The sequence below is a fragment of the Bradyrhizobium sp. AUGA SZCCT0182 genome, from assembly GCF_018130185.1.
Taxonomy (GTDB): domain Bacteria; phylum Pseudomonadota; class Alphaproteobacteria; order Rhizobiales; family Xanthobacteraceae; genus Bradyrhizobium.
On the sequence record NZ_JAFCLY010000065.1, the window covers coordinates 1 to 44,025 of the forward strand.

41 protein-coding genes and 1 pseudogene are annotated in these 44,025 nt (G+C 61.7%); 30 read left to right on the forward strand and 12 right to left on the reverse strand.

The annotated features are described in order from the left end of the window. The first annotated feature begins 509 nt into the window (after positions 1-509). The 4 genes from JQ611_RS38640 (at position 510) to JQ611_RS38655 (ending at position 4,151) form a co-directional block, all read left to right on the forward strand. Entirely contained in the window at positions 510-1,928 is a 1,419-nt protein-coding gene (locus tag JQ611_RS38640) for an APC family permease (protein ID WP_249133807.1), read from the forward strand. Between the two features lie 154 nt (positions 1,929-2,082). Next, on the forward strand, positions 2,083-2,670 hold the full coding sequence (locus tag JQ611_RS38645; RefSeq protein WP_212263816.1) for an N-acetyltransferase: 588 nt from the start codon (positions 2,083-2,085) through the stop codon (positions 2,668-2,670). 139 nt (positions 2,671-2,809) lie between these two features. Beyond that, positions 2,810-2,953 (forward strand): bacteriocin, encoded by a 144-nt coding sequence (locus tag JQ611_RS38650; RefSeq protein WP_192734361.1) that lies wholly within the window; start codon positions 2,810-2,812, stop codon positions 2,951-2,953. Between the two features lie 235 nt (positions 2,954-3,188). Next, on the forward strand, positions 3,189-4,151 hold the full coding sequence (locus tag JQ611_RS38655; protein WP_212468470.1) for an aldolase/citrate lyase family protein: 963 nt from the start codon (positions 3,189-3,191) through the stop codon (positions 4,149-4,151). A 16-nt stretch (positions 4,152-4,167) separates the two neighbouring features. On the opposite strand, the gene JQ611_RS38660 is transcribed toward JQ611_RS38655, so the two are convergent. The 6 genes from JQ611_RS38660 to JQ611_RS38685 all read right to left on the reverse strand — a co-directional run bounded on the left by JQ611_RS38660 (position 4,168) and on the right by JQ611_RS38685 (position 10,810). Further along, complete coding sequence (locus tag JQ611_RS38660; RefSeq protein ID WP_212468471.1) at positions 4,168-4,488, reverse strand: DUF6665 family protein; 321 nt, start codon at positions 4,486-4,488, stop codon at positions 4,168-4,170. 76 nt (positions 4,489-4,564) lie between these two features. After that, positions 4,565-6,064, reverse strand: coding sequence for a tripartite tricarboxylate transporter permease (locus JQ611_RS38665; RefSeq protein WP_212035298.1), 1,500 nt, complete (start codon positions 6,062-6,064; stop codon positions 4,565-4,567). Continuing rightward, entirely contained in the window at positions 6,064-6,549 is a 486-nt protein-coding gene (locus JQ611_RS38670) for a tripartite tricarboxylate transporter TctB family protein (protein WP_212002229.1), read from the reverse strand. Before JQ611_RS38670 ends, JQ611_RS38665 begins: the two co-directional genes overlap by 1 nt. After that, on the reverse strand, positions 6,546-7,514 hold the full coding sequence (locus JQ611_RS38675) for a tripartite tricarboxylate transporter substrate binding protein (protein WP_212468472.1): 969 nt from the start codon (positions 7,512-7,514) through the stop codon (positions 6,546-6,548). The genes JQ611_RS38670 and JQ611_RS38675 overlap by 4 nt, the downstream gene beginning before the upstream one ends. Before the next feature lie 197 nt (positions 7,515-7,711). After that, on the reverse strand, positions 7,712-8,560 hold the full coding sequence (locus JQ611_RS38680; RefSeq protein WP_212468473.1) for an IclR family transcriptional regulator: 849 nt from the start codon (positions 8,558-8,560) through the stop codon (positions 7,712-7,714). 120 nt (positions 8,561-8,680) lie between these two features. Next, positions 8,681-10,810, reverse strand: a complete 2,130-nt coding sequence (locus JQ611_RS38685; RefSeq protein ID WP_212468475.1) for an acetate--CoA ligase family protein — start codon at positions 10,808-10,810, stop codon at positions 8,681-8,683. Between the two features lie 214 nt (positions 10,811-11,024). On the opposite strand from JQ611_RS38685, the gene JQ611_RS38690 reads away from it, so the two are divergent. The 8 genes from JQ611_RS38690 (at position 11,025) to oxlT (ending at position 20,507) form a co-directional block, all read left to right on the forward strand. Next, on the forward strand, positions 11,025-11,720 hold the full coding sequence (locus JQ611_RS38690) for a GntR family transcriptional regulator (protein ID WP_192734726.1): 696 nt from the start codon (positions 11,025-11,027) through the stop codon (positions 11,718-11,720). 95 nt (positions 11,721-11,815) lie between these two features. After that, on the forward strand, positions 11,816-13,549 hold the full coding sequence (oxc, locus tag JQ611_RS38695; RefSeq protein WP_212205590.1) for an oxalyl-CoA decarboxylase: 1,734 nt from the start codon (positions 11,816-11,818) through the stop codon (positions 13,547-13,549). A gap of 61 nt (positions 13,550-13,610) precedes the next feature. Beyond that, complete coding sequence (gene frc, locus JQ611_RS38700; RefSeq protein WP_212386776.1) at positions 13,611-14,888, forward strand: formyl-CoA transferase; 1,278 nt, start codon at positions 13,611-13,613, stop codon at positions 14,886-14,888. A 205-nt stretch (positions 14,889-15,093) separates the two neighbouring features. Then, positions 15,094-15,231 carry a hypothetical protein gene (locus tag JQ611_RS38705; protein WP_212468477.1) on the forward strand — a complete coding sequence of 46 codons (138 nt, stop codon included), beginning with the start codon at positions 15,094-15,096 and terminating at the stop codon, positions 15,229-15,231. Between the two features lie 530 nt (positions 15,232-15,761). Further along, positions 15,762-16,772, forward strand: coding sequence for a tripartite tricarboxylate transporter substrate binding protein (locus JQ611_RS38710; protein WP_212468479.1), 1,011 nt, complete (start codon positions 15,762-15,764; stop codon positions 16,770-16,772). Between the two features lie 84 nt (positions 16,773-16,856). Then, positions 16,857-17,351 carry a tripartite tricarboxylate transporter TctB family protein gene (locus JQ611_RS38715; protein ID WP_212263807.1) on the forward strand — a complete coding sequence of 165 codons (495 nt, stop codon included), beginning with the start codon at positions 16,857-16,859 and terminating at the stop codon, positions 17,349-17,351. A gap of 117 nt (positions 17,352-17,468) precedes the next feature. Beyond that, entirely contained in the window at positions 17,469-18,971 is a 1,503-nt protein-coding gene (locus tag JQ611_RS38720; RefSeq protein WP_212035307.1) for a tripartite tricarboxylate transporter permease, read from the forward strand. Positions 18,972-19,214: 243 nt separating this feature from the next. Next, a complete protein-coding gene (gene oxlT, locus JQ611_RS38725) occupies positions 19,215-20,507 on the forward strand; it encodes an oxalate/formate MFS antiporter (RefSeq protein ID WP_192734343.1) in 1,293 nt (430 codons plus the stop codon). Positions 20,508-20,630: 123 nt separating this feature from the next. Here the strand turns inward: oxlT and JQ611_RS38730 are convergent, their stop codons facing one another. Then, positions 20,631-21,068, reverse strand: a complete 438-nt coding sequence (locus JQ611_RS38730; protein ID WP_212263994.1) for an Lrp/AsnC family transcriptional regulator — start codon at positions 21,066-21,068, stop codon at positions 20,631-20,633. A gap of 141 nt (positions 21,069-21,209) precedes the next feature. On the opposite strand from JQ611_RS38730, the gene JQ611_RS38735 reads away from it, so the two are divergent. The 6 genes and pseudogenes from JQ611_RS38735 (at position 21,210) to JQ611_RS38760 (ending at position 26,481) form a co-directional block, all read left to right on the forward strand. Then, positions 21,210-22,265 (forward strand): ornithine cyclodeaminase, encoded by a 1,056-nt coding sequence (locus JQ611_RS38735; protein WP_212468480.1) that lies wholly within the window; start codon positions 21,210-21,212, stop codon positions 22,263-22,265. Position 22,266: 1 nt separating this feature from the next. Continuing rightward, positions 22,267-23,196, forward strand: a complete 930-nt coding sequence (ctlX, locus tag JQ611_RS38740) for a citrulline utilization hydrolase CtlX (RefSeq protein ID WP_212468483.1) — start codon at positions 22,267-22,269, stop codon at positions 23,194-23,196. Between the two features lie 205 nt (positions 23,197-23,401). Next, positions 23,402-23,830 carry a CBS domain-containing protein gene (locus JQ611_RS38745; protein ID WP_192734339.1) on the forward strand — a complete coding sequence of 143 codons (429 nt, stop codon included), beginning with the start codon at positions 23,402-23,404 and terminating at the stop codon, positions 23,828-23,830. Positions 23,831-23,936: 106 nt separating this feature from the next. After that, a complete protein-coding gene (locus JQ611_RS38750) occupies positions 23,937-25,016 on the forward strand; it encodes a ketopantoate reductase family protein (protein WP_212263804.1) in 1,080 nt (359 codons plus the stop codon). A 29-nt stretch (positions 25,017-25,045) separates the two neighbouring features. Continuing rightward, positions 25,046-25,201 (forward strand): annotated as a pseudogene (locus JQ611_RS38755) (fumarylacetoacetate hydrolase family protein); the annotation flags it as partial. A 215-nt stretch (positions 25,202-25,416) separates the two neighbouring features. Continuing rightward, positions 25,417-26,481: a ketopantoate reductase family protein gene (locus tag JQ611_RS38760; protein WP_212468484.1), complete on the forward strand. Its 1,065-nt coding sequence runs from the start codon at positions 25,417-25,419 to the stop codon at positions 26,479-26,481. Between the two features lie 104 nt (positions 26,482-26,585). Here the strand turns inward: JQ611_RS38760 and JQ611_RS38765 are convergent, their stop codons facing one another. Both JQ611_RS38765 and JQ611_RS38770 read right to left on the reverse strand, forming a co-directional pair. After that, entirely contained in the window at positions 26,586-26,804 is a 219-nt protein-coding gene (locus tag JQ611_RS38765; protein WP_212035313.1) for a hypothetical protein, read from the reverse strand. A gap of 324 nt (positions 26,805-27,128) precedes the next feature. Then, the gene (locus JQ611_RS38770; RefSeq protein ID WP_212468486.1) at positions 27,129-27,713 is read right to left on the reverse strand and encodes a DUF6647 family protein; all 585 of its coding nucleotides are present in this window, start codon (positions 27,711-27,713) and stop codon (positions 27,129-27,131) included. Between the two features lie 333 nt (positions 27,714-28,046). On the opposite strand from JQ611_RS38770, the gene JQ611_RS38775 reads away from it, so the two are divergent. The 4 genes from JQ611_RS38775 (at position 28,047) to JQ611_RS38790 (ending at position 31,655) form a co-directional block, all read left to right on the forward strand. Next, entirely contained in the window at positions 28,047-28,328 is a 282-nt protein-coding gene (locus JQ611_RS38775) for a hypothetical protein (RefSeq protein WP_212386796.1), read from the forward strand. 201 nt (positions 28,329-28,529) lie between these two features. After that, complete coding sequence (locus JQ611_RS38780; RefSeq protein ID WP_212468488.1) at positions 28,530-29,525, forward strand: nitronate monooxygenase family protein; 996 nt, start codon at positions 28,530-28,532, stop codon at positions 29,523-29,525. A gap of 163 nt (positions 29,526-29,688) precedes the next feature. Continuing rightward, the gene (locus JQ611_RS38785; RefSeq protein ID WP_212468490.1) at positions 29,689-30,657 is read left to right on the forward strand and encodes a zinc-binding dehydrogenase; all 969 of its coding nucleotides are present in this window, start codon (positions 29,689-29,691) and stop codon (positions 30,655-30,657) included. 149 nt (positions 30,658-30,806) lie between these two features. Next, on the forward strand, positions 30,807-31,655 hold the full coding sequence (locus JQ611_RS38790; protein WP_212468492.1) for an SMP-30/gluconolactonase/LRE family protein: 849 nt from the start codon (positions 30,807-30,809) through the stop codon (positions 31,653-31,655). A gap of 48 nt (positions 31,656-31,703) precedes the next feature. Here the strand turns inward: JQ611_RS38790 and JQ611_RS38795 are convergent, their stop codons facing one another. Next, on the reverse strand, positions 31,704-32,021 hold the full coding sequence (locus JQ611_RS38795) for a hypothetical protein (protein WP_249133808.1): 318 nt from the start codon (positions 32,019-32,021) through the stop codon (positions 31,704-31,706). Positions 32,022-32,544: 523 nt separating this feature from the next. Here JQ611_RS38795 and JQ611_RS38800 point away from each other — a divergent pair. The 7 genes from JQ611_RS38800 (at position 32,545) to JQ611_RS38830 (ending at position 39,906) form a co-directional block, all read left to right on the forward strand. After that, entirely contained in the window at positions 32,545-32,709 is a 165-nt protein-coding gene (locus JQ611_RS38800) for a hypothetical protein (RefSeq protein WP_192734771.1), read from the forward strand. Then, positions 32,706-32,942: a hypothetical protein gene (locus tag JQ611_RS38805; RefSeq protein WP_192734329.1), complete on the forward strand. Its 237-nt coding sequence runs from the start codon at positions 32,706-32,708 to the stop codon at positions 32,940-32,942. Before JQ611_RS38800 ends, JQ611_RS38805 begins: the two co-directional genes overlap by 4 nt. A gap of 100 nt (positions 32,943-33,042) precedes the next feature. Further along, positions 33,043-33,291 carry a hypothetical protein gene (locus JQ611_RS38810; protein WP_212263795.1) on the forward strand — a complete coding sequence of 83 codons (249 nt, stop codon included), beginning with the start codon at positions 33,043-33,045 and terminating at the stop codon, positions 33,289-33,291. An 11-nt stretch (positions 33,292-33,302) separates the two neighbouring features. After that, entirely contained in the window at positions 33,303-33,803 is a 501-nt protein-coding gene (locus JQ611_RS38815) for a hypothetical protein (RefSeq protein WP_212386810.1), read from the forward strand. Positions 33,804-33,957: 154 nt separating this feature from the next. After that, on the forward strand, positions 33,958-34,608 hold the full coding sequence (locus tag JQ611_RS38820; RefSeq protein WP_212386813.1) for a histidine phosphatase family protein: 651 nt from the start codon (positions 33,958-33,960) through the stop codon (positions 34,606-34,608). A gap of 1,403 nt (positions 34,609-36,011) precedes the next feature. Continuing rightward, a complete protein-coding gene (locus tag JQ611_RS38825; RefSeq protein ID WP_212468494.1) occupies positions 36,012-37,400 on the forward strand; it encodes a cation diffusion facilitator family transporter in 1,389 nt (462 codons plus the stop codon). 205 nt (positions 37,401-37,605) lie between these two features. Beyond that, positions 37,606-39,906, forward strand: a complete 2,301-nt coding sequence (locus JQ611_RS38830) for a PAS domain-containing sensor histidine kinase (RefSeq protein WP_212386820.1) — start codon at positions 37,606-37,608, stop codon at positions 39,904-39,906. A gap of 7 nt (positions 39,907-39,913) precedes the next feature. Here the strand turns inward: JQ611_RS38830 and JQ611_RS38835 are convergent, their stop codons facing one another. Then, on the reverse strand, positions 39,914-40,810 hold the full coding sequence (locus JQ611_RS38835) for a LysR family transcriptional regulator (protein WP_212205530.1): 897 nt from the start codon (positions 40,808-40,810) through the stop codon (positions 39,914-39,916). A gap of 534 nt (positions 40,811-41,344) precedes the next feature. Between JQ611_RS38835 and JQ611_RS38840 the strand changes: the two genes are divergently transcribed. Further along, positions 41,345-42,511 (forward strand): acyl-CoA desaturase, encoded by a 1,167-nt coding sequence (locus JQ611_RS38840; RefSeq protein WP_249133809.1) that lies wholly within the window; start codon positions 41,345-41,347, stop codon positions 42,509-42,511. Positions 42,512-42,565: 54 nt separating this feature from the next. Here the strand turns inward: JQ611_RS38840 and JQ611_RS38845 are convergent, their stop codons facing one another. Next, positions 42,566-42,763, reverse strand: a complete 198-nt coding sequence (locus JQ611_RS38845; protein ID WP_212468496.1) for a hypothetical protein — start codon at positions 42,761-42,763, stop codon at positions 42,566-42,568. Positions 42,764-44,025 lie beyond the last annotated feature (1,262 nt).

The window sequence follows — 44,025 nt, forward strand, 5'->3', positions numbered from 1 at the left end:
TAAACCAGCGTCCACCGCAACCCGTCCAACGTCCGTGACGACGGCCGACGCCCTCTGAGTGGGACGGGATGGGCAAAACAAATATCCCTGATTTGCCTTCTGGTAAACAGAAATATTTTTTATTTCGGGGCTTGACACGATTTCCGCAAATCGGAAATGATTTGCCCGACGGGCAACAGCCCCCACGGCAAGCGAACACGACGCAGTAAGATCCTAGATCATCCGGTAGCCCCTGTAAGCTACTCCACCGTCGCCCAAATAACCCGTCCCAACGGGGGCAATCCATGCTTCCCTTGCGCGGCGCGATGGATTGTTTCGCGGAGCCTGTCATCGGGCGCGCATTCGCGCGACCCGGTGGCTCGCAATCCGGTGGCTCGCAATGACGAGGAAATGGCTTCGCATCCCGCAGCGCGATGCACCGAGCTGTGAATGGTTTGACCCGCACCTTCCACAAGCCGCGAACTGCCGATACACTGCACCGGCGCTACCGAGAGTGGAAAGGACGTACGATGGCCGATGTCACCGTCAACGCCGGCACCCCGTCAAGCAGCGTCGAACCTAGCCTTCACAGGGTCATGGGCCCCTGGCTGCTCCTCCTGTTTATCGTCGGCGACATTCTCGGAACCGGGATCTATGCGCTGACGGGCCAGGTCGCCAAGCAGGTAGGCGGGGTGGTCTGGCTGCCCTTCGTGGTGGCATTCGTGGTCGCGCTGGTGACCGCGTTCAGCTATCTCGAACTGGTCACGAAATATCCGAAAGCGGCGGGAGCCGCCCTCTATACCCACAAGGCTTTCGGCATCCATTTCATCACGTTCATCGTCGCGTTTGCGGTGATGTGCTCGGGGATCACCTCGGCATCGACGGCTTCCCGGGCGTTCGCTGCGAACATGTCGCATGCGATGGGGCTCGGTCTGACGGGGTTTGGCATCACCGTCACGGGTCTTGCTTTCATGGCGGTCGTTGCAGCGGTCAATTTCCGTGGCGTCGGCGAAAGCGTGAAAGCCAATGTGGTGCTCACCTGCGTCGAGCTGACCGGACTGCTGATCATTATCGTCATCGGCCTTTGGGCCATCGGCCTCGGCCAGGGCGATGTGTCGCGCGTGATGCAGTTTCGCTCAACCCCGGACGGCGGCATGTTCTGGCCGGTGGTCGCAGCGACCACGCTCGCGTTCTTTGCCATGGTGGGCTTTGAGGATTCGGTCAACATGGCCGAGGAATGCAAGGATCCAACCCGCCACTTCCCAAAAGTGCTGCTTGCGGGCCTTGCGATTACCGGTGTCATCTATGTTCTGGTCTCGATTTCCGCGATCACGCTGGTGGCTCCGGAGCAATTGGGCGAAGGCGAGACCCCTCTTCTGCAAGTGGTTCAAAAAGGCGCGCCCGGTTTCCCGCTCTGGATCTTCGGCTTCATCACCATGTTCGCGGTGGCGAACAGCGCGCTCATCAACATGCTGATGGCGAGCCGCCTTGTGTATGGCATGAGCCGCGAGCATGTGCTTCCGCCCACCCTCGGCAAGGTGCACCAGACGCGGCGCACGCCCTATGTCGCGATTGGCTTCACGACGCTCCTGGCATTCGGACTGATCACCTTTGTCGGCGAGGTGCCGGCGCTCGGAGGCACCACGGCGCTGCTTTTGTTGTGCGTGTTCACGGTGGTCAATGTTGCGGTGCTGGTGCTTCGGCGCGACCCTGTCGATCATCAGCATTTCCGCACGCCGACCATTCTGCCGATCCTGGGGGCGGTGTTCTGCGCCTTCCTGACCGGTCCCTGGACCGGCCGTGACCCTGTGCAGTACCGCATCGCCGGCGTTCTGCTCGCGGTCGGCGTCGTTCTCTGGTTCGTCACGGTCATGGTCAACCGCGCGACCGGGGTGAAGCGCGCGGACCCGGATGCGGAAAATCTGGGTCGCGGCGGGCCCGTCAACTAAGCGGCGATCGCCGTTGCGATTTGCGGATCCGGCCGCTGCCGCAGGCCGGAACTGGCCTTGCCGACCACGCCGGGCATTCAGGTTCCAACGCCTGGAAAGAAGGCATTCGCACGCCTACATTGGCGGTGACCAGATCGAAATGAAGGATGACCCGATGTCGGCGGTGCCGGAAGTAAAATCCGCGGACGCAAGCATCCAGGCAACCGTCATCAGCACCATCGTGCTCGGCTTTGCAGCCGACCCGATGACGCGCTGGGTTTGGCCCGACCCGTCCGAATACCTCAAGGTGATGCCGCGATTCGTCAAAGCCTTTGGCGGCCGGGCATTCGAGCATGGCACAGCCGACATCACCGAACACGCTCGCGCCGCCGCCCTGTGGCTACCGCCAGGCGTCGAGCCCGACGACACGGCGATGGGCGCAGTCATGGAGGGCTCCCTGCGCCCGGAGATCGCCGACGATGTTGGCGTGCTGATGAAGGGCATGGCCGAACATCATCCGCATGAGCCGCATTGGTACCTGCCGCTTTTTGCCGCCGATCCGAAATGGATCGGGCAAGGGCTCGGCGCGCTACTGATGAAACACGCGCTTCGACGCTGCGACGAGCAGGGCACCGCCACCTACCTCGAAAGCTCGAACCCGCGCAACATTTCCCTGTACGAACGCCACGGCTTCAAGATCATCGGCAGGATACAAAGCGGCTCGTCTCCCGCATTGACGCCAATGCTGCGGGCGCGGCGCTGAGCCACAGTGCGGATTGGTTCAACGGATCCGCACACACCCTGCAGAGTTCGTGACGTGGATCACACCCTCGGCTGAGCGCCCGTTCTAGCCTCCCCGGCACGGTGGATGAGGCGTCCATCGCTTGAGAGGAGATCAACGGATGCAGAACGATCACGAGTTGAACATCGACGAGCTGTCCGCGGTGTACGGAGGCATGGCTACGTCCAGGGACGGCACGATGCCCTATCCCAAGCCTTCGCCGATGGATCAGCTCATCAAGTGGATTCTCGGCATGTTCAAATGACAACGGTCCGCGGAGCGGACTGAATCAACAGTCCGCCCTGCGGCCCTTGGCCGGCTTCACGGCGTCATTCCGTCGATCGCTGGTTGGGCTGCCGGTTGCGGCGGCCCATTTCCTGTTTCCCCAACAACGCTTTTGCACATTCAGCGCGATAGTGATCACCGCCCCTGTCCACGGTGGCGCGGCAGCGTGCTAGCCTTGCTCCGGTATCGCCGGAAACTGTCGGAGGAAACCCTTGATGGGCAAGCGGATCAGTCGCTGCATCGAACTGTTGGAGCAGGATCAGGCGATCTATTATGACGGCCCGCACAGCGGCCATGTGTTGACCCATGCGCAAGGCCGCATCGATGCCGGGACCTGGGCCGACTACATGAATGTCGGCATGGAGCACGGCGCATTCGATATGACCGGCCTTGCCGAGTACATGCGCGGCATGATCGATGCCGGGCCGACACGTTCGGGGCACCGCACGCCGACTGTCATTGTCGAGGCGCCGGTGAATGGCATCGACGCCGCACATGTGCGTTACAACGCCTGGCAGTTCCGCCAGATCCTCGGCCGCGGCGTGCATGGCATCCTGCTGTGCCAGGCGGAAACCGCCGACGCGGTGCGGGCCTTCGTTGAATCCTGCCGCTATCCGCACAACACTGATGGCGTCGATCCCGAAATCCCCTCGCCGCTGGCACGGATGGCGGGAGCGATACGCGCAAAAGACGGCGGCACCGACGCCGCCGGTCGCAAGCTGCTCGGCATCGGCACACGGGGGCGCGGATCGGAGACAACGGCCGCCCCGGTCTGGGGCCTGACCACCGGAGAATATATGGCGCGCTGCGATCCTTGGCCGCTCAATCCGAAAGGTGAACTGCTGCTGGGCGTGAAGCTGGAAAGCCCCGAGGGCGTCGCCAATTGCGAGGAGATCCTTAGCGTGCCCGGACTGGGATTTGCCGAGATCGGCCCGGGCGACCTCAGTCTTTCGCTCGGCTATCGCGAAATTCCTCGCGAACCCTTTCCGCGGGAAATGCAGGCGGCGCGCGACCGCATTCTGGCGGCCTGCCGCAACAACGGCGTCGCATTCCTGCAAGGCTGCACCGCGGACAACATCACGACACGAATTGACGAAGGCGTGCGCGTGATCGCGGGGCATAGCGAGGCCGCCGCCATCAAGGGCCGGGCACACCAGGGGCGGAGGCTGCCGGTGTAGCCGGAGCGGATTGGGATCACGCCGGAGGGCGGGCTTTCGGCAATGGCCCCATGCGGGCAAGCACCTCGTTCGGCACCCCGTAGAGCTTGATCACGTGGTCGATCTTGTTGAGACCGCAGGCCTCGCGCTGCACGACGAAGAGCCAGAGCGCATACCCCGCCTGTTCGACGAGACCATCGCGGACTTTTCGATCGGGATTCGCCGTCCGCGGACATGCGGCAAGTTCCGTCAGCGCGGCCTCGAGCCGCCGTCCAAGTCGTCCGAGCGCTGACGCCCTTTCCTCGGCGATCTCGTACTGGAGAGTTGCGAATCCGGATTGAAGTAAATTCAACGCCATATCGGCTCGCTCCGAAACATGGCCTGCCAACTATATTTTATTGGCCAGTACCGGCATGTTCAAGACAAGCCCGCCCCTAATCCTCGTTCGCCTTGAACCGGCCCAGCCCCTGCATCACGAACGGCGCTACCAGCGCGATCAGCGCGATGCCGAGCAGCGTCGCCGACATCGGGCTTTGCAGCAGCGCCATGGGATCGCCGAGGCTGATCGACATCGCGCGCCGCAACTGGCTTTCGGCGATCGGCCCTAAGATGAGACCGACCACGACAGGCGCGATCGGAAAATCGAACCGGCGCATCAGGAAGCCCATCACGCCGAAACCCGCCAGCATCGACAGTTCGACCACCGACGGTTTTGCTGCAATGGTGCCGGTGGTCGCAAACACCAGAATGCCGGCGTAAAGCCATGGCTGCGGGATCGCGAGCAGTTTCACCCACAGGCCGACCAGCGGCAGGTTGAGCACCAGCAGCATGACGTTGGCGATGAACAGGCTGGCGATCAGGCCCCACACCAGATCGGGCCGCTCGGCGAACAGCAGCGGTCCCGGGTTCAGGCCGTATTGCTGAAAGCCCGCCAGCATCATCGCGGCGGTAGCCGAGGTCGGAAGCCCCAGCGTCAAGAGCGGCACGAGGGTGCCGGCGGCGGAAGCGTTGTTGGCGGCTTCCGGCCCGGCGACGCCTTCGATCGCGCCCTTGCCGAATTCCTCGGGGTGTTTCGACAGCCTCTTTTCAGTTGAATAAGACAGAAAAGTTGGAATCTCCGCGCCGCCGGCCGGCAGCGCGCCGATCGGAAAACCGAACATGGTGCCGCGCAGCCACGGTTTCCACGACCGTTGCCAGTCCTCTTTGGTCATCCATAGCGAGCCGCGCACCGGCTCGAGCTTTTCTTCGGAGTGATGACGGCGCGAGACGACGTAGAGCGCCTCCCCCACCGCGAACAGGCCGACCGCCAGCGTCGTCACTTCGACACCGTCGAGCAGTTCGGGGATGCCGAAGGCGAGCCGGGGCTGGCCGGTGAGCTTGTCGATGCCGACGAGCCCGAGCGTCAGCCCGATGAACAGGCTGGTCAGTCCGCGGATCGGCGAACTTCCGAAGGTGGCCGACACTGTGACGAAAGCCACGCACATCAACGCAAAATAATCTTCCGGCCCGAAGTGCACCGCAAAGTCGACCAGCCAAGGCGCCAGAAAGGCGAGACCAATGGTGGCGATGGTGCCGGCGACGAACGAGCCGATCGCGGCGGTCGCCAGTGCAGGCCCGCCGCGGCCGGCCTTGGCCATCTTGTTGCCCTCCAGCGCGGTCGCCATCGATGCGCTCTCGCCGGGCGTGTTGATGAGGATGGCGGTGGTGGATCCGCCATACATGCCGCCATAATAGATGCCGGCGAACATGATCAGCGAACCGCCGGGATCGAGCTTGTAGGTCACCGGCAGCAGCAAGGCGACGGTGAGCGCAGGCCCTATGCCGGGCAATACGCCAACCGCGGTGCCGAGCAGCACGCCGATCAACGCATAGAGCATGTTCATGGGCTGGATAGCGACAGCCATGCCGTTAGCGAGTGCGACGAAGGCATCCATCAAAACAGCCTTTCCAGTGGGCCGGCGGGAAGGCTCAACGTCAGCAGGCGACTGAAGGCGACATAGATCAGGGTGGTCATTACGAAGCCGATGGCGAGATCGGTGAGAATGGCGCGCCGCCCGAAGGCCGTCGCCGTGGCGACGAACAATGCCGTGGTCGCCGGGATAAAGCCGCCGCCAAGACCGATGATGGCGATCAGCAGCGCCAACCCGCCGAGAATCAGCCACACCGCTTTGGCATCGGCACTCTCGCGTGCCGGCAGATTGCCGCGCAACGCCTCGACCAGATTGCCTATCGCGAGAATGCCGAGCCCCACGGCGATGACAACAGGCATCACGTGAGGCCCCATGCCGTAGGGATTGTTGGATTGCAGCTGGCTCGCGTCCCACACCAGCACCGCGGCCAGGCCTGCGAGCGCGAGCGCAATGACGACGCCCGCGGAATCGATGCGCCGCTCCGCCGCCCCCTGCGGAAGGTCGCTCATGATTTGACCAGGCCGACCGACTTCAGCACGTCGGTAACGCGCACCGTTTCCTTCTTCAGGAAATCCGCGAACGCGTCGCCGGAAAGATAAGCGTCATCCCAGCCCTTCTGCTTGAGAACCTCTTTCCAGGCGTCGGACTTGACCATCTTCTCCACCGCATCGCTCAGCGTCTTCTTCTGTTCCGCCGTGATGCCGGGAGGCGCCATCACCGCGCGCCAGTTGGCCAGCACCAGATCAATGCCTTGTTCCTTGAAGGTCGGAATATCGCTGCCGGGAATCCGCTTTTCCGAGGTCACGCCGATCGCGCGCAGTTTGCCGGACTTGATCTGACCGTCGTATTCGCTCATTCCCGAAATGCCCGCGGTGACCTTCCCGCCAAGGATGGCCGCCAGCGACTCGCCGCCTCCGGAAAACGGGATGTAGTTGACCTTCTTGGCGTCGGCGCCGACGGCGCCCGCGAACAGTGCCGCCATCACATGGTCGACGCCGCCGGCCGAGCCGCCGGCAAAGGTGACCTTGGCGATATCGGCCTTGAGCGCGGCGGCCAGATCCTGTGCCGTCTTGATCGGCGAATTCGCCGGCACGACGATGACCTGGATTTCCTCGGTGAGGCGCGCAATCGGCGTCACCTGTTCGAGCGTGACCGGCGATTTGTTCATGGCGAGCGCGCCGACCATGACGAAGCCGTTCACCATCATCTGGTTACCGTCGCCCTTGGCGCCGTTGACGAACTGCGCGATGCCGACGCTGCCGCCCGCGCCGGCAACGTTGGTGACCTGGACGCTGCGCGCGATACCGGCCGCGACAAACGCCTGCTGCATCGCCCGGGCGGTCTGATCCCATCCGCCGCCAGGCGCTGCGGGCGCCATCAGCTTGAGTTCGAGCTGCTGCGACAGCGCCGGGCTGCCTGCCGCGAGCGTCAGCGCGACCGCCGCGCCGAACAGGCGCGTATGAAACGGGATCATGGGAGTTCCTCCAGGCTGATGCAGATGACTACGCATTTGCCGCATCGTGTCATTTCGTCGCATATCAGCCGGAAAAGCCGCCGCTGTCCAGACGGACTGTTCGCCGTGGTGATGTTCCGCTGCAAAAACGTGGGGGCGGTATTGCCTGCCGACCCGCCCTGGACGTCCGGCCGCGTTTTCGCCGAAACTTCCGCCGCTCAGTCCGGTTTCCCCGCCGGCATCACGCCGCCGAGCGCCACCGTTAGTTCAGCCGCCACCTCGCGCACGATCTGGCCCAGCGACGGCAGGCGATCGTCGGTGAGACGGCTGGTCATGCCGGACACCGAGATCGCGGCCAGCGGCTCGCTGCAGTCGTTGTAGACCACGGCAGCGATGCAGCGCAGGCCCATGCAGGCTTCCTCGTCGTCGATGGCAAAACCCTGGCGGCGGACTTTTTCGAGCTCCTTGAACAGATCGCTCGGCCGCACGATCGACTTTTCGGTCAGGCGCGGCATGCCGTGATGGCGGATGATCGCGTTGACGTCCTCGTCGGACCAGGTCGCGAGCACGGCCTTGCCGACGCCGGACGCCACCATCGCGACGCGGCCGCCGACTTGTGTCAATGACCGCATGATTTCGCGGCTTTCCATCCGCGTCAGCACGACGATGAACTCGTCATCGACGACGGCCAGATTGGCGGTCTCGCGCGTCAGGTCGCGCAATTTGCGCAAGTAAGGCACGGCCTGCGCGGAGAAATTGCGGCGGCGGGCAAAGGTGGCGCCGACCGTAAAACTGCGCGCGCCGACATGCCATTTCGATTCGGTGCGGTCGAACTGCACGAAGCGCCGGCTTTCCAGCGTCGACAGCAGGCGGTGCACGGTGGAAGTCGACAACCCGGTGCGGATCGCCAGATCGCTCAGGCGATAGCCCTCGTCGTCCTCGGCGAGCATTTCGATGATCGAGAGCGCACGATCGACGGACTGCACGCCGCCGTCTCTCGACTCGGCCTCACTGTCGGGGGCGGATTTCGGCTCGAGTGTTTTGCGCCGGATCACGTTTCGCTTCATCGCGACCTGCATCCATCCGTAACGTCAGACTGCTAGCGCGTCGGTCGGCAACTTCCGTATGCTTCGTTCGTCAAATAGAAATGCCGCTTCGGCGAACCGAAGCGGCATGGATCGTTGACCTCAGAGCAGGCCCGCGCCGCGCGCCCACTTGTACTTGGCGCCCAGTACTTCGACCGGCAGTTCGGTCGAGTAGGCATAGGCCGGGATGCCGTTCTGGTAGAGATATTCGGCGGCCTCCTCGACCTCGACATCGCCGGCGAGCGAGGCGACGATCGGCTTCACAAAGCCCTTGGCCTCCATCTCCTTCTTCACCTCGACCATGTTGCGGGCGAACACCATCGGCGGCGTGACGATGGTGTGCCAGTAGCCGAGGATCAGCGAGTGGATGCGATCGTCCGACAGGCCGAGCTTGACGGTGTTGACGTAGGTGATCGGCGGCTCGCCACCGGTGATATCCACAGGATTTCCGGCCGCGCCAAACGGCGGAATGAATTTCCGGAACGCCGTATCGAGATCCGGCGGCATCGCCATCAGCGACAGGCCATTATCGACACAGGAGTCCGACAGCAGCACGCCGGAGCCACCGGCGCCGGTGATGATCAGGATGTTTTCGCCCTTCGGCGTCGGCAAGACAGGCACGCCGCGCGCGAATTCGAGCAACTGGCGCAGCGAGCGGGCACGGATCACGCCTGATTGCGCGAACACGTCCTCGTAGATCTTGTCGTTGCCGGCGAGCGCGCCGGTGTGCGACGAGGCCGCCTTGGCGCCGGCCGAGGTACGGCCGGCCTTGAGCACCACCACAGGCTTCTTCTTGGAGACGCGCTTGGCGGCTTCCGCGAAGGCGCGGCCGTCTTTCAAATCCTCGCAATGCTGCGCGATGATCGCGGTGTTCGGATCCTGCTCGAAGAAGGCGAGCAGATCGTCCTCGTCGATGTCGGACTTGTTGCCGAGGCCGACGATCGCGGAGACGCCCATCTTGGCCGAGCGCGAAAAGCCGATGATCGCCATGCCGATGCCGCCGGATTGCGACGACAGTGCCGCCGAACCCTTGACGTCATAGGCGGTACAGAACGTGGCGCAGAGATTGGCCGGCGTATAATAGAAGCCGTAGATGTTCGGCCCCATCAGGCGGACGTTGTACTTCTTGCCGATCTCGACGATTTCTTCCTGGAGCTCGGGCGCGCCGGCTTCGGCAAAGCCCGACGGAATCAGCACCGCGCCGGGAATTTTCTTCTCGCCGCATTCGATCAATGCGCCGGCGACGAACTTTGCCGGGATCGCGAACACAGCGGTGTCGATCACGCCGGGAACGTCCTTGACGCTCTTGTAGGCCTTGTAGCCCAGGATCTCGGCGGCCTTGGGATGGATCGGATAGATGTCGCCTTTATAGCCGCCGTTGATCAGGTTCTTCATCACGGAGTTGCCGATCTTGCCGTCCTCGGCGGAGGCGCCGATCACGGCGACCGCCTTTGGCTGCATGATGCGGTTCATCGCGGTGACGATTTCTTCGGTCGGGCGCGGCGCCGGACGCGGCTTGTAGTCGAAGTCGACGACGATACGCACGTCTGCGGCGATCGCGTCGTTCTTGGTGGCGAATACCGGATTGAGATCGAGTTCGACGATTTCGGGGAAGTCGCTGACGAGCTGCGACACTTTTACAATGACGGAGGCCAACGCCTCGCGGTTGACCGGATCGCCGCCGCGCACGCCCTTCAGCATGTCATGGGCCTGGATGCCGTCGAGCATCGACAGCGCGTCGTCCTTGGTGGCTGGCGCCAGGCGGAAAGTGATGTCTTTCAAAACTTCGACCAGCACGCCGCCGAGGCCGAAGGCGACGAGCTTGCCGAACGAGCCGTCGGTGATCGAGCCGACGATGACCTCGGTGCCGCCGGCCAGCATCTGTTGGACCTGGATGCCCTCGATCTTGGCGTCCGCCTTGTACTTCTTTGCGTTGGCGAGAATGGTCTCGTAGTTCTTTTCCGCATCCGCCGCGGTCTTGACGCCGACCATGACGCCGCCGGCCTCGGTCTTGTGGAGAATGTCCGGCGAGACGATCTTCATCACGACCGGGAAGCCCATGTCGGCCGCGAGCTTGGCGGCCTCGGCCGCAGACTTGGCCACGCCCTCCTTCGGAACCGGAATTCCGTAGGCATCGCAGACCAGTTTGCCCTCCGGGGCCGTCAGGCTGGTGCGCTTATCGGCCTTCACCGCATCGAGAACTTTGCGGACCGCATCTTTGGGATTCGACATGGACTTCCTCCTGGGGCATATTTTATGGCATTTGGTATGCCAGCGCGGAGAAAGTCAAGTCACCTGATACCCCGGAAACGCTGAAAATACTGTCAACTTGACATGGTGGTATTTGGTATGCCAAAAATATTAGACGTTATTCCTGTTACAACTGGTCTCCCACCGGAGGAGACGAATCGTGCCCGCACGCAAACAACCCAAGGCCACGCCTGCCATGGCTGATGCAGATATCGCAATCGTTCGGATTGCACCTGAGACGAGCTTCAAGAACAAGGCCTATGAAGCCTTGAAGGAAGCTATTCTCAAGATGGATATCTATGCGACGCCCGAACAGGTGATGCTCGACGAACGCGCGTTGTCCGAACGCCTCGGCGTCAGCCGCACCCCCATTCGCGAAGCCATCGCGATGCTGGAACAGGACGGTTTCGTCAAAACCGTGCCACGCCGCGGCATCGTCGTGGTCCGCCGCACCAAGACCGAGATCGTCGACATGATCCGCGCCTGGGCCGCGCTCGAAAGCATGGCCGCGCGCTTGATCACGACCACCGCGCGCAAGAAGGACATCACGGCGTTGCGCGATTTCTTCAAGGATTTCGGCAAGGACCGCCTGCCGCAGGACCACGTCGAGGAATATTCCAAGGCCAATATCGCCTTCCACCAGGCGCTGATCTCGCTCTCGGAATCGCCGGTGCTGGTCGATATGACCAACGACATCCTGCTGCATGTGCGCGGCTACCGGCAATTGACGATCGGCCGCACCGATCGCACCGCGACCTCGCTGCCCGAGCATCTGGCCATCATCGAAGCGCTGGAAGCGCGCGACACTGAGCTTGCCGAGAAGCGCGCGCGCGATCACACGCTGGGCCTTGCTTCGTATGTCGAAGCGCATGGCCAAGAACTCTTTAGCTAGAGGACTGTTTAGTTAGAGAATTACCTAGTTAGAACGACTTCACAGCAGAAGACGATCAACTCGTCCGAACCACACACGATCAGGGAGAAAGTGGAATGTCCGTAACCGCAGCCAAGAGCATCGATACCAATCAAGCCGAGCGCGAGCTCACCGACGGCTTTAATCTCATGATCGATGCGCTGAAGCTCAACGGCCTTACCACGATCTACGGCGTGCCCGGCATTCCGATCACGGATTTCGGCCGCATGGCGCAGGCCGCGGGCATTCGCGTGATCTCGTTCCGCCACGAACAGAATGCCGGCAACGCGGCCTCGATCGCCGGCTACCTGACCAAGAAGCCCGGCGTCTGCCTCACGGTTTCGGCGCCCGGTTTTCTCAACGGCCTCACGGCCCTCGCCCACGCCACCACCAACTGCTTCCCGATGATCCTGATATCCGGTTCGTCCGAGCGCGAGATCGTCGACCTGCAGCAGGGCGACTATGAAGAGATGGATCAGCTCGCGATCGCAAAGCCGCTGTGCAAGGCCGCCTTCCGCGTGTTGCATGCGCAGGACATCGGCATTGGCCTAGCACGTGCGATCCGCGCCGCGGTCTCGGGCCGTCCCGGCGGTGTCTATCTCGATCTGCCCGCGAAACTGTTCGGCCAGGTGATGGATGCCGAGGCCGGACAGAAGTCTCTGGTGAAGGTGATCGACGCCGCTCCGGCGCAGATCCCCGCCCCGTCAGCGGTGAAACGCGCGCTCGACGTGCTCAAGGGCGCAAAGCGTCCGCTGATCATCCTCGGCAAGGGTGCGGCCTACGCGCAAGCCGATGATGAGATCAAGAGCTTCGTCGAGAAGAGCGGCATTCCGTTCCTGCCCATGAGCATGGCCAAGGGACTGCTGCCCGACACCCATCCGCAGTGCGCGGGCGCTGCGCGCTCGACCGTTCTGAAAGACGCCGACGTCGTGATGCTGATCGGTGCGCGCCTCAACTGGCTGTTGTCGCACGGCAAGGGCAAGTCCTGGGGCGAAGCGCCGAAGAAGTTCATCCAGATCGACATCGAGCCGAAGGAAATGGATTCCAACGTCGAGATCGTCGCTCCCGTGGTCGGCGACATCGGCTCCTGCGTCTCGGCGCTGCTCGAAGGCATGGGCGCGAACTGGGCGGCGGCGCCTTCCGACTGGACCGGCGCGGTGACCAAGAAGCGCGAAGAGAACGTCGCCAAGATGGCGCCGCGGCTGATGAACAACAATTCGCCGATGGATTATCACGGCGCGCTCGGCGTGCTCAGAACCATCATCAAGGAACGGCCCGACGCCATCCTCGTCAACGAAGGCGCCAACACGCTCGATCTCGCCCGCGGCGTCATCGACATGTACCAGCCGCGCAAGCGCATCGACGTCGGCACCTGGGGCGTGATGGGCATCGGGATGGGCTATTGCATCGCCGCCGCGATCGAGACCGGCAAGCCGGTGCTCGCGGTCGAAGGCGACTCGGCGTTCGGTTTCTCCGGCATGGAGGTCGAGACCATCTGCCGCTACAATTTGCCGGTCTGCATCGTGATCTTCAACAATGACGGCATCTATCGCGGCACCGACGTGAACTCGGTTGGTTCGGATCCGGCGCCCACGGTGTTCGTCAAGGGCTCGCGCTACGACAAGATGATGGAAGCGTTCGGCGGCGTCGGCGTCCACGCCACATCCCCGGATGAACTGAAGCGCGCGGTCAACGCCGCGATGGATTCCGGCAAGCCGACGCTGATCAACGCGGTGATCGATCCCGCGGCCGGCTCCGAAAGCGGCCGCATCGGCAACCTCAATCCGCAAAGCGTGCTGAAGAAGAAGTAATCCAATCACTTTCCAATCCATCCTGCGCGTTGCAGGGCAGACAGAGTACGGAGCATAGACGATGACAAAGGCGCTGAAGGGCGTTCGCATTCTCGATTTCACCCACGTCCAGTCGGGACCGACCTGCACGCAGTTGCTGGCCTGGTTCGGCGCCGACGTGATCAAGGTCGAGCGTCCCGGCGTCGGCGACATCACGCGCGGCCAGCTGCAGGACATTCCCAATGTGGACAGCCTGTATTTCACCATGCTGAACCACAACAAGCGTTCGATCACGCTCGACACCAAGAACCCGAAGGGCAAGGAAGTCCTCACGGCGTTGATCAAGAGCTGCGACGTGCTGGTGGAGAATTTCGGCCCCGGCGTGCTCGATCGCATGGGCTTCCCCTGGGAGAAGATCCACGCCATCAACCCGAAGATGATCGTGGCCTCGATCAAGGGCTTTGGCCCCGGACCTTACGAAGATTGCAAGGTGTATGAGAACGTAGCCCAGTGCACGGGCGGCGCGGCGTCGACCACCGGCTTCCGCGACGGCCTGCCGCTGGTCACCGGCGCGCAGATCGGCGACAGCGGTACCGGGTTGCATCTCGCGCTCGGCATCGTCACCGCGCTCTATCAGCGCACCGTCACCGGCCAGGGCCAGAAGGTCACCGCGGCGATGCAGGATGGTGTGTTGAATCTGGCGCGCGTCAAACTGCGCGACCAGCAGCGCCTCGCCCATGGCCCGCTGAAGGAATACAGCCAGTTCGGCGAAGGCATTCCGTTCGGTGACGCGGTGCCGCGCGCCGGCAATGATTCCGGCGGCGGCCAGCCCGGCCGCATCCTCAAGTGCAAGGGCTGGGAGACCGATCCGAACGCCTACATCTATTTCATCACCCAGGCGCCGGTGTGGGAGAAGATCTGCGACGTGATCGGCGAGCCGACCTGGAAGACCCACGCCGATTACGCCAAGCCGCCTGCCCGGCTATCGCGGTTGAATGAGATCTTCGCGCGCATCGAACAGTGGACGATGACGAAGACAAAATTCGAGGCGATGGAGATCCTGAACAAGGACGACATCCCCTGCGGCCCGATCCTGTCGATGAAGGAGATCATCGAGGACCAGTCGCTGCGCGCCACCGGCACCGTGGTCGAAGTCGATCACCCGACCCGCGGCAAGTATTTTTCGGTCGGCAATCCGATCAAGATGTCGGACTCCCCGAGCGAGGTCACGCGCTCGCCGCTGCTCGGCGAACACACCGACGAAATCCTGCGCCAGGTGCTCGGCTTCAGCGATCACCAGGTGGCCGAGATCCACGACTCCGGCGCGCTCGATCCGCCGCGCAAGCAGGCGGCCGAATAGACCGTCTCATCTCTCAAATTCCGCCAAAGGCCGCCGGTTTCCGGCGGCCTTTTTGTTTGGGAACCCGAATAGCTTTCTTTATGCTGCAATGCAGAAGACAAATTGCTGCTATGCAAACAAAAGTGTTGTCTCTGGCATCTGGTATACATAAATTCGCGGCAGATCACGAAGCGGAGCTACTCCGCGAAAGAGAAAAGGGGACCAAATGTCCAAAACCGCCTACATCAGCCTCGCACCTTCCAGCACATTCTTCGGCCGGCTGATGACCTCGATCGACCGCCTGCTGACCGCGAGCGCCCGCATCGCCATTCGCAACGGCGACCTCCCCCGTTTCGGTCTCTGAGCCCGCTAAGGCGCAGTACAGACTGCGTTTTCAGGCTCGACCACTTCAGGTTTCCTCCCAGACTAAGGGCCCCGGTTTTCCGGGGCCTCTTTTTTTGGCGCCGCCTTTAAGCACTCCGGGCCAGGCGCCAACTGCGACAAATTAGCCTGAGCTATGCTCTGGCATCATTATTCGTTTGCAGTATTGGCATATCGCATACCAATATGTCTTCCAAGCGTTCCGGCCCAACAACGAACGGAGGCGATCAGGAGGATGGCGGCAGGCTCTTCGGCGCCTAGGCGGCGATGTCAGCAGGCGGTGCCGCGGTTCGCAGTTCAGACTTATCCGAAAGACGCGGATGCTGCGCCGAGCAGTCAGGCTTACAGTTCACAAAGGTCTGCAACCCTGACCTGCAATGCCATCTGACCAAACCTCATGAGATAATTGGACAAATGGGGAAATCCGGCTGGATCAGAAGTGTTCAGTTAAGAGTTGAGTTAAAGACAAAGCCGGCAAAGAACGGCGTTTGAATTTTACGGGGAGTACGTCAAATGAAGCATTCTGTCTTGCATACCGCGTTAGCCGCGATTGCCTTCTTCGGCGCGGGCAATATGACCGCCTCCGCCGCGTGGGAGCCGGTTCGCCCGGTCGAATTCATCGTACCCGCCGGCACCGGCGGCGGCGCCGACCAGATGGCTCGTACCATCCAGGGCATCGTGACAAAACACAGCCTGATGAAGCAGCCGATGGTCGTCATCAACAAGTCAGGTGGCGCCGGCGGCGAAGGCTTTCTCGACGTCAAGGGTTCGGGAAACAATCCCCACAAGATCATCATCACCCTGTCCAACCTGTTCACGACACCGCTTGCGACAGGCATTCCCTTCAGCTGGAAGGACATGACGCCGGTCGCGATGCTGGCGCTCGACGAGTTCGTGCTCTGGGTCAATGCCGAGAAGCCCTACACCACCGTCAAGGACTACGTCGATGCCGTGAAGCAGGCACCCGCCGGCGGCATGAAGATGGGCGGCACCGGATCGAAGCAGGAAGACCAGATCATCACGGTCGCGCTCGAGAAGGCGACCGGCACCAAGTTCACCTACATTCCCTACAAGGGCGGCGGAGAAGTCGCGGTCCAGCTCGTCGGCAACCACGTCGATTCAACGGTCAACAATCCGATCGAGGCAGTCGCGCAATGGCGCGGCGGCAAACTTCGTCCGCTCTGCGTGTTCGACGGCAAGCAGATGGCCTATGACGAAGTCGTCGCGGACGGCAAAGGCTGGAAGGATATTCCGACCTGCAAGTCGCAGGGCCTCGACATCGAATATCTGATGCTGCGCGGCATCTTCATGTCGCCCAAAGCCACCAAGGATCAGGTCGAATATTACGTCGAGCTGTTCAAGAAGGTGCGGGCCACGCCGGAGTGGCAGGATTTCATGAAGAGCGGCGCCTTCAACACCACGTTCCTGACCGGGCCTGAATACGCCAAATGGGTCGAGACGGAAGAGAAGCGCCACGAAACCCTGATGAAAGAAGCCGGTTTCCTCGCTACCCCCGGAAACTGACCTTTAGTCACGTCGCGTACACCGGCGAATGCGCAGCGCATGAAGCGCTGCGAACCCAGAACCGTGATTCCGGATGGAGTTTGAATGACTACGAATAGCCCGCACGCCGGCCCGACCCACAAGGCCGTGGAAGCCGGCGTCACGCTGCTGATCGCGTTGTTCGGCGCGATCGTCGTCTACGGCAGCCTGAAGGCCGGAATCAATTGGGGTGCGGAGGGACCGCGTGCCGGTTTCTTCCCGTTCTACATCGGGATCTTCATTATCGCCTCCAGCGCGATCAATCTGTGGAACGGGCTGCGTGACGGGGACGACGGGCTGTTCGCGGAATGGGGACAGCTGCGCCAGGTCCTGAGCGTCGTCATACCGACCGCGATCTATGTCGGCGTGATGCCGTTCACCGGCCTCTATCTCGCCTCCATCATCTTCATCGGCTGGTTCATGCGATGGCTCGGCAAATACAGCTGGCTCGTGGTCACCGCCGTGGCGCTCGGCATGCCCATCGTGACCTACCTGATTTTCGAGCGCTGGTTTCTGGTCCCGCTGCCCAAGGGACCGATCGAGGAATGGCTTGGTCTCTAGAGCATGATCCGGAAAAGTAGATACCGGTTTTCCGAAAGATCATGCTCAAATAAAAATAGAATTCTCGTGTCGTTAGAATTGTCACGTCGTCAGCTCAACGCTTGCAGGACTTGAAGCATGGAAGAACTCGTCAATCTTTTTCACGGCTTTGCGGTCGCCCTGCAGCCATTCAACATCATGGTGATGGTCCTGGGCATCGTGCTCGGCGTCATCATCGGCGTGCTTCCGGGATTGGGCGGCGCCAACGGCGTCGCGATCCTGTTGCCGCTGACCTTCAGCATGCCGCCGACATCGGCGATCATCATGCTGTCCTGCATCTACTGGGGCGCGTTGTTCGGCGGCGCCATCACGTCCATCCTGTTCAACATACCCGGTGAACCCTGGTCGGTGGCGACCACGTTCGACGGCTATCCGATGGCGCAGAAAGGCAAGGCCGGCGAAGCGCTGACCGCCGCCTTCACCTCCTCGTTCGTCGGCGCGCTGTTCGCCGTCATCATGATCACGCTGGTCGCGCCGCTGGTCGCAAGTTTTGCGTTACGCTTCGGTCCAGCGGAAAAATTCGCGGTCTACTTCCTGGCGTTCTGCAGTTTCGTCGGCTTGAGCAAGGAGCCGCCGTTCAAGACCATCGCCGCGATGATGATCGGCTTTGCGCTCGCGGCCGTCGGCCTCGATTCCATCACCGGTCAATTGCGGCTGACATTCGGGTCGACTGAACTGCTCAACGGTTTCGACTTCCTGATCGCCGTCATCGGCCTGTTCGGCATCGGCGAGATCCTGCTGACCATGGAAGAGGGTTTGGCCTTCCGTGGCGGCAAGGCGAAGATCGACCTGCGCGTCGTCCTGCAGACCTGGAAGGAGATGCCGCAGTATTGGGTGACCTCGCTGCGCTCCTGCCTGATCGGCTGCTGGATGGGCATCACGCCCGCGGGCGCCACGCCGGCGTCATTCATGAGTTACGGCATCGCCAAGCGGGTCTCCAAGAACGGCCATAATTTCGGCAAGGGCGAGGTCGAGGGCGTGGTCGCGCCGGAGACCGCGGCGCATGCCGCCGGTACCGCGGCATTGCTGCCGATGCTGTCGCTCGGCGTGCCGGGATCACCGACCGCGGCGGTGCTGCTCGGCGGCCTCCTGATCTGGGGCCTGCAGCCCGGCCCGATGCTGTTCGTCGAGCAGAAGGAATTCGTCTGGGGTCTGATCGCCTCGATGTATCTCGGCAATCTCGTCGGCCTGATCGTCGTGCTGACCTGCGTGCCGATCTTCGCGGCCATCCTGCGCGTGCCGTTCAGCATCATTGCGCCGCTCATTCTGGTGCTGTGCGCGATCGGCGCCTATTCGGTCCACAGCTCAACCTTCGACGTCGTGCTGATGCTGGTGTTCGGCGTGGTCGGCTATCTCCTGAAGAAGTGCAACTATCCCCTCGCCCCTCTCGTGCTTGCCATCGTGCTCGGCGACAAGGCGGAGGAAGCCTTCCGGCAATCGCTGCTGGGATCGCAAGGTTCGCTCGGCGTGTTCTTCTCGAACTCGCTGGTCGGCACGATCATGGTGCTTGGACTGATCGCGCTGTTCTGGTCCGCGATCCAGGAAGGCTATAGCCGCTTGCGTCCCCATTCGGTCGCCTGACGGCTAAAAATACCAGACAAAAATATTTTTCGACCTTGTAAAGCCGCCGGATCGTAAAGCGATCCGGCGGCTAAGTCTTTTTGATTGCAGTATTTTCCAAGAGGGTTGAGGAAAAAGACATCTGCAAAAAAATCGAATAGCCTGCGACATCTAGTCAAGATTTCTCTTGTCTACTGGCATATCATATACCAAACTCCTTCCTTAGAGCTGTCGGGCGATAGAACAGCGCACATAGGAGGGAAGATGACGGACACAGTTCAAGGAGCGGCCCCTGCAGTAGCCCGCGTCAGCGATACCTACCGCTGGACGCAATTAGCGATCGGCGTCGCTGCCATGGTGATGATCGCGAACTATCAATATGGCTGGACGTTCTTCGTCCCCGACATCCAGAAAAAATTCGGTTGGGATCGTGCGTCGATCCAATGGGCGTTCACCCTCTTTGTCTTGTTCGAAACCTGGCTGGTGCCGGTCGAAGGCTGGTTCGTCGATAAATACGGCCCGCGCATCGTGGTTCTCGTCGGCGGCGTCCTCTGCGCCGTCGGTTGGGCGATCAACGCGCAGGCAGAAACGCTCAACGGCTTCTATCTCGGCATGATCATCGCGGGCATCGGCGCCGGTGGCGTCTACGGCACCTGCGTCGGCAACGCGCTGAAATGGTTTCCCGACAAGCGCGGCCTCGCCGCCGGCATCACCGCGGCCGGCTTCGGCGCCGGCTCCGCACTGACGGTCGCCCCGATCCAGGCGATGATCAAGGATTCCGGTTTCCAGACCACCTTCCTCTATTTCGGTCTCGGACAAGGCATCATCATCGTGCTGCTCGCCTTCCTGATGTTCTCGCCGAAAGCAGGGCAAGTCCCGGCCGTGATTCAGAACGCCAACGTGATCCAGAGCCGCCGCAACTATGCGCCGACCGAGGTGATCCGTCAGCCGATCTTCTGGTTGATGTATTTCATGTTCGTGATCGTGGGCGCCGGCGGATTGATGGTCACCGCCAACCTCAAGCCAATCGCCGTTGACTGGAAGGTCGACAGCGTACCGGTGACGCTGATGGCGGTAACGATGACCGCGGTGACGTTTGCCGCGACCATCGACCGTGTCCTCAACGGCCTGACCCGGCCGTTCTTCGGCTGGATCTCCGACATGATCGGCCGCGAGAACACCATGTTCATCGCCTTCGGCATGGAAGGCGTCGGAATCTGGGCGCTGTACATGTGGGGCCACGATCCGATCTGGTTCGTGCTGCTGTCGGGCTTCGTGTTCTTTGCCTGGGGCGAGATCTACTCCCTGTTTCCCTCGACCTGCACGGACACGTTCGGCGCCAAATTCGCAACCACCAATGCCGGCCTGCTCTATACCGCCAAGGGCACGGCAGCCTTGCTGGTGCCGATCGCGAACTACATGCAGCAATCGTCCGGCACCTGGGACAGCGTGTTTATCATCGCGGCGGGCGCCAACATCCTCGCCTCGCTGCTGGCGATCTTCGTGCTCAAGCCGTGGCGCAAGGTGGTGGTCGCGAACGCAAAGGCGTCCACCTAACCTGCACTACCCGATCCGACGACAGGCGCGCTCATCCCTGCGGGATGGGCGCGCTTTCGCTTTGTGGGGCTCCTGAACCTGCATACCTGACGGTGGCTTCGCGCTGACGCGTCCACATCCTGGTCAAACCGTGCTCAGCAAAAGACTGGTCTCGCTGTTGGCGATGCCATCGATCATCCGCACCTCGCGAAGAAGCCTGTCAAAATCTGCGAGGCTCGCCGCCCGGATATCGGCGACAAGGTCCCAGTTGCCGTTGGTCGTGTGCAGCGCTGAAATTTCCGTCAGGCCGCGTAGCTTTCGCACGACCTGGGTGGTCGATTTTCCGACGACCTCGACCATCATCACGGCACGTATGGTATTGACGTCGTAATCCTCCCGTACGCGGACGGTGAAGCCGAGCAGCGTACCGGTCTCGATCAAGCGATCCAGCCGGTTTTGCACCGTGCCGCGCGCGACCCCGAGGGCGTCGGAAAGCTTGGTCAGTGAAGCGCGTCCATCAGTCCGAAGGTGGGCGATGATCCGGCGATCCAGATCATCCGGTGCAAACTTTGCTGCGGCCATCTCTGCTCCAGTGTACAATTCGCGCAATAGAACTGTACAAATTGCCCAATTTTATGACCGAAATAGCACAAAACTGATATTTCGGCCAACATGTGCGGTCGCTATCCTTCGCCATCAAACATGTGCGATCGGAACCCGACAATGACTTCGCCCCTTCCATCGGAAAAAGCGTTTGTGCCGTTCGTCAGTGTCGCGAACATGATGCGCCTCGTGCATCACATCGGCATCGAGACCCTGCTCAGCGAACTCACTGACGTCATCGAGGCAGATTTCCGTCGCTGGGAGTCGTTCGACAAGACGCCGCGCGTTGCATCTCATTCCGGCGAAGGCGTGATCGAGTTGATGCCGACCTCCGATGGCGAAATCTACAGCTTCAAATATGTGAACGGCCACCCGAAGAACATGGCACACGGCCTGCAAACCGTGACGGCCTTTGGCCTACTGGCGAAAGTCTCGACCGGCTATCCCGTGCTGCTCGCGGAAATGACGCTGCTGACGGCGCTACGGACCGCAGCCACCTCGGCCATGGCGGCGCGGCACCTCGCGCCCAGGGGTACCCGCACGATGGCGATGATAGGGAATGGCGCGCAAGCCGAGTTTCAGGCGCTCGCCATGAAAGCCGCGGTCGGCATCGATCATATCCGGCTCTACGACATCGATCCGCAGGCGACGGCAAAGACGGTTCGCAACCTTTCCGGCATGGGTCTGACTGTCACCGCCTGCACATCATCGCAATCCGCGATCGAAGGTGCAGGGATCATCACCACCTGCACCGCCGACAAGTCGTATGCGACGATCCTGACGGACAACATGGTTGCGTCCGGGGTTCACATCAATGCCATCGGCGGCGACTGCCCGGGCAAGACCGAACTGCATCGCGATATCTTGCTGCGCGCCGATACCTTTGTGGAATATCCGCCGCAGACCCGCATCGAGGGCGAAATCCAGCAGATGGATGCAGATTACCCCGTCACTGAGTTCTGGCAGGTTATCACGGGACACGCGACCGGCCGCCGCGATGCAAACCAGATCACCCTGTTCGACAGCGTCGGCTTCGCGGTCGAGGATTTCTCCGCCCTTCGCTATGTCCGTGACAAGCTCAGAGGCACGGGGTTTTACCAGGACCTCGACATTATCGCCGATCCCGATGAGCCCCGCGACCTGTTTGGCATGTTGCTGCGCGCAGAGCAGGCCTAGGATGGCAAGATACATTCCATACTCCGTCCAGGCACCTTCTGCGGTGATCATGGTTCGTCCGCAGCACTTCACGGTGAATACCGAGACCGCCACCGACAATTTCTTCCAGGCCTGCCCGGACCCGAAGGATGACCTCTCGTTGACGGCCTACGCTGAGATCACCCAAGCGGCCGATACGCTTCGCAGCCATGGTGTGAACGTGCATCTGTTCGACAGCACCGGCACCGACACGCCGGATGCGGTCTTTCCAAACAACTGGTTCTCCACCCACGCCGGCGGTCATGTGGCGATCTATCCGATGAAGGCTGCCAGCCGCAGGCGCGAGCGTCGCATCGACGTCATCGAAATGCTGAAGAGCCATTATCGGGTGCAGGAGGTTATCGACTATTCGGGTCTCGAGCCCGACGGGCTGTTTCTTGAGGGGACCGGCGCCATGGTTCTCGATCATATCGACCGTGTGGCCTATGCGGTCCGCTCGGATCGCACCAATCCGATTGCGCTTGAGCGCTTTTCGACCCAATTCAATTTCGAGCCGATGGTCTTCGATGCGCGGGACGATAATGGAGTCGCGATCTATCACACCAACGTCCTGATGTGCATCGCGACCGACTTCGCCCTGATGGGACTGGACATGATGACTGACCTCACAAGACGGCGGGAGGTCGTTACGAGGCTGGAGCGTTCCGGCCGCAGTGTTATCGCGCTCGCGAACGAACAGATTTCAAAATTCGCCGGCAACGCCCTGGAACTTCAGGGAAACGATGGTCGAATCCTGGCCCTCTCGACGACGGCGCTTGCCTCGCTTAACAAGGATCAGCTCGGCATGATCTCGGAAAGCGCCAAACCCGTCGCACTCGATATCCCCACGATCGAAAGAGCCGGTGGTTCGGTCCGCTGCACGCTTGCGGGAATTCATCTGGCGCCGAGATAGACTGGCCTCTGGTATACCTGATCGCCTCAGATCAGCTCTTCGTCGCTGCCGGATCGTCTCGCCCTCCCTCGCTAAATCTCCGATAATGTCAGTCATACTGCCTATTTCTGTGCACGACGCGTGCGCAGATGCCTGTTCTTTTCGGTGTTGACTTATGGTATTATGTATACCAGAATTGCGCATAATCCACCCCAAGGAGGTTGCCATGCAAGTCGGAGATATCCTGCGCAAGAAAGCCGCCCGTGTCGCAACGGTTCGCATGAACGAGACGGTTGCCATCGCCGCGCAACTGATGCGCTCCAGCAATATCAGCGCGCTGGTGGTCAAGGATGTCGTTCGCACCGAGGGCAATACGGCCGTCGGCATGTTCACCGAGCGCGACGTGGTTCGCGCAATCGCCGAGTATGGCGCAGCCGGCGCCAATCTCAAGGTTTCGCAATTCATCTCGGTGCAGCAGCTGGTGTCGTGCAGTTCGCAGGATTCGCTCGAGCACGTTCGCCATCTCATGAACAGGCACCACATCCGCCATGTGCCGGTGCTCGAGAATTACAGCCTGATCGGCGTCGTCAGCATCCGTGACATCTCGACCGCGTTTGACGAGGAAGCCAACGCTCAGCTGGCCATTTCGGCCTGACAACGACTTCGAGCGTCGCACCGCACCACAGATTGTAACTCTTCGCAAACGGCGCCACCTGCGCCGGAGGAGTGGTGCGCCCACGAAAAGGACTGGAAGAGAGAGTATGGCGCGCAACATTCTGATACTTGGAGCCTCTTATGGCTCATTGCTGGCGACAAAGTTTTTGATGGCGGGTCACAACGTGACCCTGGTTTGCCGAAGCAATACCGCCGAACTCATCAATCGCGACGGCACCGAAGTCCGTATCAAGCTGCGTGAGGAGGCGACGCACCGGGCGATCTTTTCGCGCGATCTGCCTGGAAATCTGGACGCGGTTGCACCCGCCGACGTCGACCTGTCGCGTTATGATCTGGTCGGCCTTGCGATGCAGGAACCGCAATACGCCGACCATGCGATCGAGGTCTTGATGATCGAGATCGCCGATGCGAAGCTGCCCTGCCTGTCGATCATGAACATGCCGCCGCTGCCTTATCTCAAGCGGATCCCGGCGCTGGCGAAAGCGAACCTGGAAGCGGCCTATACCAATGCGCTTGTATGGGAGCGGTTCGAGCCGGGACTGGTATCGCTCTGCTCGCCCGATCCGCAGGCCTTCCGCCCGCCGGAAGAGCCGGCGAATGTCCTTCATGTTGGCCTGCCGACAAACTTCAAGGCCACAACCTTCGAAGACGAGAAGCACAATGTCCTGTTGCGTGAGCTGGAAGCCGACATCGACGCGGTGAGGCTCGATGGGCTGGACGTTCCGGTGAAGCTCAAGGTGTTCGATTCACTTTTCGTCCCGCTGGCAAAGTGGTCGATGCTGCTAACCGGGAATTACCGCTGCGTCACACTGAACGGACCGAGGTCGATCCGCGACGCGGTGTACGATGATCTGACGCTCTCGCAGTCGATCTATGACCACGTCGATGCCATTGCTCAACGTCTGGGGGCGGACCCGAAGGACCAGGTGCCTTTCGCAAAATATGCCAAGGCGGCCGAAAGCCTTCTCAAACCATCGTCGGCAGCGCGTGCGGTGTCCAGCGGCGCGCCGTTCATCGAGCGGGTCGACCTCCTGGTGAAGTTGATTTCGCATCAGCTCGGCATACCCAATGCCGAGATCGACCGCACGGTTCAGACCGTGGATCAAAAACTGAACGAGAGGATCAAGCTGCCGGAGCCGGCTCGCAGTGACGCGCTCCAAACCTAGTTCGAGAAAGCCCTCAGCCACGTGTGGCACTCTTCAGCAAGATCTCGCACGACATGACGGTGTCGCCGGGCGACCTGATCGCCTGCGGAACGTCAGTCGGCGGCGGCGTCATGAAGGAGCCGGTCGACACCGTGACCGTCGCGATCGACGGCATTGGCGAACTGACCAATGAATTCCGGCGGTAAACGGCGGCACCTCGGGGCCCAATTGGCATTTGTAATGCCAGCCGACTTGCGATAAGCACGGCCGCTCCTCGCCAGAAGGGGCTGCCCCGGGTGACATAAGGCCTACCCCGTCTCTCCGCCTCCAAACGTGGATCGTGGACGGGAAATTCTCGAAGGCCAGGCGTGGGGCGAAACGTCAAAACATAACCCAGCACAACCGGTGGAAGAGAGAGAGTATGGCGCGCAACATTCTGATCCTTGGAGCTTCCTACGGCTCGTTGCTGGGAACAAAGCTATTGATGGCCGGTCACAACGTGACCCTGGTTTGCCGGAAGAAGACGGCCGAACTGATCAACCGCGACGGCACTGAGGTTCGCATCAAGCTGCGCGACGAGAAGGCGCACCGGGCGATCTTTTCGCGCGACCTGCCGGGCAAGCTCGACGCAGTCACGCCTGCCGAGGTCGACCTGTCCCGTTACGATCTGGTTGGCCTTGCGATGCAGGAGCCGCAATACACCAACCACACCATCCGGGTGCTGATGATCAAGATCGCCGAGGCGAAGCTGCCTTGTCTGTCGATCATGAACATGCCGCCGCTGCCCTATCTCAAACGGATTCCCGCACTGGCGGACATGGACCTCGAAGAGGCCTACACCAACGCGCTGGTATGGGAGCGCTTCAAGCCGGGACTGGTGTCGCTGTGCTCGCCCGATCCGCAGGCCTTCCGCCCGCCGGAAGAGGCGGCGAACATTCTTCATGTCGGCCTGCCGACAAACTTCAAGGCAGCGGCATTCGAAGACGAGAAACACAATAAGCTGCTGCGCGAGCTGGAAGCCGACATCGATGCGGTGAAGCTGGATGGCCAGGACGTTCCGGTAAAGCTCAAGGTGTTCGACTCGCTGTTCGTGCCGCTGGCCAAATGGTCGATGCTGCTGACCGGCAATTACCGCTGCATCACGCCGAACGAACCGCAGTCGATCCGCGACGCGGTGCATGGTGATCTGAAACTGTCGCGATCGATCTATGAGCATGTCGACGGCATCGCGCGGCTTCTCGGCGCCGACCCGACAGATCAGGTGCCGTTCGAGAAATATGCCAAGGCGGCGGAAAGCCTGCTCAAGCCCTCATCGGCGGCCCGAGCCGTGGCCGCTGGCGCGCCGTTCATTGAGCGGGTCGACCTGCTGGTGAAGCTGATTTCGCATCAGCTCGGCGCGCCCAACGCCGAGATCGACAACACGGTGCAGGTGGTCGATCAGAAGCTGAGCGAGAAGATCGTGGGGAGCGGAACCGGCTCGGCGTGACCGGCCGCCGTCGCAGGCGCAGCCGGCACGCTTTGAGCGTGCGGCTTCGTCAGGCCCGTAGCGGCAGCCGGATGCCAACAGCCGGCATCGGCTGCCTCATTGCCTTAGAAAATCGGCGTGGGATACGGCTGGCCGATCCAGGGATTCCAGGTGACCGTTCCCGGGGGATAGCCGCCGAACGGGGGCTGCGTCGTGCAGCCGATGATGACGACCTTGTCGCCGAAGAGGCCGCCGCCGATGCGGCCGCCGCTGACGGCTTCGAGTTGCGCGAGGCTGAGGATTTCGCAGTCAGCGCCCGTGTTCTGATTCAGGGAATTGCTCATGATCATCCAATCCGTTCGCTAGAGGGGTTGATGTTCCGGGCATAAGCGGCCCGTGATGGCAACCTGCCTCAGCGCTCCCGGACGTACCGTGATTTTGATCACCTACGAATTGAAGGCGGTTGGCCGGGCTCCGGTGGTCGCCCTTCAAGGAATAAGCGCCGCCGGCATCGGTCCAGTCGGCAGGGGTTTGAATTGGCGCTGATGCCCCTGCACCATCGCCAGGAGCGCTACAGCAAACGTAACAGCCATCAAGAGCTTGAACATGAGCATCAGAAGCCGATTGGGTCCGCCAACTCTTCCTGATTCAGTTTTGCCGAATGGCGGTCAATACATGCAGGCGGAGGAGATCAGAACCGTAAACATGTCGAGCTCAAATTCCGATTCCAGGCTCGTTCCAAACCGCTTTAACCATTTGTCCTGTGCCATGTAGGCGACCTTCTCACGCGCCATCGGGCATTCAAACCTGAGCCCGGCAAGATTTTGAAGGTGATGAACCATTTCATGAACCAGGATCGATTGGCCCGCTGGTGACTTTCCGTTCCAGTCGTCGGGGAGAACGATTGTTTTCAGATTGATGTCGTAGACGGCAACGACACGACGCGGAGCTGGTTCATCGCCCACGGCACCCTGCGTCAAGCCTCGCGAGAACGCACGGTCCTCGGCGCGCATCGTTTCAAGCTTCGACTGCGAGACGAAAGCGACGGCCGGATGATCTGCCGCGGCGGGCAGATCAAAGTTCGAACCGAGCCAGGTCACAATTTCATCGAGCAGATCTCTTGTCGCCCGGGTTGCTTCAGACTGAGGCTGAACAGCGGAAGAGTCAGCGGCCACTCTCGCGGCCGGGTCAGCATGACAAGCGGATTGAAAGCAACCAATAAGAGCCGCAACCAAAAGGAATTGCTTGAACATAAGCGCCTCCGGTCTCTGACTTGTTTTTAATCAAATTGCTCTTCTTCAGAGCAGTCGTTCAATATCTGCAACGCTAACACGGGGAACGCGACGCGGCTGTGAAGCCACTCACAGTCGTGTCGCGCGCATCGCGCAACGAACAGCCTTCATCGCACTCTCGCGTGTTTGTGATCGCGAACCGACGCGATGACGCAACAAACACCTTCGGCATGTGAGCCAGATTACGTTCGCATGCGGATTGCAGGCGTAATGAGTTGATGATGATCCAGCGTCGATTGGACCGCAGGCAATGCGCTGTTGCGGACGATGGGGACAGCCGACATGAATCTATCGTTGATCGATTTGTCGTTGATTGACTTTCTCGGCTTCGTGGCAGCGCTCAGCGTTCTCGCGAGCTTCTGCATGACGACCATACTGTCGCTTCGTTCGTTTGCGTTGCTGAGCAACGTGCTTTTTATCGTCTACGGATTGTTGTCTCAGGTTTACCCGGTGTTTTTCCTGCACCTTGTGCTGCTGCCGGTTAACATCACCAAGCTCTGTCGGCTTCAGATGGAAACCAGATCGCTGCCGGACCAGCGCAACGGCATCCAGCGGAACAAATGGCCTGCCCGATGAAACCAGGCAACACCCGCGCCCCGGCGCGAGAAGCCGCAAATTGTCCGCCCGACGGACAAAAGCCCGCTTTTGCATGCTTGCGATGCCCCGCCTTGTGCCGTCCCCCGGTAGACTTTTGCGCCTGCTGACGGCATCCTGCCCCTCGAATTCCAACAAAAACGCGCGTGGCTCCGCCCGCGCCCGGAAAACAAAGGGCAGGACATGATCAAGACGCGGTTCACCGAAATGTTTGGCGTTGAGCACCCGATCGTCCAGGGCGGGATGCAATGGGTCGGGCGGGCGGAGCTCGTCGCGGCCGTCGCCAATGCCGGCGCACTCGGCCTGATCACCGCGCTGACGCAGCCCACCCCGGAAGACCTCACAAAAGAAATCGCGCGCTGCCGCGGCCTCACCGACAAGCCGTTCGGCGTCAACCTCACCATCCTGCCCGCGATCAAGCCGCCGCCTTACGCCGAATACCGCCAGGCCATCATCGAGGCCGGCATCAAGATCGTGGAAACCGCCGGCAACAAGCCGCAGGAGCACGTCACCGAATTCAGGAAGCACGGCATCAAAGTAATTCACAAATGCACCAGCGTCCGCCACGGGCTGTCGGCGGAGCGGATGGGCGTCGATGCGCTTTCGATCGACGGCTTTGAATGCGCCGGCCATCCCGGCGAGGACGATACCCCGGGCCTGATCCTGATTCCGGTGGCCGCCGACAAGATCAAGATCCCGATGATCGCCTCCGGCGGCTTTGGCGACGGCCGCGGTCTGGTCGCAGCGCTCGCGCTCGGCGCCGAGGGCATCAACATGGGCACGCGCTTCATGTGCACCAAGGAAAGCCCGATCCACCAGCTGGTGAAGGAGCGCATCGTCGCCAATGACGAGCGCGAGACCGAGCTGATCTTCCGCACCATGCGCAACACCTCGCGCGTCGCCAAGAACATGATCTCGACCAAGGTGGTGCAGATGGAAAAGGAAGGCGCAAAATTCGAGGATGTGCGCGAACTCGTCGCCGGCGCGCGCGGCAAGATGGTCTATGCCACCGGCGATGCCGATGAGGGCATCTGGTCGGCCGGCCAGGTCCAGGGCCTGATCCACGACATCCCGACCTGCGCCGAACTGGTGTCGCGCATCATGCGCGATGCGGAGGCCATCATCCGCAGCCGCCTCGAAGGCATGATGTCGGGCGCGGCGCGTCAGGCGGCGGAATAAGGCGCGGCTAGCGCCACGAACTCGGTCACCTCTCCCGCTTGCGGGGGAGGTCGGCGCGCAGCGCCGGGTGGGGGCTCTTTCCTCACGAAGACTCTGACTCGCGGCAACACCCCCACCCCAACCCTCCCCCGCAAGCGCGGGAGAGGGAGAAAAAGAGAAGCCCATGAAAGCTTACGTATACGGCGCCAACGGTGCTGAAATCACCGACGTCGCAAAGCCCTCGCCAAAGGGCACGCAGGTGCTGGTCAAGGTCAGCGCCGGCGGCCTCAACCGCGCCGATCTCGGCATGACCAAGGGCCATGTGCATGGCGCGGCCGGCGGCGTCGGCACCGTGCTCGGCATGGAATGGGCCGGCGAAGTCGCCGAGCTCGGGCCTGACGCCAGGGGCGTCAATATCGGCGACAAGATCATGGGCTCGGGCGGCGCGGCGTTCGCGGAATACACGCTGGCCGATCACGGAAGGTTGTTCCGCGCGCCCTCCAACATGAATTTCGAGGAGGCCGCCACCCTGCCCATCGCGCTCGCCACCATGCACAACGCTGTCGTCACCAACGGCGCGCTGCAGGCGGGCCAGACCGTGCTGATCCAGGGGGCCTCTTCCGGCGTCGGGCTGATGGCGATGCAGATCGCAAAATTCAAGGGTGCCAAACTCGTGATCGGCTCCTCCACGGATGCGATGCGCCGCGGCCGGTTGAAGGAATTCGGCGCCGACCTCGCGGTGGATTCTTCTGATCCTGCCTGGGTCGATGAAGTGCTGAAGGCGACGGGCGGCGAAGGCGTCGATCTGATCGTCGATCAGGTCTCGGGGTCGGTCGCGAACCAGAACCTCAAGGCGACCAAGGTCAAGGGCCGCATCGTCAATGTCGGCCGGCTCGGCGGAACCCATGCCGATTTCAACTTCGACCTCCACGCCGCGCGCCGCATCCACTATATCGGCGTCACCTTCCGCACCCGCACCATCGAGGAAGTCCGCGAGATCTTTGACGAGGTCCGGAAAGACATCTGGCCGGCGGTGGAATCGCGCAAACTGCAGCTGCCGATCGACAAGGTTTTTCCATTCGCCGAAATCGGCGCGGCGTTCGCGCACATGGAAGCCAACAAGCATCTCGGCAAGATCGTGGTGACGCTGTAATCTCGTGTCCCGGACGCGGTGCAGCACGCAGTGCTGCTCCGCAGAGCCGGGACCCACGCGCCGATGGACCCCGGCTCTGCAGCGCACCACTTCGTGCTGCGCAGCGTCCGGGGACCGCGGGCCTCAGGTCCTTCGCACAGGCGAACGCAATGACCTCATCCACCCCCCACACCATCCACGACGGCGGCCGCTACTTCGAAGGGCCGCGCTGGCATGCGGGGCGGCTGTGGTTCGTCGACTGCATGGAACGGACGCTGCTCAGCCTTGCGCCCGCAGGCGAATGCCGGCAGCACGCGACATTCGACGACACGCCGTGCGGCCTCGGTGTAATGCCGGACGGCCGGCTGATCGTACTGACGATGTTTCAAAAGCGCCTGCTGACCTTTTCCGACGGAAAGCTGTCGCCCTACGCCGACCTGTCCGACATCGCGACCGGCACGATCGACGACATGATCGTCGACGGGCTCGGCCGCGCCTATGTCGGCGATCTCGGCTTCGACCTGCCGCCGCCGCCGGATCGCGGCGCGCCCGGGCGCATCATCCTGGTGATGCCTGACGGCGCACGGCGCGTGGTGGCCGACGGATTGCGATTTCCCAATGGCATCGCGGTCTCGCCCCAAAACGACCGCCTCGTCGTGGCCGAGATGGATGGCGCCTGCCTCGCCGATTACGACATCGCACCCGACGGCGGTTTGAAGCTTCGCGGGCGCTTCGGCAGCATGAAATCCCCTGACGGCATTTGCCTCGACGCTGATGGCGCGGTGTGGGTCGCGGCCTTCGAGGAGGACGCCTTCATCCGGCTCGACCGCGAGGGCCGCGAACTGCAGCGCATCGAAGTGCCCGGCCGCCGGGCGCTTGCCTGCGTGCTCGGCGGCCCCGAGCGCAAAACCCTGTTCTGCCTGAGCGCCGCGACGTCGTACGAGGAACTGCGGCAACGGAAATCGTCGTCGCGGGTCGATGCGATCGAGGTGGAGATTCCGGGCGCGGGTAATCCCTGAGCGCAGGGCCGCGCACCGAACCAACGTTCAAGCGGGCCTGAAGCGGGATCAAACCACCGGAGTGGCGATTCTGTCCTTGAGCTCGGTGCAGGTCCTGCGGACCTCCGCCGTCATCAGCGAACAGTCCTCGATCTGAACGAAGATGCGCTTGGCCTCCTCGCGGTAGCGGGCTGCGGTTTCCCTCATCTCCAGGGTCACGGCGAGCGCATCGCGGGTCATCGCTTCGCATTGCTTGACGCGCTCGATCAGTTCCGCGCCCATCGACTCGATGTCTTTCGCGGCAGCTTCGTATTCGCGGACAATGGCTTCCGCCGTCAGCTTGCCGATTTCCGTGGCTCCCTCGCGGTGCTCGACATAATCTGGCATCGACCCGGTGTCCGCGATGGACACGGTGGGCTCACGTACCCTTGGCGGCGAGAAAATGGCGGGCCGCGGCTCGTGAACTGGCGGCCTTCTTCGAAACTCGGCCTCGATTTCGCCCTCCAGATCAATGACGCTCGAGACCCGTTCAACTATAGACTGTACCATCACTACTACTCCCTTTGTCCAAAAGTGAGTCTTCGTAATCGAGTTTAATCAGACTCCACCTCTTTGGGCGCTGCGCGCCCGCGCTCTTGCTTGAGGGCGAAGAGAATATCGCCAAAATTCAAGCAGTTCTACTGCAACCGATACCCTTTGTTCACTAAACGTTCCTACTCCTGAATTGCCGACTACGTTGCTCACCTTGGGTTTCGGCGGCACTGGATTTGCAGAAGCTCCTGCATTCCCCGCGAATGCCTTGCAGGCTTGCCGTGACCTTGGCGGCACGCGCTTCCCGGTTGCCGGACACGCGAAACCGCGCCCGACGCTGCCGCCTGGAACCACACCACGGGCAAGACATTGACCTTCCATGAAAATGGCCAAGGCCATCCGTCAGCAGGCAGCCACCGCGGAGCGGGTCGCGGCGAGCGCCGTTGACGCCTATGCCGCCGAACAGATGCGATCGCTGGCGCACGCCTTTCGAGCCCAGGCCGAGATCATCAAGAAGAAGCAGAAGAAAAAGAAGAAGAAATGAGCTTTTCCATCAAAGCCAAGTGCCAGCACGGCGAACTGATCCATCGCAGGAAGACTGCCGAAGCCGCGCTCAAGAAAGCGCGGGAAATGTCGCGAACCGGCTGTTACGACATCTACATCACCACGCCCGAAGGACGCGATTACCACTCGTCCGAGTTCGCGGAGTTGCCTCGCACGCCCAAAGTGCGACCCGTTCGGAAATCGCATCCAACTCACAAGCCGGATACGCCGTGATGTGCCCGATCGATGACTCCGAATCCTTTGGCTCGCCCGCTGCGATGAGGAACCAATAGCCGGCTGATCGATTGGCTGGGAATGATCCGGAGTTCAAACCATGACCGACGACGCCCCCACCCAACCGTTTATCTACGAAGGCCTGGATCCGATCCCCGAATCCAAATCCACGATCGAGGAAGTCTCTGACGCCGTCAAAGGCGCGGCCAGCCGGGTCAGTGACGCCATCGAGACCGGCCGAAAACCCGGTATGCCGCTAAGCATCCTTAGCAACATTGCACGCGAAGCTCCGCTCGGATCTCTCCTGGTCGCCTTCTTGCTCGGCGTCGCAGTAGCCAGGCGACGGTGAGGAGAAAATTCATGGCCGACAAATCGACCTTTACCGCCGACGAATGGAAAACGCTTCTGGAAAGCGTAATGGCGCCCGGCCTTGCCGTAACGGCCGCCGAGCCAAGCGGGCTTTGGGGCCTGCTCCAGGAGAGTTTCGCAAGCGGAAAAATGCTGGCGAAGACGAAGATGGACACGGGCTCCAATCCGCTCATCAAGGCCGTGGTCGATGATTTCGCAACAAGCGAGGGGCGAGCCGTGGCGCGCGACGGTTTGAAGGAAAGCCTCAGCGGCAAAAAGCCCTCCGAGGTCAAGACCGCCTGCATCGAAATCCTGCAAAAAGTCGACGGCGTCCTAAGCGCCAAAGCGCCCGGCGACGCTGCTGCATTCAAGAACTGGTTGCGCGAGATCAGCGAAAATGTCGCCGAGGCATCCACCGAGGGTGGATTTCTCGGTATTGGCGGTGTTGTGGTCAGCGATACCGAGAAGGCGACGCTTGCTGAAATCTCCAGCGCGCTCAAACTGGCGGGTTAGCGCACGTCGGCGGATTGGCGTAGTGTCATCCGGCATCTTGTTTGAAATGCAGCGGCGGACTACGCCTTTGCCCTACGCACTGGTAGTATAACATTCCTGGAGTCAGGCCGGCTTCCGGCGAAGCCATGCAGATCCCGCCCAGGCATCCTGCGTTATGAAGAATCTGTTCGTCGTCTCCCACCCGGAATCTGTTCACCACGTCGAACACCTCGTGGGGGGCTGGTACGATACGGCATTAACCGCAAATGGGCGCGCGGCGGCGAAACTGCTCGCGGAGCGTCTGTCATCGCTCGTCGGTGCTCAGCAAACTGAAATTTACAGCTCTGATCTTCTTCGTTGCTCCCAGACGGTCGACATCGTCGCCGAGCGGATCGCTGGCCCGGTTGTTCGGACGTCGGACCTGCGCGAGATCAGCTATGGAGTGGCCGAAGGCAAGCCGCAAGCCTGGCTCGATGCTCACCAGACCGTCGCCCCGGACGACAACCGCCTCGACCATCGAGGCGGCATCGAGAATGCCGAGACGCGTCGAGAGTTTGCAAATCGCATTTACCGGGCAACCGAGATGATCGTGGGCCGCCCATGCAGCACCCAGATCATCGTGACCCACGGTTTCGCCCTGACCTTCGTCGTCGCGGCATGGATCAAAATGCCGATCGACGCCGCCGGCTACGTAAACTTCGCAAGCAAGCCCGGCAGCATCACCCATCTGCAGCAGGACCAGTTTTGGAAGAGCCGGACGGTGCGGACGCTCGGTGACGTCGCACATTTTGCGGATGGCGGGGATGGGATCGGCAGGGCGGATTAGCGTAGCGTAATCCGCCGTCTTGGTTTGAATGCTAGATAAAGCTAGGCCGCAGCTTAAGAAGAATAAAAAGCATTCGAGCGATTCAAAGAAACCGCTCGAATGCGAGGGCTTTGATGAGAGCGGGAAAGAGTTTGAGAAGGCAGTGAAAAAGGCCCTAACCGTCGGACCCAAATAGTTTGCTGGTTGGATCAGGAAGCGTCATGACATTCCCGCCTCGGAAGAAGGGAATTGTTTTACGCATGAAGTCGATATCCCTCTCACTCATCGCTCTGCAAACGTGCTCTCTGCTCAACAAGAGTTCGAAGATTTCGTTTTTGTATTCTGGGTTGCCTTTCGCTGTACCCGCCGGTTCGCGACCAAGCTTACGATGATTCTCCTACCCGACCGATGGTAACCATCGGCGAGTGCACATCGGGAAAATATTCCCTTCTCACCACGCCTTTCCGCGTGATTAAACGCACTCCAATACTCTCAAGCGAGGCTCAGCAGCCCACCAGCGTCGACAAAATTCCGTTTTCCAGAAATTCCGCTTGACGCCACCCCCAAATCACCTGCACACCTCATCCATCCCGTCCCAATGAGAGGGGCGCTCGCGATCGTCACGAACGTGGGACGGCGTGCGGTGGACGCAGCAGCGTCGCGCGCGATAGGTGGCTGCAGGGTGAGATGAACCTCATGAGCGGCACACGGCGCGCAGGACGAGCGATGCCAACGCCCGAATGGACCTGAAAGCGAAGACGGGCCCTGCCCGGCGAAGCCAAAGGCGAAGACGGGAATGCTGCGTACGGCAAAACCGTGTGGTCCTGGCACCCGTTGCTGGTGTCAAGTTTGCGGAGGCAAGTCGAACCCGACCGGGTCTCGATGAGCCGTCAATTCGCAGACGACGGTGACAAAAAGGAACTCGTTCACCGGGGAGAGCACGGCATAAGCCGTAAAGCCATTGCGCAGGGAATGTCGGATCGCCTCCGCTGCCCTGTATGCTCGTGTGCACTTTCCTTTGTGCAAACCGCACACGAGACCGCGGGTGCAGCGTGCATCCGGCATTCCCTGCGCCCTCTCGACTTGAGAGGGCAAGGATTTCTGGCCAACCTCGGGCGCAATGCGTCGCGAGATCGCGAACACATATCCACGTCGTCCCGGCGAAGGCCGGGACCCATAACCACAGGGAGAAGTTTTGCGAAAAGTCTCTGCTACCGAGGCTTCACCGAGAGATCACGCGGTATGGGTCCCCCGATGCGCAATTGCGCATCTGAGTTCGCCGGGACGACAAGACGGATAAGCCTTCGCATGTCAGCACATTCAACTCGGAACAATTCGCAACAAACCTGCTCCTGCAAACCAGTTGCGACTGGCGCTGTGGATGGGCGCTTGATGTTGACGGACGCCCTGCTAAACCGCCGCTCATGACATTAACTCACGCCCGCGTTTCCAGCCTCAAGACCAACGTCGCCGCGATCTCGATTTTTGCCAGCGCCGGCATGGCCGCGGCGAAATTCGCGGTCGGGATTGCGATCGGCAGCCTGGCGCTGATCTCGGAGGCCCTGCACTCCTCGGTCGACGTGGTCGCGACCATCATCACCTGGCTGGTGGTGCGCGTTTCCGACCAGCCGGCCGATGCGGAACATCACTACGGCCACGGCAAGTTCGAAAGCCTGTCGGCGCTGTTCGTCATTGCGCTGCTCTACGTGCTGGCCGGCGGCATCTTGGTGGAATCCTGGAGCCGCCTGCGCGAAGGCGCCGCGCCGCCGACGCTCTCGGCCGTGCCCTTCGTGGTGCTGGTGATCGACATCGGCGTGAATTTCTGGCGGGCGCGGGCGCTGCATCGCACCGCGCGCGAAACCAAGAGCCAGGCGCTGGCCGCCGACGCGCTGCATTTTGCCTCCGATGTGCTGGGTTCGATCGCCGTCATCATCGGCCTGGTGCTGACCGGCTTCGGCTATGCGTGGGGCGACACGGCGGCGGCAATCGCGGTCGCCGTGATGATATCGCTGCTGGGCTTGCGGCTGGGACGATCCACCATCGAAACCCTGCTCGACCGCGCCCCGGAAGGCGCGGCGGAAAAAGCCACCGTGGCCATCCGCGCCGTACCCGGCGTGGTCGGCGTTGAGCGCCTGCGCGTGCGCATGGTCGGGCCGACCCATTTCATCGACGCCATCGTCAACGTGCCGCGCACCACCCCGATCGACCGGGTCGAGGCGATCAAGCGGACCGCGCAGGCGGCGGTGAGCCAGGCGCTCGGCGATGCCGATTTGACGTTCACCGCGGTGCCGGTGGCGCGCGACAATGAGAGCGTGCGCGAGCGCATCATGGTGATCGCGCGCAATTCCGGCCTCGCGGTCCACCATGTCACGGTGCACGATCTCGGCGGCCGGCTGACGGTCAGCATCGACCTCGAAGTCGACGGCGACATGGTGCTATCAGCGGCGCACGACATCGCCCATGAACTGGAGCGCAGCATCCGCGAGGACTTTGGCGAGGACGTCGAGGTCGATACCCATATCGAGCCGCTGGAGCCGGAACTGCCCCACGGCACCGACGCCTCACCCGAACGGGTGGAAGTCATCAAGGCGGCGCTGGCCGGTTTCGCGGCCAACGGCGCCATCCACGACATCCATAATGTGCGGGTGCGCGACACCGACGCCGGCGAAATCGTCAACTTCCATTGCCGCGCCGCGCCGTCGATGAGCGTCATCAAGGTGCATGAGAACGTCGACGAGATCGAGCGCGCGCTGCGGCGCGCCTTCCCGACCATCAAGCGCGTGATCAGCCACGCCGAACCGCCTTATCTGTGAGTTGGACGTAGTAGTACGGACGCGTTCCTGTTTCGGACTCTTTTTGGAGTCCCCGATTCGCCGTTGGACAAGATTTATTTCATATTAACGAATCGTTGACTCTCGACAGCCCGGGAAAAACGGATTCAAATCGCTGTGATTCGGAAACGACGTGGGGTTCTTCCGAACGATGTGAAAAAATTAATTTCGGCGGGGGTTTATTAGCATGGCGCGCGCGCATGCGGCGAACGCGTGTGTCCAATCCGACTCGATCAAGGGATTGGCGCAATCGATCGCTAAACCGGCTTACCACAGGCTGCTCATCGCCGAGCCGGCGCTGCGACGCGCCGTGCCGACCCTGATCATTGCCTTCCTGATCACGATCTGCCTCGGCGCGGTCGTGCAGGTGATCGACCAGACCCGGCAGAAGCGCGCCGCCATGAAGCGCGACCTCGCCGCCGTCACCGACCTCATGGCCGAACGCATCGATCGCCTCGCCTCCGTCCGGCAGGATCGCGCCCTTACCATCGACCGGCTGCAGAGCCTGCTGCCCGAACTCATTCCCTCCTGGGGCAACGCGGCCGGCCGCCATTTCATCATCACCGGGGTTGAGCATCGCGTGCTGGCGCGGATTCCGGTCGAAGGCCTGAGCGGAAGCGACCGCGTGCTCGACGTGATCTCCACCGCGCAACTGCTCGCCGCGCCGGCTCAGCAGGGCGTCGTCAACGACATGACGCTGCCGAGCGGCAACGGCGCGCTGGCGATTTCGCGGCTGGTCAAGGCGCTGCCCGGCCAGGTCATCGTGATCCAGGAGAAGAGCGATCCGCTGTGGGGATCGGACGCGGCGCTGTCGATGACGCTGTCCGCCACCACCGGCTTCGTCGTGCTGATCCTCGGCTTTGCGTTCCACTGGCAATCGACCCGCGCCCGCGAGGGCGACCTGATCAATGACGCGGTGCGCGGCCGGATCGACACCGCGCTCAACCGCGGCCGTTGCGGCCTGTGGGACTGGGACCTGTCGCGCGGGCGCATTTTCTGGTCGCAGTCGATGTTCACGATGCTCGGGCTCGACTCCCGCAACGATCTGCTGACGTTCGGCGAAGTCAACGCGCTGGTGAAATCCGACGACATCGATCTGTTCGCGATCGCCGACCAATTGATCTCCGGCAAGCTCGACCATATCGACCAGACCTTCCGCATGCAGCACACCGGCGGTCACTGGATCTGGCTGCGGGTCCGCTGCGAACTCAGCCAGGCCGCCGCCGACTCTGGCCTGCATCTGATCGGCATCGCGGTCGACATCACCGAACAGAAGAGCCTCGCCGAGAAAACGGTCGAGGCGGATTTGCGGCTGCGCGACGCGATCGAGACCATTCCGGAAGCCTTCGTGCTGTGGGACGCGGAAGACCGCCTGGTGCTCTGCAATTCGCATTTCCAGCGCCTGCACAAACTGCCTGACTCGGCGGTGACATCAGGCACCTCCTATGAAACCGTGATCGAAGTCGGCAGCATGCCGGAGGTCCGCACCAGGCTGCAGGAGACCGGCGCGCAAGCGCCGGGAGCGCGCACCTTCGAAGCCCAGCTCGACGACGGCAGCTGGCTGCACATCAGCGAACGCCGCACCAAGGACGGCGGCTACGTCTCTGTCGGCACCGACATTACCCGCATCAAGGAACACGAGCAGAAGCTGGTCGAAAACGACGCGCGGATGCGCGCCAACGTGCTCGATCTGAAGCGCTCGCAATCCGAACTGGCCGACCTCGCCGAGAAATATTCGCAGGAGAGGACCCGCGCCCAGGAAGCCAACCAGGCAAAATCAAAGTTCCTCGCCAATATGAGCCACGAACTGCGCACCCCGCTCAACGCCATCATCGGCTTCTCCGAGATCATGGGTAGCGGCATGTTCGGCGTGCTCGGCTCCGACAAATACCAGGAGTACTGCCACGACATCCTGACATCGGGAAAATATCTGCTCGAAGTCATCAACGACATCCTCGACATGTCGAAGATCGAGGCCGGCCGCATGAAGCTCGACATGGAGCCGCTCGACCTGTCGAACATTCTGGCGGAGTCGCTGCGCGTGGTGTCCGGGCGCGCGGAAGACAAGCATCTGACGCTGGACGCCGATATCGAAAGCACCATCTCGGTCATGGCCGACCGCCGCGCGGTCAAGCAGATCTTCGTCAACCTGCTGTCGAACGCCGTCAAATTCACCCCCGACGACGGCCGGGTCACCGTGCGCGGCCAGGTGCTCAGCGATTCCATCGTGCTGGTGATCGCCGACACCGGCATCGGCATCGCGCCGGATTCGCTGCGGCGGCTGGGCAAACCGTTCGAGCAGGTCGAGAGCCAGCTCACCAAGACCTATCAGGGTTCGGGCCTCGGGCTCGCCATCGCGAGATCGCTGACCAGTCTGCACGGCGGAACGATGCGGCTGCGTTCCAAGCTCGGCACCGGAACGGTGGTGCGGATCAAGCTGCCGCGCGAGCCGCAAAAGCCGAGCGCAAAGCTGTCGGTCGCGGCGTAGCCGGCCCTCAAGCCGATTCCAGGGTCGGCGCGACTTCGCGGGCGATCTGCACCAGGGCTGCGATCAGCGGCGTCATCGGATCGCGCTGCGGGATCACCATGCCGATGCTGTAATCGACCACGGGATCGACGATCGGAATGCTGCGGACGGTATCCGCCAGCCCCAACGTCTCCGCCAGCTTCGCCGGCATCACGCTGGCCCAGCGTCCGGTTTTGACGTGGGTATAGAGCACCAGCAGCGAGTTCGACGTCAGCGTCGGCATCGCCTCGGCGCCGACCGACGTCAGCGCGCGGTCGATGATCCGGCGGTTCTGCATGTCCGGCGTCAACAGGCACAGCGGCACCTGGCCGACTTCCTTCCAGGTGACCTGCTTGCGATCGCCGAACATCGCATCGGGCGCGGTCAGCAGGCGGTAGCTCTCGTTGTAGAGCGGAATGGTGCGAACCTTGCCGATCGGCTCGTTCTCGATATAGGTCAGCCCGGCGTCGACCTCGAGATTTTCCAACAGCCCCAGCACCTCGGCCGAGGTGCATGACCGGATCTGGAAACGCACATCGGGATGGCGCGCGCGGAACGGCGTGGTGAGCTGCGCCACCATGCCGAGCACGGTGGGGATTGCCGCCAGCCTGATCTCGCCGGAGAGCTTGTCCTTGAGGCTGTTGATCTCCTGCCGCATGGCGCGGGTGTCGCCGACGATCCGCCGCGCCCAGTCGAGCGTGCGTTCGCCCTCGGGCGTGAAACCCTGAAAGCGCGAGCCACGCTGCACCAGCATGACGCCGAGGATTTCCTCGAGCTGCTTGAGGCTCGTCGACATGGTCGGCTGGGTGACACCGCACGCCTCGGCGGCGCGTCCGAAATGCCGCTCCTTTGCGAGCGCCAGCAATAGTTCAAGCTTATCGAGCAAGAAGGCCTCAGTGAATCTGGTCGGTTAACCCCATCGTCCCGCGGTGACAAATACCACGGCCACCGCTGGACCCATACGTCAAAAGCCGAGCTCCGATACACGGTTTCGGCGCTCATTGGATACTGATATCGCCCGATTTTCAGGTCCTATCGGGCGAGCGGCATGGAACGGGTTCCCAATAATTTGGAACAATTCCAATTCCGATCAGGGCGCGGGGCCGGCCGTCATTTCGCCTGCCCTTTCGCCTGCCCTCGCCCCTTTCGGCCGGAGTGCGACCCACGGCCTCAGGATCGGTACCGGACATTGCCTTGCGCCGCCGGCTGGCCGGAACTATTTATGGTGATCGAACTTCGGCCGACCGACTTGGCCCCGCCCATAGTGCGCGTGACTGACGAGCCTCAGCCCACTCTCGACTAACATCGTCCGGCCCCTCAGCGGGTCTTTAACCGGTGGATGCGATCATCACCTCGTCCATCAACCGTGAGTCATGCCCGGCAGCGGCCGGCATGCGCCAGGGAGCCAAGTACGCACTTCATGTCCGACAAGTCAGACAATGCCGACGCCCAAACCGCCGATGCGCATGACGACATCATGTACCCGTCCGCGCTGCCGTTCATCGTGCTGCACCTCAGCTGCTTTGCCGCGTTCTGGACCGGCATCACCTGGCAGGCCGTCGCGATCTGCGTGACGCTGTACTGGCTGCGCATGTTCGCGATCACGGCGGGATATCACCGCTACTTCTCGCACCGGTCCTATGCGACCAGCCGGCTGTTTCAATTCGTGCTGGCGTTCCTGGCCCAAAGCACCACCCAGAAGAGCGTGCTGTGGTGGGCCGCCAAGCATCGCCACCATCACCTGCATTCCGATACGCAACATGACGTGCATTCGCCGCGCCACAAGGGCTTCTTCTACAGCCATGTCGGATGGATTTTTTACCGGCAACACGACCTGACCGATCTGGTCAAGATCGCGGATTTTGCGGCCTTTCCGGAATTGAGGTTCCTGCACCGGTTCGAACAGCTGCCGAGCGTGATCCTCGCGATCACCTGTTTCCTGATCGGCGGATGGTCTGGCCTCGTGGTCGGTTTCGTCTGGAGCACGGTGCTGCTCTATCACGCGACCTTCTGCATCAATTCGCTGGCGCATGTTCACGGCCGCAAGCGCTACGTCACCGGCGATGATTCCCGCAACAACTGGCTGCTGGCGTTCTTCACCATGGGCGAAGGCTGGCACAACAACCATCACGCCTACCAGAGCAGCGCCCGCCAGGGTTTTCGCTGGTGGGAAATCGACGTCACCTTTTATATCCTGAAGGCGCTGTCATTCGTTCGCGTCGTCCGGGACCTGAAGACGCCGCCCGCCGAGGTGCTGCGCAACGAGCAGCGGCTGGGTTCGCGCGTCATCAATCGCGCCGCCGACGAACTCGTCGCATGGTTCAATCCCGAGCGGATTGCGCTCGCCGTTTCGTCGGCGCTGCATTCGTCCGAATTGCTGGCGTTGCAGGAGACGCTGAGCCAGGCCCGGTCGCAAACGGCCGAAGTACTGGCGTCGTTCCATCCGAGGATTCCCACGCGCGACGAATTGCTGGCGCAGGCGCAGGCCATGTTTGCGCGCACCCGCTCGCTCGACGAAATCGTCGATCGCGCGCACCAGCTCCTGCTGGGCGCGGTCGGCTCGCAGCTGATTGCGGTGCGGGCTTAGGAAAAAGCGGCGGAATGGATTGGGCTCCATTCCGCCTGCGAGCCGTTCAAACCGTCAAAATCCAATGGGGCCGAGCGCCCTGATCGAATCCATAGTCAGATAGCCGGGGAACGGCTTCCACCAATCCGGCGCACCGGAGCCGGAGCCGCCTGTGACCGTGGTCGTCGGCAGCTTATCAAACGCCGATTTCAAGCCGCCTCCACTGATCACCCCCAATTCGTCGATGCTCAGTTCATGATTGACCTTGGTCATGGCAAGTCTCCATCCGTTGGCGCAAGCGATCATCGCTCGTTGTGATTGCAACCTATGCCGGCAAGGCCAACTCTTCCGTGACTGTCGTCACGTGAGCGCCGCGCGGGCCCAGGACAGGCTGCGGGGCCATCGCCCACCACAAAAGCTGGCGGAATAGTTTCCGCCTTCTGTTAGCCTTTGCGCGCAAAAGTTCCGACATCCATGGTGCGCGGTCAAAAACATTTGGCTTACATGAGCACTATTGATTGGCACTTTCGCGTAATAGCGCGCATCCTGCCTTATCACCGCCCTGCCCGTGGCACCCTTCGGTGACTGAGAGTTCGGTAACACTCCCGCCTCAGTTCGAGGTCAGTTCATGGATCGATTGATCCGCGAACGAGATCTCGCTCGCAAAGCGCTGTCGGGAATGACCGACCCAGTGAAACGTCAGCGGCATTGACGCTCTGACGGGCAAGTGAACGTCCGCCGCTACCGCGCGATTTGAAACCAGCTTGATGCGCAACATCGACTGGTGGGCTGCAAGCGATCAACCCTGTTGGAGGATGTCATGGAAACAAGTTTTGGATCAACGTTCCTTGCATGCGGGGGGATATTCGTCCTCTCGTTCGTTGCCATCTGGGCATTCTGGTATGTCGAACGATTGCGCGGATCGAGCGCGCCTCACGTCTAGAGCCACGGGTCTGTCGCTGCGGTGACAATGTGCGAAGTCATTGGCTGTCTCCATGGTTGGTCCGGCAACGGACCACCCGTTGTCGGACCGGCAGCCTCATGTCGGCCGACGATCGCGGCTGTGCGCGCCATCACGGATAAGCGCTGCTTGCCCCAAGGCGCTTCGCCTTCATTGCGCTTCCGATTCAAATTTCAAACAGCCCAGCACGTCGTTGCGCTTCTCAGCTCTCTCCACTCGTCGTCCCGGCGAAGGCCGGGACCCATACTCCGTGACGCTCGTTGTTGCGGAAGGTCATTAATGCCGGCGCTCTTACCGATGGGCCGCGGCGTATGGGTCCCGGCCCCCCGTGCGCAATTGCGCACTAGGCCGGGACGACGCGGATATAGTTTCGCGTTCTCGCGGCGCGGTGCGTCCGAGGTTTGCTATCAAATTCTTCACCCCCAAAATTCAGAGGGCGCAGGGAATGCCGGATGCGCGCTGCACCCGCGGTCTCATGTGCGATTGTGCATAAGAATGCTGCACACGAGCATACAGGGCAGCGGAGAGCATCCGACATTCCCTGCGCAATGGCTTTACGGCTTATAACGCGCTC

Bases quoted from the DNA above. Each gene is read 5' to 3' on its own strand.
- JQ611_RS38640 (WP_249133807.1), top strand. From the start codon at position 510: ATGGCCGATGTCACCGTCAACGCCGGCACCCCGTCAAGCAGCGTCGAA.
- JQ611_RS38645 (WP_212263816.1), top strand. From the start codon at position 2,083: ATGTCGGCGGTGCCGGAAGTAAAATCCGCGGACGCAAGCATCCAGGCA.
- JQ611_RS38650 (WP_192734361.1), top strand. From the start codon at position 2,810: ATGCAGAACGATCACGAGTTGAACATCGACGAGCTGTCCGCGGTGTAC.
- JQ611_RS38655 (WP_212468470.1), top strand. From the start codon at position 3,189: ATGGGCAAGCGGATCAGTCGCTGCATCGAACTGTTGGAGCAGGATCAG.
- JQ611_RS38660 (WP_212468471.1), bottom strand. From the start codon at position 4,488: ATGGCGTTGAATTTACTTCAATCCGGATTCGCAACTCTCCAGTACGAG.
- JQ611_RS38665 (WP_212035298.1), bottom strand. From the start codon at position 6,064: ATGGATGCCTTCGTCGCACTCGCTAACGGCATGGCTGTCGCTATCCAG.
- JQ611_RS38670 (WP_212002229.1), bottom strand. From the start codon at position 6,549: ATGAGCGACCTTCCGCAGGGGGCGGCGGAGCGGCGCATCGATTCCGCG.
- JQ611_RS38675 (WP_212468472.1), bottom strand. From the start codon at position 7,514: ATGATCCCGTTTCATACGCGCCTGTTCGGCGCGGCGGTCGCGCTGACG.
- JQ611_RS38680 (WP_212468473.1), bottom strand. From the start codon at position 8,560: ATGAAGCGAAACGTGATCCGGCGCAAAACACTCGAGCCGAAATCCGCC.
- JQ611_RS38685 (WP_212468475.1), bottom strand. From the start codon at position 10,810: ATGTCGAATCCCAAAGATGCGGTCCGCAAAGTTCTCGATGCGGTGAAG.
- JQ611_RS38690 (WP_192734726.1), top strand. From the start codon at position 11,025: ATGGCTGATGCAGATATCGCAATCGTTCGGATTGCACCTGAGACGAGC.
- oxc (WP_212205590.1), top strand. From the start codon at position 11,816: ATGTCCGTAACCGCAGCCAAGAGCATCGATACCAATCAAGCCGAGCGC.
- frc (WP_212386776.1), top strand. From the start codon at position 13,611: ATGACAAAGGCGCTGAAGGGCGTTCGCATTCTCGATTTCACCCACGTC.
- JQ611_RS38705 (WP_212468477.1), top strand. From the start codon at position 15,094: ATGTCCAAAACCGCCTACATCAGCCTCGCACCTTCCAGCACATTCTTC.
- JQ611_RS38710 (WP_212468479.1), top strand. From the start codon at position 15,762: ATGAAGCATTCTGTCTTGCATACCGCGTTAGCCGCGATTGCCTTCTTC.
- JQ611_RS38715 (WP_212263807.1), top strand. From the start codon at position 16,857: ATGACTACGAATAGCCCGCACGCCGGCCCGACCCACAAGGCCGTGGAA.
- JQ611_RS38720 (WP_212035307.1), top strand. From the start codon at position 17,469: ATGGAAGAACTCGTCAATCTTTTTCACGGCTTTGCGGTCGCCCTGCAG.
- oxlT (WP_192734343.1), top strand. From the start codon at position 19,215: ATGACGGACACAGTTCAAGGAGCGGCCCCTGCAGTAGCCCGCGTCAGC.
- JQ611_RS38730 (WP_212263994.1), bottom strand. From the start codon at position 21,068: ATGGCCGCAGCAAAGTTTGCACCGGATGATCTGGATCGCCGGATCATC.
- JQ611_RS38735 (WP_212468480.1), top strand. From the start codon at position 21,210: ATGACTTCGCCCCTTCCATCGGAAAAAGCGTTTGTGCCGTTCGTCAGT.
- ctlX (WP_212468483.1), top strand. From the start codon at position 22,267: ATGGCAAGATACATTCCATACTCCGTCCAGGCACCTTCTGCGGTGATC.
- JQ611_RS38745 (WP_192734339.1), top strand. From the start codon at position 23,402: ATGCAAGTCGGAGATATCCTGCGCAAGAAAGCCGCCCGTGTCGCAACG.
- JQ611_RS38750 (WP_212263804.1), top strand. From the start codon at position 23,937: ATGGCGCGCAACATTCTGATACTTGGAGCCTCTTATGGCTCATTGCTG.
- JQ611_RS38760 (WP_212468484.1), top strand. From the start codon at position 25,417: ATGGCGCGCAACATTCTGATCCTTGGAGCTTCCTACGGCTCGTTGCTG.
- JQ611_RS38765 (WP_212035313.1), bottom strand. From the start codon at position 26,804: ATGAGCAATTCCCTGAATCAGAACACGGGCGCTGACTGCGAAATCCTC.
- JQ611_RS38770 (WP_212468486.1), bottom strand. From the start codon at position 27,713: ATGTTCAAGCAATTCCTTTTGGTTGCGGCTCTTATTGGTTGCTTTCAA.
- JQ611_RS38780 (WP_212468488.1), top strand. From the start codon at position 28,530: ATGATCAAGACGCGGTTCACCGAAATGTTTGGCGTTGAGCACCCGATC.
- JQ611_RS38785 (WP_212468490.1), top strand. From the start codon at position 29,689: ATGAAAGCTTACGTATACGGCGCCAACGGTGCTGAAATCACCGACGTC.
- JQ611_RS38790 (WP_212468492.1), top strand. From the start codon at position 30,807: ATGACCTCATCCACCCCCCACACCATCCACGACGGCGGCCGCTACTTC.
- JQ611_RS38795 (WP_249133808.1), bottom strand. From the start codon at position 32,021: ATGCCAGATTATGTCGAGCACCGCGAGGGAGCCACGGAAATCGGCAAG.
- JQ611_RS38800 (WP_192734771.1), top strand. From the start codon at position 32,545: ATGAAAATGGCCAAGGCCATCCGTCAGCAGGCAGCCACCGCGGAGCGG.
- JQ611_RS38805 (WP_192734329.1), top strand. From the start codon at position 32,706: ATGAGCTTTTCCATCAAAGCCAAGTGCCAGCACGGCGAACTGATCCAT.
- JQ611_RS38810 (WP_212263795.1), top strand. From the start codon at position 33,043: ATGACCGACGACGCCCCCACCCAACCGTTTATCTACGAAGGCCTGGAT.
- JQ611_RS38815 (WP_212386810.1), top strand. From the start codon at position 33,303: ATGGCCGACAAATCGACCTTTACCGCCGACGAATGGAAAACGCTTCTG.
- JQ611_RS38820 (WP_212386813.1), top strand. From the start codon at position 33,958: ATGAAGAATCTGTTCGTCGTCTCCCACCCGGAATCTGTTCACCACGTC.
- JQ611_RS38825 (WP_212468494.1), top strand. From the start codon at position 36,012: ATGACATTAACTCACGCCCGCGTTTCCAGCCTCAAGACCAACGTCGCC.
- JQ611_RS38830 (WP_212386820.1), top strand. From the start codon at position 37,606: ATGGCGCGCGCGCATGCGGCGAACGCGTGTGTCCAATCCGACTCGATC.
- JQ611_RS38840 (WP_249133809.1), top strand. From the start codon at position 41,345: ATGTCCGACAAGTCAGACAATGCCGACGCCCAAACCGCCGATGCGCAT.
- JQ611_RS38845 (WP_212468496.1), bottom strand. From the start codon at position 42,763: ATGACCAAGGTCAATCATGAACTGAGCATCGACGAATTGGGGGTGATC.